The sequence below is a fragment of the Actinokineospora sp. PR83 genome, from assembly GCF_021056305.1.
Lineage (GTDB): Bacteria > Actinomycetota > Actinomycetes > Mycobacteriales > Pseudonocardiaceae > Actinokineospora > Actinokineospora spheciospongiae.
The window spans coordinates 1-42,517 of the sequence record NZ_JAJCXD010000039.1; the positions used below are offsets into that span (position 1 = coordinate 1).

Below are 42,517 nucleotides of genomic sequence, written 5' to 3' on the forward strand. Positions count from 1 at the left end.
CGCGGCCGGGGCGCGGCTCGCGCTTGGCCTCCTCGCGCGCCGGGCGGGGGCGGCGCTCCCGGGGCTCGCGGGGCTCCCGGCGCGGCTTGCGCTCGCGCGGCGGCGCGTCGCCTGTGCCCCGGTCCCCGGTCTCCCCGGCGGGGTCGCGCTGCAGGAACAACCGGGCCACCCCGATCGCCACGCAGATCGCCGTGGTGATGGCCATGGTGGGGAAGTTGCTGGTCAGCGGGAACGCCACCGAGATGAGCAACTGCTTGCGGCCGCTCCCCTCGTCCGGGCTCAGCGCGATCAGCGCGCCCGCCGCGGTCGCCGCGAACACCAGTGGCGGCTGCACCATCGGGCCGAACAGGTTGCGCCTGCGCACCAGGCACACCGCGGCGACGCAGCCCAGGACGAACGCGCCCTGGTAGATGCCGCCGAGGGTCCCCTGCCGCTGCATGTCGACCACGGCCGCGACCGCGGACAGGACGAGCGCCAGCAGCACCGCGCCCCACCACGGCAGGCCCCGGGAGGCGCCGAACAGGGGGCGCTCGTCCCACGCGGGCCCGGCGCGGTCATCGTCCAGATCGCTTTGGCGATCGCGAGTCGCGGTCACGCCGGTACACGTTAGTCCGTCGGGGTAAGGAGACCGCGAAGATCGGGGCGAACGCGGCGCCCGACCCACCCGATTCGGTGGTCCGGGTCACAAGTTCGGGCGGATCCGTGTCCGTTTCCGGGGTTCGGTTCGGCCATTCGCCCGCGTCGTGGACCGTTCGGCGCCTGGAATGACCAGTCGTCCGACCCGATGGGTGCCCGGGTCGCTCCCGGTCGGGGAGCCGCGGGTGTGGGCTAATGATCGTTCCGCCGACCTCCCGAGGAGACCGACTGTGACCGCCGTGTTCGGCACCCTGACCGCTGTGCTGGCGCTGCTGCTGGCCGCCGCCCTCGTGGTGTTCCGGCGCCTGTACGACGACAGCAACCGCCGGGCGGACGCCTTCCGCGCCGAGGTGGCCGCCGAGCGGGCCCGCTCCGACGCCCACCAGGGCGCGCTGCGCCGCTACGAGGTCGCGTTCGCCTCCATCAGCGGCCGCGGTGAGCTGGGCGAGCAGGTGCTGGTGGAGACCGCGCGGGCGCTGGGGATGCGCGAGGGGCTGCACTTCTCGGTGCAGACCGACGTGGCGGGCGGCGGCGCGGCCCGGCCGGACCTGCTGCTGCTCGTCGGCGACGGCCGCCGCGTCCCGGTCGACGCGAAGATGAGCATGGCCACCTGGGTCGAGGCGGTGGAGACCGACGACGCCGAGGAGCGGCTGGACGCGCTGCGGGTGCACGTGCGCAACATCCGCTCCCGGGCGGTCGACCTGGCGGGCAAGGGCTACCAGCGCTGGGCGGACGCCATCTACGGGACGATCATGTTCGTCCCGTCCGACGCCGCCGTCGTGGCCGCCCTGGACGCCGACCCGGAGCTGCTGCGCTGGCTGATGGACCGGCGCGTGTTCCTGTGCGGGCCCACCGGGTTCGCCGTCATCGCCTCCGCCGCGCTGTTCGCCGCGACCGAGCGCACGATCGCCGCCGACGTCGCCGCCGTCCGCGCGCAGTCGGCCGCGGCGCACCGGGCCGCCGCGGGCGCGCTGGACGCGGTGAACCTGTCGAGCACGCACCTGCAGCGGTTCATCTCCGCCCGGCGGCGGGAGCTGGACGCCCTGGAGCAGTTCCGGGGCGCGGTGGCGCCGCTGACCGACGCGGCGGGCAGCCCGACGCCGCTGCCCGCCATCCGCCGGGTGGACGAGCCCAACGGGCTGTTCGAGGTGGACGGGTCCGCGGACGACTGACACCCGGTGACCTGCGACGGCGCGGACCACCCCGAACGGGTGTACCGGAATTCGATCCGCCCCGCGCCCTGCGCACCCCCGCCACCACCCGGGCCTCGCGGGCGGGCGCGGGCACCGCCCGCCGCGGTGGGGTGCGGGTCGAACGCGCGTTCGGTCGGCGTGTCTGCCCCGGCCGGGAGCGCCGACGTCCTACTGTGGTCGGTCATGCGCGTGCTGCACACGTCCGACTGGCACGTCGGGCGCACGTTCCACGGCCGCGACCTGCTCGCCGAACAGGAGACCGTGCTCGGCGGCCTCGCCGACCTGGTCACCGACGAGCGCGTCGACGTGGTCGTGGTGTCCGGCGACCTCTACGACCGCGCGGTGCCCTCCGCCGAGGCGGTGGCCACCTGCACGCGGGTGCTGGGCAGGCTCGCCGAGGCGGGCGCGCGGATCGTGGTCACCCCGGGCAACCACGACTCGGCCGCGCGGCTGGGCGCGTTCGCCGGGTTCGCCGAGGCGGGCGGGCTGCACCTGCGCACCACCGCCGCCGACCTGCACCGGCCGGTGCTGCTGGCCGACGCGCACGGCCCGGTCGCCCTCTACGGCATCCCCTACCTCGAACCCGAACCCGCCCGGCACGCCCTGGGCAGGCCGGAGCTGCGCGGGCACAGCGGCGTGCTCGGCGAGGCGATGCGCCGGGTGCGCGACGACTTGGCCGGGCGGCCGGAGGGCACGCGGTCGGTGGTCCTGGCGCACGCCTTCGTGACCGGGGGCGAGGTCAGCGACTCCGAGCGGACCATCGCCGTCGGCGGGGTGCCGCACGTGCCCGCCTCGACCTTCGACGGCGTGGACTACGTGGCGCTCGGGCACCTGCACGGCCCGCAGGTGCTCGCGGAGAACATGCGCTACTCGGGCAGCCCGCTGGCGTACTCGTTCTCCGAGGCCCGGCAGCGCAAGTCGGTGTGGCTGGTGGAGTTCGACGCGGGCGGGCTGCTCGGCGTGCAGCGGCGCGAGCTGCCGGTGCCGCGCGAGCTGGCCTCGGTGCGCGGGGAACTGGAGGACCTGCTGGTGGACCCGGTGCACGAGCCGCTGGTGGACAAGTTCCTCAGCGTGGAGCTGACCGACCGGGTCCGGCCGCTGGACGCCATGCGCCGGTTGCGGGAGCGGTTCCCGCACGCGGCGCACCTGGAGTGGAACCCGGAGGGCGGGACGGCGGAGCTGCGCTACCGCGAGGCCGTGCGCGGCAAGCCGGACGAGGAGGTCGCCTGCTGCTTCGTCACCGATGTGCGTGGCAGCGAACCGACCGAGACCGAGGAGGCGTTGTTGCGCGAGGCGCTGGCCGCCGTGGCCGCGGAGGGTCGCCAGTGAGGCTGCACCGGTTGGAGCTGTCGGCGTTCGGCCCGTACGCGGGCACCGAGGAGGTCGACTTCGACGCGCTCGGCGCCGAGGGCCTGTTCCTGCTGCACGGCGACACCGGCGCGGGCAAGACCACGCTGCTCGACGCGGTGGCGTTCGCGCTGTTCGGCTCGGTGCCCGGGATGCGCGGCGAGACCAAGCGGCTGCGCTGCGACTACGCCCACGCCGACCTGCACACCCAGGTCGCCCTCGACCTCACCGTGCAGTCGCACCGGCTGCGGATCGTGCGCTCCCCGGAGTACGAGCGCCCCAAGAAACGCGGCGCGGGCGTCACCACGCAGAACGCCAAGGTGTCGCTGAGCTGGGTCGGCGCCGCCCCCGCCGGGCACGCCCCGGACGGCATCACCCGCATCGACGAGGTCGCCGACACCGTGGAGCGGCTCCTGGGCATGACCAAGGACCAGTTCTTCCAGGTGGTCCTGCTGCCGCAGGGCGACTTCGCCCGGTTCCTGCGGTCGAGCACCGACGAGCGCGAGACGCTGCTGGAGAAGCTGTTCGGCACGCAGAACTTCGAGCGCGTCGAGCGCTGGTTCCGCGACCGCCGCCAGGAGCGGCGCCGCGAGCTGGACCAGGCCAGGGTCGGCGCCGGTGAGCTGCTGGCCCGCTTCGCGCAGGCCGCCGGGGGCGAACCGCCGGAGGAGCCGGGCGTCGAGTGGCTGGACGGGGTCGTCTCGGCCGCGGCGGTCCTGGACCGGGAGACCTCGGCGGCGGTGGAGCAGACCGCCGCCGTGCGGGCCGCGGCCGAGGAGGCGCTGGCCCGGGGGAAGTCGCTGGAGGAGAAGGTGCGGCGGGTCCGCCGGGCCACCGACGAGCTGGCGGAGCTGGCCGCGCAGGCCGGGGCCAGGGCGGCGTGGCGCGCGGAGCTGGACGACGCCAGGCGGGCACAGCCGGTGGTGGCCGCGGAGGAGCAGTCGCGGCGGGTCCGGCGGGCCGTCGAGGCCGCGGAGGCCGCTGTCGAGGAGTGCGCGGACGAGGCGGCGCGGCACGGGCTCTCGGTGTCGTCGGACGTCGCGGAACTGCGGGCGCTGGCCGGTGGGCTGCGCGAGGAAGCCGGGGCGCTGGGCGGATTGGTCGCCGAGGCGGACCGGCAGGAGCAGGACGAGGAACGGCTGTCCGCGCTGCTGAAGCAGGTCGAGGCGGCGGAGGACGAACGGGTCCGCGTGGACTCGCGGCTCGCCGGGTTCCCCGAGCGGATCGCGGCGGCGCGGGAGGCGTTGGCGGAGGCGACCGCGGCCAGGGCCGCGGTGGACGGGCTGCGGGCGCGGCGCGACGAACTGGCCGCCGCCGCGCGCGACCGGGACGGGCTGCCGCGCGCCCGCGCGGCCCTGGAGGACGCCCGGGAGCACGACCGCGACGCCGTCGACGCCCACCAGGACGCCCGCGAGCGGGTGCAGGTGCTGCGGCAGGCGCGGTTGGACGGGATGGCGGCGGAACTGGCCGCCGGGCTGGCCGACGGGCAGGCGTGCCCGGTCTGCGGGTCCGACGCGCACCCGGTGCCCGCGCACCCGTCGGACGTCGTGGCCACCGCCGCCGACGAGCGGGCCGCGCAGGAGGTCGAGCAGGAGGCGCTGCGGGCCAGGGAACGCGGGCGGGAACGGGTCGTCGCGGCCCAGGCGGCGGTCGACGCCCTGCTGGCGCGGCTCACCCCGTGGGCGGGGGTCGACCTCGACGCCGAGTCGGCCGCGGTCGGCACCCGGTTCGAGGCGGCCCGCGAGTCCGCGGCCCGGTTCGAGGTGCTGGAGAAGGAACTCCAGGGCGTCGAGCAGGACGCGGAGGGTCTGCGGGCGCGGCGCGACGAACTGGACCGCACCCTGGCGTCGCTGGGGTCCACCCGGGTGCAACTGGTGGCGGTGATCGCGCAACGCCGGTCCACCGTGGAGCAGGCGCGCGGGTCGTTCGCCACCGTCGCCGACCGGGTGGCCGACGTGCAGCGCCGGGTCGCGCTGGTGGACCGACTGGCGGACGCGTGCGCCGCGCTGGCGGCGGCCCGGGAGCGGGTGGTCGAGCAGGAGCGCGCGGTGCGGGACGCGGTCGCCCTCGCCGGGTTCGGTTCACCGGCCGAGGCGCTGGGCGCGGCCCGCGAGGACACCGTCGTCGACAAGCTCCGGGGCAGGCTCGCCGACGCGGCCGCCGCGGAGAAGCAGCACCGGGCCACCCTGGCGGACCCGGACCTGTTCGGCGTCCTCCCGGACACGGCGGTCGACCTGGGCCCACTGGTGGAGGCCGCCACCGTCGCCCGCGCCGACGCCCAGCAGGCGTACGCGTCGGCCCAGCAGGCGCACGCCCGCTTCGTCGACGTCCGCGACCTGGGCAAGCGCCTGCGCGCGGCGTGGACGGCCCTGGCCCCGGTGGAAGCGTCCTTCGCCGAACTGGACGCCCTGACCGACGTGGTCAACGGCCGCGGCCAGAACGCCGCGAAGATGTCGCTGCGCTCCTACGTCCTCGCGGCCCGCCTGGAGGAGGTGGCCCTGTCGGCCTCCGCCCGCCTCCGCGAGATGAGCCAGGGCCGCTACTCCTTCCGGCACTCGGCGGCGGCGGGCAGGCACGGCACCCGCGGCGGCTTGGGCCTCGACGTGCTCGACGACTACTCCGGCCGAGTCCGCCCCGCCAAGACCCTCTCCGGCGGCGAGTCGTTCATCGCCTCCCTCGCCCTGGCCCTCGGCCTGGCCGACGTGGTCGCCGCCGAATCCGGTGGGGCCCTCCTCGACACCCTCTTCGTCGACGAGGGCTTCGGCACCCTCGACGCCAACACCCTCGACGACGTCATGGCCATCCTCGACGACCTCCGCTCCGGCGGTCGGGTCGTCGGCCTGGTCTCCCACGTCGAGGAACTCCGCCAGCGCATCCCCGTCCGCCTCCGCGTGGCCAAGGCCCGCACCGGCTCCACCATCCAGGTGACCGGCTGACGTCCTGCGGCCAGTGCGACCCCCGTCGTGCGGACCGTGAGCCCACCTCGGGTCATCGCACCGGAACCGGGGCCGAGCGGGCACCACCTGTGGTCGCGGCGCAGCCGGGGGTCACCACGGGGAAGCGCCCGCCGCGTCGAAGAAGCCACCGGTGGGGTCCTCGGGGGTGAACCTCGCGGCCCGCACGATCGGGGCGGCACCGGCCTCGACGGGCTGCACACCGGGGAGCGAGTTCATCCCGGTCGCGGTGCGACCGGGGTCGACGACGTTGATCCGGAGGCCCGGGTGCGCCTTGGCGTACTGGACGGTCAGCATCGCGAGCGCCGCTTTCGACGCGGTGTAGGGGATTTCGACGAGCCGGGACTCCACCCGCGCCGGGTCGTGGACGCGACCGAACGAACCGGTGCCGCTGCCGACGTTGACGACCACGCCGCGCCCGGACTGCTTGAGCAGGGGCAGGAACGCGTGCATGACCCGGATCACGCCGATGACGTTGGTGTCGAAGACCGCAAGCGCTTCGGCGGCCCCCACGTCGGCGGCGGGCTTCAGCTCGGACCGGACGGCCGCGTTGTTCACGAGCACGTCCAGGTGGCCGTGTTCGCGTTCGACGAGCGCGGCCGCCGCCGCCACCGAGTCGTCATCGGTGACGTCGAGGGTGAGCGGTCGCGCACCCAGCTCCTCCGCCGCGCGAGCGGCTTTGCCTCCGTCACGAGCAGCGGTGTAGACGTCGAAACCCGCGGCGACGAGCTGCCTGGCCGTTTCCAAGCCGAGGCCGCGGTTGGCCCCGGTCACGAGAGCGATGGACATCGATCATTCCTTTCGTTGCCGCGCAACAGAAGCGTGCGCGGTGCGGGGAGCACGTGCCGCACGTGGATCAGAACGCGTACGGCCCGAACCTGCCCCACGCCACCACCACGGCCAGGGCAAGCAGCACCCCGCTCGGCGCCAGTGCCGAGAACTCACCGCGCCGCAGGTGCAGCACCACGGCGCCGACCATCACCAGCGCCAGCCCGGTCGCGGCGAGGGGGACCAGAACGGGTGCGACGCCGACGACGGCGGGCAGGATCAAGCCGATGGCGCCCACCACCTCCAGCGCGCCGATCGCCTTGGGCGCCCAGCGCGGCGCGGTCTCGGCCCAGGGCTGCGAAGCGGTGTACTCCTCGTGCGACTGCACGAGCTTGAACATCCCGGAGAACAGGAAGCCCGCGGCGACCAGGCCCGCGATCGCCCAGAGAACGGTGTTCATGCATTCCTCGATTTCGGACGTCGGACTGCCGGGAGCCCAGGACAGGACCGGACAATCGGTACTGCTCCAAGATAGTCTGCTGACAAGACTATCTGTCAAGTGTGTCGTCTGTCTTGCAGGTCATCTTCGTGTGCACGTATCGTCGGGTGATGACGTCCAGCGCACCCGCGCCCGAACCCCCGGCTGACGACCCAGGTGTCGAGTCCATCGGCCTGGACAGCGACCTGGGCTGGGCGATCAGGCTGGTGTCCGGCGCGTTCCGCCGGATCGCGACCGGCTCGGTCGCCGCCTTGCCCGGCGGCCCCCGGGGTTACCTGGTGCTGATGGCGGTCGTGTCGGGGCCGCCCCGCTCCCAGCTCGCGATCGCCCAGCAGTTGGCGCTGAACAAGACCGTGATGACGTACCTGCTCGACGACCTGGAAGCCGAGGGGCTGCTCACCCGGCAGCCGGATCCCGTCGATCGCCGGGCGCGTCGGGTGCTCATCACCGAAAAGGGCACCCGGGCGCTGGACGAGGCCCGTGCGCGCCTGGGCATGGCCGAGGCACGACTGCTGGGAGACCTGGACCCCGCAGAAGAGCAGCAGTTGCGGCAGTTGTTGGAGCGGGTCGCACGGACAGCCCGCCTGCTGGAAATCGACCCGGCCGCCGACTGCCGGTAGCGCTCTACCGGATCGGTGACGGGCTAGGGCTCGGGCGCCGACCGGGCCGAAGCCCGCCACAGGTGCATCCCGGCGTACGACCGCCACGGACTCCACAACCGCCCGCGATCCCCGGAATCGTCCAGTGCGGGCACAAGGGCACCCGTGCCCGTTCGCACCGCGATGTCGTTGGGCGGCAGGATGTCCGGCTCCCCGAGCAACCGCATCACCACGTACCCGGCAGTCGACGGCCCGATCCCCGGGTAGGACTGCAACCGGGACCGCAGCGTCTCCGGGTCCACCCCCACGTGCAACTCCAGCTCCCCGGAAGCGATCGCGGCGCACACGGCCCGGATCGTGTCCACCCGCCGAGCGGGCCCCGCCAACACCTCCGCCCCCCGCTCGGCCACCGCCGCCGCCGACGGGAACAGCGTCGTCAGCTCCCCGTCCTGCGCGGGCAGCGGCTCACCCACCGAGTCGCTCAACCGACGCGCGGCGGCCCGGGCCGCCGACACCGTGAGCTGCTGGCCCAGCAGGGCGCGCAGCACCGTCTCGGTGCCGTCCACGCTGCCGGGGACGCGGATGCCGGGGATGGCCGCCACCGACGGGGCCAGGGCCGGGTCCGCCGCCAGCACCCGGTCGATGGCGGTGGGGTCGGCGTCGAGGTCGAAGAGGCGGCGGAGGCGGGCCACGGCGGTGCCCAGGTCGCGCAGGTCGGCCAGGCGGAGGGTGCACTCGACGTGGGTGCCCGCGGGGCGCAGGTGGGCGGTGGCGGGGCCGTGCGGCAGGCGCAGGGTGCGGGCGTAGCGGCCGGGGGAGGCGCTCTCGACCCCGGGGATGGCGCGGGCGCCGAGGAACGCCAGGATGCCCGCGGCGTCGAACGGGGTCCGCACGGGGAGGCGGAGGGTGACGCGGCCGGGGGTGGCGGGGTGGCGTCTTCGCCCGACCCGGCGGCTCGCGGCCGTGCGCAGCTCCGAGGGGGTGGCGGCGAACACGGAGCGGACCGTGTCGTTGAACTGGCGGACGCTGGCGAACCCGGAGGCGAACGCCACGTCCGACACCGTCAGCGCGGTCGTCTCGATCAGCAGGCGGGCCAGGTGCGCGCGCTGCGCCCTGGCCAGCGCCAGCGGGCCCGCGCCCAGCTCCGCGGTGAGCACCCTGGTCAGGTGCCGCTCGGAGTAGCCCACCCGCCGGGCCAGGCCCGGCACGCCCTCCCGCTCGATGACCCCGTCGAGGATCAGCCGCATGGCCCGCCCGGCCAGGTCGCCGCGGGTGTTCCACTCCGGGGAGCCGGGGACGACGTCGGGCAGGCAGCGCAGGCAGGCGCGGTAGCCCTGCTGCTGGGCCGCGGCGGCGGTGGGGAAGAACTCGGCGGTGCGCCGCCGGGCGGTGGCCGCCGGGCAGGAGGGCCTGCAGTAGACCCCGGTCGTGCGGACAGCCAGGATCAGCTGCCCGTCGAACCGCGTGTCGCGGACGGCGGCGGCGCGGTGGGCCAGCTCCGGGTCGATCAACACCGGACCATGCTGCCGGCGGCGGACCCGCTGGTCTGGCGAGAAAGAGACATGTGCCTCGGGTTGGTGGAAATGGCTGCGGGGACCTGCCCGGAAGGGCAGGTCCCCGCAGCCGTCGGTCACCGGGTGCTCACCCGGTGCGGCAGGTCACGAAACCGCTTGCACGACCACGTCACCGGAGCCGACGAGCACACCGGCGTCGGTGCGCACCTCGACGTTGCCCAGCAGGACCCGGCCCGCGGCCGGGGCCAGGTTCGCCGTCACCGTGCCCGGCACCGTCCAGGACGCGCCCGCGACCCGGTTGGCGTTGGCGTCGGTGACCGCCACCGACCCGAAGGCCGGGTTGGTGAACACGTCGAGGTAGTCGTAGTCCGTGGTGCCCGCGGGCACCGCGTAGCCGTCGACCAGCGCCACGTAGGTGCCCGCCGCCGGGTTGGCGATGGTCACCTCCTCCTCGGAGTCGCCGTCGGCCGACTGGCCCACCAGCGCGCACGACGGCGCGCAGCGGTATAGGGCCAGGTCGAGGTCGGCACCCGCGTCGGAGGTGTTGCCGATCTTGACCCGCAGCGACGTGGAGCCCGGGCTCACCGCGATCTGGTACTGCTGGCTCGCACCGTCCGCGATGGACAGCACGCCCTTCTTGGCGCTGCCCAGGTTGGTGCCGCTCGCCTTGCCGGTGAACGGGCCGAAGAGGTTCTTCAGCGTGTACGACCTGGCGACCGGCGCGCCCTTGGTGGCCGAGGCGATCGTGTCCGGGTTCGGGGACACGGTCGCGCCGAGCACCGAGGCGGTCAGCGTGAACGGCGCGGTGGCGGCGTCGGAGGTGCGGCGGGCCTCCACCACGATCTCCCACACACCCGCCTGCGGGTTGCTGACCGTGCGGCTGGTCGGGTCACCGGCGTCGCAGCCGGAGACCGACGGGTTGTAGCAGTTCGGCGTGGAGTTGGACTCGATGCCGACGCCGTACGGGTGGAACCGCAGGAAGCGGATCTGGCCCGCGCCCGGGGTGGTCCCGCCGCCCTGCAGGTCGACCTTGAACGCCGGGGTGCCCGTCGGGACGCGGAAGAAGTACGACTTCGACTGGTTGCGGCCGATCTGCCCGCCGTTGCGCACGGTGTAGCCGTTGGCCGCGGTGAAGTCGTGGGCAGCCACGACGGTGTTGAGGGTCTGGCCGTCGATCGCCCCGGTCGTCGGGCTGTCCAGGTTCATGATCGCGGAGTGGATGCCCGCGGTCCCCGCCTTGACCGTCACCGGGAACTTGACCGCGCTGTTGAGCGGCAGGGTCACCTTCTTCTCGGAGCTGAAGGTGCCGTCATTGCCCACCCAGTCGACCTTGTAGGTCACCGGCGAGGCCGGGCCGCTGGTGCGGGTCAGGGTGTAGGTGCGGGTGTAGGTGTCGCCCGGCTTCACGCCCTCGCGGTCGTTGATGCCGACGCCGACGCCCGGGGTCTTGAGGAAGGCCGACAGCGCGGTGTTGACCGGCACCGAGGTGGTGATGTCGACCGTGCTCGGGTTGTTCTTGAGCAGGTTCCAGGCCTTCTTGACGTCGATCAGGCCGTTGCCCTGCTCGTAGGCGCCGAGGCCGTTGATGAACCGGGCGGTCGAGTAGAACGCGGCGCGGATCTGCGCCGCCCCGGACGGGACGCCCTTGGCCTTGGCGGCGCTGACCAGCAGCGTCGCCGCGCCCGCGGCCTGCGGGGAGGCCATCGAGGTGCCGTTGAACTGGGCGTAGCCCGGCGGCAGCTCGTAGGTGCCCGCCACCGGCTGGCCCGGCTGCCAGGTCGGCACGGTGGAGATCGCCGAACCCGGGGCGACGACGTTCGGCTTGAACCCGCCGTCCTCGCGCGGACCGCGCGAGGAGAAGCCGTGCAGGCTCTCCGAGACGCCCAGGTCCGAGCCGTAGTTGCTGCGCCAGGTCTCCTTGGTGATGTAGGAGCCCACGGAGACGACGTCGGTGGCCACCGACGGGTCGCCGACGGTGTTCGAGCCCGCGCCGGAGTTGCCCGCGGAGATGAACATGTTCACGTCGTAGGTGTTGATCAGCCGGTCGTACAGCTCGGCGCGCGCGTTGTTGGCGTCGTTGAGCGCGGGCAGGCCGCCGATCGACATGTTGATGACGTCGACGTTGGCCACCGAGGCGGCGTAGATCATGCCCTCGAGCAGCGCGTGGTTGGTGCAGCCGTCGACGAACAGGCAGACGCGCACCGAGACCAGGTTGGCGCCGGGCGCCGCGCCGTTCACGGTGCCGCCGAAGAGCCGGTTGCCCGCGACGATGCCCGCCACGTGCGAGCCGTGCGCGCCGGAGACGATGCCGATGTTCACGGCCTGGTTGGCCGGGTCGGTCTGCACCACGAACGGCATCGACTCCTTGACCGCGGTGGCCGGGTTGTCGGTGCCGAACTGGCCGATGTCGTACTTGACCTTGTAGTCGGTCATCGGCTTGTCGTCGGCGAAGGTGCCGTTCTGGTTCGTGTCGACCCAGACGGTGCTCGTCGCCGGGTTCCACAGCACGCCGAAGGTGCCCTTCGACCCGGCCGGGTTGCCGTCGCGGTTGACGTCGGAGCCGACCTCGCCGCCGAGGCGGGCGTCGCGCTCGTCGAACGTGCCGATCCGCAGCTCACCGGTCTCACCGGGCAGGCCCTGGGCGGCACCGGTGGTCTTGGTGGTCATCAGCAGCCACGTCGGGTCGTCGTCGTTGTTGACGCCGCCGGTGAACGTGGGGTCGGTGTAGGTGACCCAGTCGGTGATCTTGCGCTGCCCGGTGCTGGTGGTGTTCAGCGACGGGTGGGCGAGGTCCACACCGGAGTCGATGATGGCCACGGTCGTGCCGCGACCGTCCCAGGTGGGGTGGTCGTTGACGAACTGCGCGGCGTTCGTGTCACCGGTCGGCATGTACGGGTTCACCCGCGGCGTCGCCGGGCCCGGGGCGGGCTGCGGCGTCGGGTCGACCGCGCCCGCGGGCTGCGGGTCGGGGAGCGGGACGTTCTCGTCGAGGTCCAGCGCGCTGACCCCGGGCAGCTTGGCGATCTTCTTGACCTGGTCGACCGGGACCTCGGCGCGGACGTAGCCGATGTCGTCCTTGCGGTACTCGACCTTGGCGCCCGCCCTGGTCAGCTCGTCGACCTTGGCCGCGGAGCCGCCCTCGGTGGTGCTGATCAGGACCTTGACGGTCTTCTCGCCCGCCTGGCGGGCCTTGTTCAGCAGCTCCTGGTCGTGCTTGCCGATGCCCTGGCCCTCGTCCGAGGGCGCCGGGGTGGTCGGCGCGGCGCTCGCGTTCGGGCCGGTGGCGAGCATGACGCCCGCCAGCGCCGTGCTGAACGCCATGCCGAGGGCGATGCGGCGGCGTCGTCGCCATTCGGGTTGGATCATCCCACGTTCCTTCTTCCTCAGCGGGTGAGCTGGGCGCGCGTCTCCCACGACCGGGTGTACGGACGACAGCAGGGCGCTCACGGAGTGTTGTTCGCGGCATCGACGGTGACTAGCGTCCAATTGGGCTAATCCGATCGAGTGGTCAAACCCGTTTCCGCACGGAGGGTGGCTCCATCGTCGCAAGCGAGACGGTTGTTACCAAGCGAATGGGTGCTGTACTGCGGATGTACGGCCCAGTCCAAGCGACGATGCGTGACCAAAACTGGGAACGGTGTTGGTAACTATTTGGCTTCCCGGACGGGTGGGCGAGCCCGTTCGGGGCGGACCGTAGACTCCTGACCCGTGAGTTTGACCCTCGGCATCGTCGGCCTGCCCAACGTCGGCAAGTCCACGCTGTTCAACGCCCTGACGAACAACGACGTGCTCGCGGCGAACTACCCGTTCGCCACCATCGAGCCCAACGTCGGCATCGTCCCGCTGCCCGACCCCAGGCTCGAGAAGCTGGCGGAGGTGTTCGGCAGCGAGAAGATCGTGCCCGCCGTCGTGTCCTTCGTCGACATCGCGGGCATCGTCAAGGGCGCCTCGGAGGGGGCGGGCCTGGGAAACAAGTTCCTCGCCAACATCCGCGAGGCCAACGCCATCTGCCAGGTCATCCGCGTCTTCGACGACCCCGACGTCGTCCACGTCGACGGGGTGGTGAACCCCCTGTCGGACATCGAGACGATCAACACCGAGCTGATCCTCGCCGACCTCCAGACCCTGGAGAAGGCCATCCCCCGCCTGGAGAAGGAGGCCCGCACCCGCAAGGAGGCGCGCCCCACCCTGGACGCGGCCGTCGCCGCCAAGGACATCCTCGACACCGGCAAGACCCTCTTCACCGCGGGCACGGACGTCACCCTGCTGCGCGAGCTGTCCCTGCTCACCACCAAGCCGTTCCTCTACGTCTTCAACGCCGACGAGTCGGTCCTCACCGACGACAACCGGGTCGCGGAACTGGCCAGGATGGTCGCCCCCGCCGACGCGGTGTTCCTCGACGCGAAGGTCGAGTCGGAACTGCTGGAACTGGACGAGGAGTCCACCAGGGAACTGCTGGAGTCCGTCGGCCAGACCGAACCGGGCCTCAACGCCCTCGCCCGCGCCGGCTTCCACACCCTCGGCCTCCAGACGTACCTGACGGCGGGCCCCAAGGAATCCCGCGCCTGGACCATCCCCCAGGGCGCCACCGCCCCCCAGGCCGCGGGCGTCATCCACACCGACTTCGAACGCGGCTTCATCAAGGCCGAGGTCGTCTCCTACGAGGACCTGATCGAGGCGGGCTCGATGGCCGCAGCCAAGTCGGCGGGCAAGGTCCGCATCGAGGGCAAGGACTACGTCATGTCCGACGGCGACGTGGTCGAGTTCCGCTTCAACGTCTGACCTGGGCAAGTTTGCGCAGGTCAGAGGACTGTTCTCGGGCCGTGTTCGTCAGGCGTTCGTCACTGCCTGGCGGACACTGGCTATGGGCCCCGCAGATGCCGACCGGGTTCGGTCCGCCGCGTCCGGCCACAGGTGGGCATAGACCTTAAGGGTAACGGTCGCGCTGGAGTGGCCGAGGGCGCGCTGAACGGTCATCACGTCGCAACCCGCCGCGATCAACCCGGACGCGAAGAAGTGCCGCAGGTCGTGAAGGTTCATCTCGGGGCAGCCCGTCGTCTCACGGGTCTTGCGCCACCAGTAGGCGATCCAGTTCTGGTGGGGCGGGTGCTCGCCCGAGCCGAAACACTCGGTGATCCGGTAAGGACTTTCTTTACCGGTTCAAGGCGGCCCGCTGGCATGCTGCGCTCTCTCTGGTCGGCACACCCGCGCGGGGCTGCTGGCCTCCGGCCGGACCCTACGCGGGCCCCGATCGGCGAGGCGTGCCAGACGATGAGCATCAGGCCGCCAACTAGGAGACTCGATCCGAGGAAGCCGCAGCGCATGAGCCGAGCAACTCCACCGACAAGGGAATGTCCTCCCCGGGCGGGCAGGTCAGCAGCGAGGAGGGTAGGGCGGTCGGCCGCCGGTTTCGTCGGTGACTGCCTGCCTCACCGCCATCAGAACACGGGCTATCAGTCTGGCCATCAGGGCGCAGAGCACGCGGCGTCCGGCCGCCGGTGTCCGTAGAAGGCTGCACCTTGATGACCAAACTGATCGAAGGCGCCCAGACGGCGGCGAGGCAGGAAGCTCCCTCCTTGTAGGATCAAAGATCAGCACATGTTCCGCCGAGTACTTATTTAGAAACCAATCTCAGATTTGGGCGATCGGCGCTGGTTTTGATTCCTCCACCATCCATTACAATTGGAATCAGCCCGAAAACGTACTCGCTAAGCTCCTCGGCGGGAATCTTCAGTTGCCCGGCAATGTCTGAAGGCGAAATTCCCTGATCGCGCAACGTGTCAAAAACTTTAGCGAGTAACTTACTGCTTTCTCGAACCATGGTTGAGCCTGGTTCTGACCTTCGATAGCCCATTCTCGACAGTTCTTTGACTATTTGATTATAGCGCCACTCGGAGAGTAGTTCCAAGCTCCTAGCTCGATACGTAAGAGCCATGGCCGAAACGCCCCATCTGCGCTTGGCCGAGATGATTCGGTCTACCGAAGCGTTATGTAGCCGCTGTGCTATAAGGCCAGCCCTGGGCATGAGGAAAGCAGAAGCGAATTCGTTCGCTTCTGCTTCCGACTCTCGCCCCATTGGCGCGCGGTGCTCACAATGAAGAATCAGGTGTCCTAGCTCATGTGCGGCATCGAAACGTCCTCGTTCTCCTGTCTTTCGGGTATTCAAAAACACGTAGTAGGTTCCATTATGTATCGTCGAGAATGCATCGACATCTAGACAATCCGACGGAAGAGAGAACACGCGCACACCCTTGGATTCTAGGAGGTGCACCATGTTTGGAGCAGGCGCTTCGCCGAGGCCCCATGAAGCCCTGACTTGCTCGGCTGCGCCCTCTGGCGGCAGATGCGGATATGTTGGAACGCTGACGGGAGGTAGCCGGAACTTGGACTCCATCCAGTCATTAAACGTAGTTGATATCGTCCCAGAACTCAGGGTGCTATCTCTCTCCAAAGCGCTAATTTTGGATGGCGCCCTAAAGCTGACTGCTTCGAGTTGCATTTCTCGAATCGCTACATCGCCCAAGAATGAAATCGGATAGTTTAGCGCTTCCGAAAGCTTGTTGAGAGTATCTAGGGAGGGCGTTTTTCTGCCATTTTCGAATGCAGTGATGCTCTGAGGAGAAACGCCGGAAGCTCTAGAGAGCGCCGCAAGGGTCATTCGCCTACGTTTGCGCGCTAAAACCAGTCGCTCCGGCGTGAACACTAAAACCTCCTCGTGGGCTCGGAGTGCTAGCCCTCCAGCAATTCAACGTCCACATCAGGTTCGTTGGAGTCCAACGGGTCATCGAGAAGAGAGATATCCGTACCAGGATCTTGAAGGTCTGGCAGTGCAAGCGGGAGTCGCTCCTGCCATTCGTTGACGTATTTGCCATTCATTTTCACCGGGAGTGACAGTTCGGCAAGCAATGTGCCAGTCTGCCACTTGTAAAGAAGAAACCAGACAGGAATATCATCGAGCTGCTTGCCGAAGATTGCTTGATCGGCGGTCATCAACGGGATCTGACCATTTTTTTCGACAAGTCGTGCCATAGCTTCCCCTTTGGGATTCTTGGAACGAACTTCCTTGTCTAGGTCGCCCACGCCACCTGCGGCGCTGATTGCGGTAATTGCATGGCTTGAGCTTGGATGGACCAGCCGAAGGATGCTGTCCCGGTTCGTGCGCCGCCAGCCCTCATGCACCTTGGCCTCGGCCAGGTAACGGTTGGTGCGGCTCCAGAACATGAAACCAGGCATCGCAGGGGCGTCGAACTCGGTGCAGGAGCGGATGTCAGCCGCTGCCATGTCGAGAGCCTGTGCAAACAGATCGATTGAGACGTCCAGTTCCGTGAGCCGCTGCTGCCAGTGCTCAGGGTCCAAGCTGCGCAACTTGCCTCCAGATGCCGGGTAGGTTTCAGAAACCATACCTCATCTGAGGAGCCATCTATGAAACCGGGTCTATCGTCGCACAACCGTTCGATCGCGGCACGTGATACGAGTCACACTTTCGGGTGGTTGGCAACCCATGCGAGCCTAGCGCCTTCGTCCTGGTTGGACACCTGTGGCGTGAAGTGCGGGACGTGTGTAGACCCCCTACCGGCATCGGCAGGTGCGATCTGCCGTGTCGTCCCAGTTCGGCGGCGTTTCTGCAGGTCAACCGCGAGGCTTACCGTTCCGCTACATGTCTGATACGACGCCACAACTCCGGCTCTGCCTGCCCGATCGCAGTGTTCGGTGTTGACCGAACACTGAACACCGAAGCGGCCGCAACTGCGAGACATCATCTGGATACCAGTGTGGAGAACGGCGCGAGGTTGCTGGCGACGTGCGGGGTCAGCTCCGAGCCCGGGTCCGCCGCGCCCGGGTCCGCCGCGCCAGGTCCGCGGCGGCGTCCTCCCAGCGGGGGAAGTCGAAGGTGAACCCGCTGTCGAGCAGGCGGCCGGGGACGACGCGGCGGCTCTTGAGCAGCAGTTCGGTGTCCGACCGCAGGGCGAACGCCCCGACCTCGGCCATCCACTTCGTCGCGGGCAGGCCGACCGGCACCCGCCAGGCCCCGCGCAGGGTCCGCATGAACTCGCGCTGCGGGAGCGGTCCGGGGGCGGTGAGGTTGACCGGGCCCGCCAGGTCGTCCCGGGTGAGGAGGAATTCCACGGCCCGGAGGAAGTCGCGGTCGTGGATCCAGGAGACGTACTGCCGCCCGCCCGCCACCGGGCCGCCGAGGCCCAGCCGGGCCATCCAGGACAGGACGTCGAAGACGCTGCCACGGTCCGGGCTCATCACCATGGCGGTCCGCAGGGCGACCTTGCGGGTGCCGGGGGTGGGCGCCTGCTCCTGGGCCAGTTCCCACCGCTTGGCGATCTCGGCGCTGAACGCCCAGTACCCCGGCACCCCCGGCTCGGCGCCCGCGATGATCCCCGTGGCCTCGTCGTTGGCCTGCTCGAACCGGTGCGCGTAGATCGTCGCGGTGCTCATCTGCAACCACACCCGCGGCGGCGCGGTGGCGTGGGCGATCGCCTGGCCGACCGCCCGGGCGGAGTCCACTCGCGAGTCCATCATCTCGCGGAGGTTCGCCTCGGTGTAGCGGCAGCTGACGCTGCGCCCGGCCAGGTTGACCACCGCGGCGCAGCCGTCGATCTCCTCCGCCCAGGGCCCGACGGTGCGCCCGTCCCACCGCACCGATCGGACACCGCCCCCGAGGTCGACCCCGGCCCGCCTGGTGAGCACGACCACGTCGTGCCCGGCCGCCGCCAGCGCCCGGCTGAGGAATCCTCCGACGTTCCCGGTCCCACCGGGCAACACGATCTTCATGCGAACACCCCCACGGTCACGCTACGCCGGTTGAACCGGACGCGAGCCCACTCCCGGGGGCCTGGGGTGCTGCCGCACAGGGGAACCTGGCCTGTTGGTGGCTGTCAGGGCAGCCGCCCGCTGAGGTGGGCAGCTCGAACGTGCTAAGTGGGCAAGGTCTCAGGTTTTCACGCTTGCGTGCGCGGGTTGCGGCCACGGGGTAACGGTCACTGAGCCGATCACGACTTCTCACCCATGGTGACCGAACAGCTCGTGGCGATGTTCGAGCGGGACGTCCGTCTGGGCGTGGACACGCTGGTGGGGATCGGCTACGACCCCACCGCGTTCGAGTGGATGATCGAGGAGTTCGGCGCGGTCGGGGCGACGCGGCGGGTGGTGCTCGACCCGACCCCGTCGTTCGGGCTCTGGCGGTTGAAGGACCGGGGGCTGCTGGCGCACAGCGTGGAGGTCTTCACCCTGCTGCCCTGGTACGCGCCGCTGTTCGACGACGCGGTGCGGGACGCGGCGTGGCGGAAGCTGGAGTTGCTCGGCGTGGACGTGCGGGCGGAGGTCGGGAAGGTGGAGAGCCCGCTCGTCGGGGAGGTGTGAGGGTCAGCGCAGGGCGTCGAGGACGGCGTCGATCTCGGTGGCCAGGGCGACGTCGAGTTCGGTGATGCCGCCCTCGCTGTGGGTGCTCAGGGTGAACTTCAGCGTGCGCCAGCGGATGTCGATGTCCGGGTGGTGGTCGTCGCGCTCGGCGATCTCCGCGACCCGGTCGACCACCTCAATGGCCTGGGGGAACGACTCCAGTTCGACCTCTCGGACCAGGGCTCCCTCGCCCCGGCTCCAGTTCGGGAGCGCCCCCAGTGCCTTGCCCTGCTCGTGCTCGCTCAACAGTTCCGCCATGGCCCCATGGTGGCCCTTCGCGCCCGACCGCGCTGGGCGTAGGGTCGGGGTCGCCACGGGAGTCCGGTATCGGCCGGGCTGAGAGGAGGGCCACCCAGCCCTCGACCGTACGAACCTGATCGGGGTCATGCCCGCGCAGGGAGGTCCTCGTGGTGTGCACACGCCCGAGGAAGGTTCCCGATGCGCCGACTCGTCCCCCTGGTCACCCTGGCTCTGGCCGCCGGTTGTTCCGTGGGGGGTGAGGCCCCGGTCGACCACACCGTCGTGCTGGTCACCCACGACTCCTTCGACGTCGACCAGGCCTTGCTGGACCGGTTCAAGGCGCAGAGCGGGATCACCGTGGAGCCGCGCAAGAGCGGGGACGCGGGGGCGTTGACCAACCAGTTGGTGCTGACCAAGGCGAACCCGATCGGGGACGTGGCCTTCGGCGTCGACAACACCTTCGCCTCCCGGGCGCTCGACGAGGGGGTGTTCGCCGAGTACCGCAGTCCGGAGGCGGACAAGGGGCCGCAGCGCTACGCCGTGGACGGCAGCGGGCGGCTCACGGCGGTCGACGTGGGGGACGTGTGCGTGAACGTGGACCCGGCGGCGCTCGGTGGCGAGGTGCCCAAGACCTTCGAGGACCTGGCCGACCCGAAGTACCGGGACAAGTTCGTGGTCGAGGACCCGGCGACGTCCTCGCCGGGGCTGGCGTTCCTGCTCGGGACCGTCGCGCACTACGGCGAGCAGGGGTGGGTCGACTACTGGGGCAGGCTCAAGGCCAACGGCGTGAAGGTCGTCAGCGGGTGGGAGGAGGCCTACACCCAGGAGTTCTCGGGGTCCTCCGGCAAGGGGCCGCGGCCCATCGTCGTGTCCTACGCGTCGTCGCCGTCGGCTGAGGTGGGGGAGGACGGGAAGGCGAGGACCGCTGCCCTGCTGGATACCTGCTTCCGGCAGGTCGAGTACGCCGGGGTGCTGAACGGGGCGAAGAACCCCGAGGACGCGAAGAAGGTGCTCGACTTCCTGCTGTCGGAGCCCTTCCAGAAGACCGTGCCGGAGAAGATGTACGTCTACCCGGCGCGCGAGGGCGTGGCGCTGCCCGACACCTGGACCGCCGCGGCGCCGTTGCCGCAGGAGCCCGCGACCCTGCCCGCCGCCGACATCGCGGCGCAGCGGCAGCGGTGGATCGAGCAGTGGCGCAGCACCGTCGGGGGCTGAGGCCCGCGGCGGCGCTGGCGTTCGCGGCGGTCCCGCTCGGTTTCCTCGCCGTCTTCTTCGCCTGGCCGGTGGCCGCGATCGTGCGGCTCGGGTTCGGCTCCGGCGCGGCCGGGGTCCTGCGTGTCCTGGGCGCGGGGGCGACGTGGCGGCTGGTGGGGTTCACCCTCGCCCAGGCCGCCGCGTCGACCGCGGTGGCGGTGCTCGCCGGGCTGCCGGTGGCGTTCCTGCTGGCCAGGGTGCCGGGCAGCGCGGTGGTGCGGGTGGCGGTGCTGGTGCCGTTCGTGCTGCCGACGGTCGTGGTCGGGTTGGCGTTCAAGGCGCTGCTGCCCGGGGGCGGGGTGGTGGCGATCGTGCTGGCGAACGCGTTCTTCAACGTGGCCGTGGTGGCGCGGACGGTCGGCGGGCTGTGGGCGCACCTGGACCGGCGGGCCGAGGACGCGGCGCGGGCGCTGGGGGCTTCGCGGTGGCGGGCGTTCACCTCGGTGACCCTGCCCGCGCTGACCCCGGCGCTGGGGTCGGCGGCGGCGGTCGTGTTCCTGTTCTGCGCCACCAGTTTCGGGGTGGTGCTGCTGCTCGGCGGCGCCCGGCACCGGACGCTGGAGACGGAGATCTACCTGCGCACCGTGGAGCTGCTGGACCTGCCGGGCGCGGCGGCGCTGTCGCTGGTGCAGTTCCTGGCCGTCGTGGGCGTGCTGGTGGTCGGGGCCGTCGCGCGGCGTCGGCGGGAGAACGCGCTGAGCCTGCGCGGCCAGGCGGAAACCGTGCGGCGACCGCGCGGCGGGGAGTGGGTCGCGGCCGGGCTGGGCTACGCGGTGGTGGCGTTGCTGATGGTGCCCATCGTGACGCTGGTGGTGCGCTCGTTCGCGGGCGGGACCGCCGGGTACGAGGCGCTGGCCGGGACCGGCTTCCGGGGCTCGTTGCAGGTCACCGGGGTCCAGGCGGCGCTGAACTCGGTGCGGGTGGCCACGGACGCGACGCTGCTGGCGCTGGTGCTGGGGGTGCTCGCCTCGGTGGCGCTGGTGACGCTGGGGCGCAGCCGGGTGCGGCCGGGGGTGGTGGAGGCCGTCGACACCGCGCTGATGCTGCCGCTGGGCGTCTCGGCGGTGACGGTCGGGTTCGGCTACCTGGTCACCCTGGACGCGCTGCCGGGGGACCTGCGGACGTCGGCGGCGCTGGTGCCGCTGGCGCAGGCGCTGGTCGTGACCCCGCTCGTGGTGCGGACGCTGCTGCCGGTGCTGCGGTCGGTCGACGAGCGGCTGCGGCAGGCGGCGGCGACGCTGGGCGCGGGGCCGTGGCGGGTGTGGCGCGAGGTCGACATCCCGCTGGCCGGGCGGTCGCTGCTGGCCTCGGCGGCCTTCGGGTACGTGGTGGCGCTGGGGGAGTTCGGCGCCACGAGCTTCCTGGTGCGGCCGGACACCGCGACGCTGCCGGTGGTGATCGGGCGGCTGGTGGCGCGACCCGGGGAGCTGAACAACCAGATGGCCTACGCGGCGTGCACGCTGCTGATGGGGGTGACGGTGGCGATCACGCTGCTGGTCGAGCGCCTGCGGGTGCGCGGGGTCGGGGAGTTCTGATGCTCGGTGTGTCGGGGTTGTCGGTGCGCTACGGGGCCGTGGCCGCTGTGTCCGATGTGGACTTCGAGGTGCCGGACGGGTCGGTGCTGGCGCTGCTGGGACCTTCCGGCTGCGGCAAGTCGACGCTGCTGCGGGCGGTGGCGGGGCTGGAGACCGGCACCGGGTCGGTGTGCTGGGACGGGGTGGACCTGTCGGGTGTTCCGGTGCACCGGCGCGGGTTCGGACTGGTCTTCCAGGACGGTCAGCTCTTCCCGCACCGCGACGTCGCGGGCAACGTCGCGTTCGGACTGCGGATGGCGGGGGCACCGCGCGCCGAGCGGGACGCGCGGGTCGGCGAACTGCTGGAACTGGTGGGGCTGGCCGGTTACGGGTCGCGGCGGGTGGGTGAGCTGTCCGGCGGTGAGCGGCAGCGGGTCGCGCTGGCGCGGGCGCTGGCGCCCCGGCCGCGGGTGCTGCTGCTCGACGAGCCGCTGTCGGCGCTGGACCGGGCGCTGCGCGAGCAGTTGGCGGTCGACCTGGCCCGGGTGCTGCGGGTCTCGGGCACGACGGCGCTGGTGGTCACCCACGACCACGACGAGGCGTTCACCCTGGCCGACCGGGTCGCGGTGATGCGCGCCGGGCGGATCCGGCAGGTGGGTACGCCGGACGAGGTGTGGGCGCACCCGGTGGACGACGAGACCGCCCGCTTCCTCGGCTGCGGCCGGGTGCTGGACGCGGCCGAGCTGGTGGTGTTCGGGTCAGCGGCGCTCGGTGACCCGCCTTGGCACGGGCGGGTGGGGCTGCGCCCGTCCGCGCTGCGCGTGGGCCCCGGACCGGTCCGCGGCGAGGTGACGGCCCGGGTGCACCGCCGCGACCACGTGCTGCTCGTGGTCGCGGCCGACGGCCTGGGCCGGGTCGACGCCGTGGCCGGGATCGCCGCCGCGCCGGAGGTCGGCGCCGGGGTGTCCCTGGTGCTCGACCCCGGCGGGGTGGTGCCGGTGGGTCAGCCGTCGCGGGTGAGCATCCGGGACAGGGCGATCGAGTAGCCGATGAGGATGTAGCAGCCCGCGCGCAGCACCCCGGTCAGCAGGGTCGCGGTGGGCAGCGGGTCCTTGACGACCTCCGGGATGCCCTCCCAGCTCGTGGTGATCAGCGCCGGGGTGAGCCAGTCCAGGGCGGGGATGACGCTCAGCACGCCGGAGACGATCACCACGCCCAAGCCGACCACGACGACGATCAGCGGGTGCTCGGTCCACGCCGACACCGCCAGCGCGACCGCGGCCAGCGCCCACACCTGGACGGTGACCAGCACGACCGTCAGCAGCACCCGGCCCAGGCCCGCGCCGAACGACAGCGTGGTGCCCGAGGAGGTCAGCATCCCGTCGCCGCCGAGCAGCAGCAGGCCCGCGACGATGCCCGTGGCGGCCATCAGCAGCACGGCGAACAGGCTGACCGCGGCCACGCCGAAGGCCTTCACCGCCAGCAGCCTGGCCCGCCCGACCGGGGCCATGAGCAGCCCGCGCAGGGTGCCGTTGGCGGCCTCCCCGGCGAGCGCGTCGGCGGCGAGCATGGCGCCGGTCAGCGGCAGCAGCATGGTCATCGACATCGTCAGCCCGAAGATGGGCAGCAGCAGGCCGTTGCCCTCGACCAGGGAGGCCAGGCCGTCGCCGACCGATTCCCCGGACGGGGAGCCGGTGGCGATCGCGATGCCGATGCCCGCCACCACCGGGACCATGGCCAGCAGGGCCAGGCCGATCAGGGTGCGCGGGCGGCGCAGCACCATCCGCAGCTCGGAGCGCAGCAGCCGGGTCAGCGGCGCGCGGCGCGCGGTGGCGCGCGGCTCGTCCAGGGCGGCGGTCATCGGGTCTCCTGCGGGACGAGGGGGTCGCTGGTGGGGTCGAGCTCCGCCGCGTCGACCGGGTCCTCGGTGAGGCGGGCGAAGAGGTCTTCCAGGCCGGTGCGCTGCCTGCGCACCTCGTGCACCGGAACACCGGCCTTGACCAGTGTCTCGACCACCTCGGGGGCGGTGGTGGCGGTCAGGTCGACCCGGATGCCCTCGGCGAGGGAGCGGGCCGGGATTCGGTGGTCGCGCAGCGCGTCCACCGCGGCCTCGACCTCCGGGGTCGACACCAGCAGCGTGGCGCTGCCCGCGTCGAGCAGGTCGGCCAGTTCGCCCTGGGCCACGACGGTGCCCTGGTTGAGCACGGCCACGTGCGTGCAGGTGGCCTCGACCTCGGCGAGCAGGTGCGAGGACACGACCACGGTGGTGCCCGCGGCGTGCAGGTCGGCCATGATCGTGCGGATCTCCCGGGTGCCCGCCGGGTCCAGGCCGTTGGTGGGCTCGTCCAGGACGACCAGCCTGCGCGGCACCAGCAGCGCCCCGGCCAGGCCCAGCCGCTGCTTCATGCCCAGGGAGTAGCCGCGGAAGCGGCGGTTGGCCGCGTGCGCGAGGCCGACCCGCTCCAGCGCCGCGCCGACCGCCGCGGGGATGCGGGAGGTCGACAGGTGCGGTTCGGCGGCCGCGGCGCGCAGCAGGTTCTCCCGGCCGGACAGGAACGGGTGGAACCCGGGGCCCTCGACCAGGGCGCCGACCTCGGGCAGCGACTCCGCCGCGCCCTCGGGCAGCCTGCGGCCGAGCAGTTCGACCTCACCGGCGGTGGGGGTGACCAGGCCGAGCAGCATCCGGATGGTGGTGGTCTTGCCGGAACCGTTGGGGCCGAGCATCCCCAGCACCGCGCCGGTGGGCACGTCGAGGTCGACGTTGTCCACCGCGACCGTGCCGCGGTAGACCTTGCGCAACCCCCGGGTGCGGGCGGCCGGGGCGGCCGCGGGCGAACCCGCGACCGCCCCGAACTCGGTGGAGCCGCTCACTTCTGCCCGAGGGCGTCGACGAGGACCTGCTGCGGGACCGCACCGACGGCGACCCGGCCGTCCTCGGCGACCAGGGCGGTGCCGACCTTGGTGGTGATCACGAAGCCGGTGCCGAACGGACCGGAGACGGGCTTGCCGAACTGCTTGAGCAGGTCCAGCGGGGTGCCCGCGGCCTTCCTGCCGTCCGCGTCCTCGCCGGACACCTCGGCCTTGAGCAGGTCGGCCGGGACGGTGCCGACGAGCACGGTGTCCCAGCCCTCGCCGACGACCTTCGGGTTGATGGTCGCCAGGAAGTCCTTCTTCTGCTGCTCGGTCGGCTTGTTCTCGCGCGCCTTCGCGTTGCCGTCGGTCACCTCCGCGCCCGCGGGCGGGGTGAAGGTGAACAGGCCCGCGTCCTGCGCGCCGGTGGCGAACTCGGTGAAGCCGACGCTGAGCGCGGGCTCGGCCGAGCCGTTGGCCATGACCTCCAGCCGCAGCGGCAGCCTGGTCTCGGAGTCGACCGCGACGCGCACCTCGCGCAGCAGCGTGCGCTCGGTCGGCTTCGGGGTCAGCACGAGCTGGTAGGCCGGGCGGTCGGCGACCTTGGCGGTGCCGTCCACGCTGACCGTGGAGTCCGCCCGCATGGCGGTGATGAACTCCAGCGACACCGCGGCCGGGTCGGCCAGCTTCTCCTCGGTGGACCGGTCGGCCTTGTGCTCGGCCGCGCTGTCGTACTTCACGACCGAGCGGTCCGCGGAGTTCCACAGCCAGGTGGTCGCCCCGTCGGCGATGACCGTCTTCTCGCCGCGGCCCTGGTCCATCGAGATCCGGGCCTTGCCCTGCCCGTCGGTGTAGACGCGCACGGCCTCGTCACCGGTGGGCAGGCCCGGAACCGGCAGGCCCAGGTCCGTGCTGACCCGCACCGTGCCGGAGAGCGCGGGCACGTCGCTGGTCAGCACCGACTGCACCAGCGCCTCGGCGCTGACCTCGGGCAGGGTGGGCGGTGCCTCGTCGGCACCGGCCGGGGCCGCGAGCAGGACCAGCCCGACCACACCGGTGGCCGTCCCCGCCGCCGCGACGGACAACGCCGTCCTCTTCCTGTTCATGACTCTCTCTCCCTGTTCGGGTGGTGTATCCCGCACCGAGAACACTGCTCCCCCCACCCTGAGATGGCGCTGAGAGCGATCTTTGTGCTGAGAGACCGCTGAGAGTGCGGGCACGCACCCCCTGCCTCCCGCCATGATGGCGGACGTGAAGCCTCGGGTGCTGGTGGTCGACGACGAACTCGGCGTGCGCCGGGCCCTGCAACGCGGGCTGACCGCGGAGGGCATGGACGTGATGGTCGCCGGTGACGGCCCCAGCGCGCTGCGGATGGCGCTGACCGGCGCCTTCGACGTCGTCCTGCTCGACATCATGCTGCCCGGCCTCTCCGGCTACCGGGTGCTGGAGCGGCTGCGCGCCGAGGGCGTGCGCACCCCGGTGCTGCTGGTCTCGGCCAAGGACGGCGAGGTCGACCAGGCCGACGGGCTCGACCTGGGCGCGGACGGGTACCTGGTGAAGCCGTTCTCGTTCGTGGTGCTGGTGGCCCAGGTGCGCGCCACCCTGCGCCGGGGCGCGGAGGAGGGCGCCGGGCGGCGGTTGCGGCTGGGGTCGCTGCTGGTCGACCGGGGCGCCAGGGAGGTCAGCTTCAACGGCGAGCCGGTGCCGCTGAGCCCGCGCGAGTTCGCCGTGCTGGACTGCCTGGCCGGGCGGGCCGGGTCGGTGGTCACCAAGGACGAGCTGCTGCGCGCGGTCTGGGGCGACGAGCAGGCCGCCACCCGCAACGCCGTGGAGGTCTACGTCGGCTACCTGCGGCGCAAGCTGGACGCGGCGGGCGCCGACGGCATCGTGCGCACCGTGCGCGGCCACGGCTACCTGGCCTCCACCGCCGAGATCGATGCCGCCCTCGACACCCCGCGGCCGCGGTGAGCCGACGCCGCTCCCTGCGCCTGCGGATCACCGCCGTCGCCACGGCGGTGACGCTCGCGGTGCTGCTCGGCCTGGCCCTGCTCAGCAGCCGGATGATCGGGCCGCTGCTGGTCGACAGCGCCGACGACGAGCTGCGCCCCGCCCTGGACACCGCCGTGGCCGCGGTGGCGGCCGGGGCCCCGGTCCGCCCGGCCTCGCCGAACTTCCGCACCCGGGTGCTCGACACCGCGGGCGCCCCCGTCGACGGCGCGGCTGCCCCGGAGCTGACGCCCTCGGACATCCGCACCCTCAAGGCCGGGGTGCCGGTGCTGCGGCTGTCGGACTCCCCGCCCGCCCGCTGGCTGGGCACGGTCGCCACCGCGCCGGACGGCGCGCAGCGGCTGGTGGTGGTGGGCACCGGGCTGGCCGGTTACGACGCCGCCCAGGGCGCCGCGCTGCGCTGGCTGATCATCGCCGCGGTGATCGCCGCCGCCGCGGCCGCGCTGGCCACTTGGTCGGCGGTGCGCTCGGCGATGCGCCCGGTGGGGCGGCTGCGCGCGGCGGCGGCCAGGCTCGGCTCGGGCAGGCGCCTGCCGCTGCCGGAGTCGCGCGAGCTGCGCGCCCTGGCCGCGGCCATGAACGACCTGCTGGCCCGCCGCGACGAGGCCGCCGACCGGCTGCGGCGGTTCACCGGGGACGCCGCGCACGAGCTGCGCTCCCCGGTGGCCTCGATCCGGGTGCAGGCCGAGGTGGCGGTGGCGCACCCGGACCCGGAACTGGCCCAGGAGGTGCTCGCCGACGTCGCCAAGGAGTCGCAGCGGCTGTCCGCGCTGGTCGACGGCCTGCTGACGCTGGCCCGCTCGGACGCCGGGGAGCTGCCCGCGGCCTCGGCGGTCGACCTGTCGGTCGCCGCCGCCGACGCGGCGGTGCGCTGCGCGGTCGCCGACGGCCCGGCGATCCGGGTGCACGCGCCGCCGGTGTCGTGCTGGGTGTACGCGGCGCCGTCCGAGGTGGACCTGGTGCTGGACAACCTGCTGCGCAACGCCGTCCGGCACGCCCGCGCCCGGGTGACCCTCACCGTCCTCACCGCGGGCCGCACCGCCCGGGTGGTGGTCGACGACGACGGGCACGGCATCGCCGAGGAGCACCGGGCCAAGGTGTTCGACCGGTTCTACCGGGTGCAGGACGACCGCGCGCGCAGCTCGGGCGGCACCGGGCTGGGCCTGGCGCTGGTGGCCGAGGTGGTGCGGCGGCGCGGCGGGGCCGTGCGGGTGGGGGAGTCGCCGGAGGGCGGCGCCCGGTTCCAGGTGACCTGGCGGACCACGTCGGTCTGAGTGCCGGTCCGCGTAGGGTGCGCACCCGTGACTGTGGTGGCTGCGGCCGTGGTGCGCGATCGTGCGGTGTTGGCCCAGCAGCGGGCCTTCCCGGCCGAGGTCGCCGGGATGTGGGAGTTCCCCGGCGGTCGGGTGGAGCCCGGCGAGTCCGATGTGGACGCCCTGCGCCGGGAGTGCCTGGAGGAGTTGGGCGTCGAGGTGGCGGTGGGGGAGCTGCTGGGCTCGGTGGTGCTGCCTGGCGGGCGCGAACTGCGGCTGTACGCGGCTTCCGCGGCCGGTGAGCCGCGCGCGGTGGAGCACCTGGGGGTGCGGTGGCTGGCGGCCTCGGAGCTGGAATCGGTGCCCTGGCTGCCCGCCGACGTGGAGTTCTTCGGCGCCGTGCGCGAGTTGCTGGGCGCCTGACCGGCGGCGCGGCCCCCGGTGCGGGGGCCCGCGCCACCGGCGTTCTTCAGCCGACCCCGGCCAGGCGCAGGGCCGAGGACAGGCGGTGGGCGGCGCGGTCGGCCGCCCGGTCGGCGCCCGCCTTGCGGATGGCGTCGAGTTCGGCCGGGTCCGACAGCAGCTCCACGGCCCTGGTCCGGATCGGGCGCAGCTCCTCGACCACCGCCTCGGCCACGGCCTCCTTGAGCGGCCCGTACCCGCTGAAGCCCGCCGCCTCCGCCCTCGGGTCGGTGCCCCGGCAGGCGGCCAGGATTTCCAGCAGGTTCGAGATCGCGGGCTGCCCGGCCGGGTCGTACTCCACCCGGCCCAGGGTGTCCGTTTTCGCCCTGCGGATCTTGCGGCGGACCAGGTCCGGGTCGTCCAGGACGAACACCGTGCCGGTGGAGTCCTGGGCGGACTTCGACATCTTGCGGGTGGGGTCGGACAGGTCGCGGACGCGGGCGGCGGTGCGCGGCATCACCGCCCTGGGGATGGCGAAGACCTCGCCGTAGGTCGTGTTGAACCGCCGCGCCAGGTCCCTGGCCAGCTCGACGTGCTGGCGCTGGTCGGCGCCCACCGGCACCTCGTCGGCGCCCAGGAGCAGGATGTCCGCGGCCATCAGCACCGGGTAGGTGAGCAGGCTCAGCCGCACCATGGCCTGGCCGTCGGACTTCTGCTTGAACTGGGTCATCCGCGACGCCTCGCCGAAGGCGCAGGCGCACTCCAGCAGCCAGGTCAGCGCGCCGAGTTCGCGGATCAGGTCGCTCTGCACGAACAGCCGGTCCGGGGCGATGCCCGAGGCGAGCAGGACGGCCAGCACCTCCCTGGTGGTGGCCCGCAGCCTGGCCGGGTTGTAGGACACCGTCATGGCGTGCAGGTCGCTGACGAAGTACAGGTCACCGGGGTGCCCGTCGCGTGCCCAGTGGCGCACGGCGCCGAGGTGGTTGCCCAGGTGGGCGCGGTCGGACGGGGTGATGGCGGACAGGCGGGTCATGGTGCTCTCCTGGGGGTCGGGCCCCTCCGGGAGATGCGTCAGGCCGCCCGGAGGGGCGGCCTGGGGGTTGTGCGTCCGGTGACGTCCGGACACCACGGGCTAGGGCCGCCGTGAGGCGGTCCACCAGGTGGTGTTGTGGGGAGTCAGCGGGAGCACGGGACGCACGGTAGCGGATCTCACGCGGCTTTGGCGAAGTCCGCCTTGACCTTCTTCAGCGCCAGGACCGGGCACTTCTTGCAGCGCGACTTCGACTTGCAGCACTTCTTCTTGACCTTGCCCGCCTTCATCAACTTCTTCACGGCGTCGGCCGGGGTGGCGGCCTTGACCAGGGCCGACTTCTTGCCCATGGCAGCACCCTCCGTTCTCCGTCGAACCGTCGTCTTAGGGTAGGTTAACCTGCCGGTCGGGCGGCGTGGTCCTGCTCACACCGAGCTTGCGGTTAAACTGATCGAGCCAGTAGCGGCTTTTGAGCTGCGCCGGGCGCCCCTCTCAGCCAGTGCTGTCAACGCAGACCAGCGGCGGGCCGCCCTCCACCCTCGTTAGAAGGAACCAGGAGCACGCGCGTGCCCGCAGCGACCGTCAGCGCCGAGCTGACCAGGACAGATCTCCGCAACGTCGCGATCGTCGCGCACGTCGACCACGGCAAGACGACCCTTGTCGACGCGATGCTGCGCCAGTCCGGGGCGTTCGCCGCCCGCGCCGAACTCGTCGACCGGGTCATGGACTCCGGCGAGCTCGAGCGGGAGAAGGGCATCACGATCCTGGCGAAGAACACCGCCGTTCGCCGCCAGACCCCCGACGGCCCGATCGTCATCAACGTCGTCGACACCCCCGGCCACGCCGACTTCGGCGGCGAGGTCGAGCGCGGCCTGTCCATGGTCGACGGCGTGGTGCTGCTCGTCGACGCCTCCGAGGGCCCGCTGCCGCAGACCCGGTTCGTGCTGCGCAAGGCGCTCGCCTCCGGCCTGCCGGTCGTCCTCGTGGTCAACAAGGTCGACCGCCCCGACGCCCGCATCGCCGAGGTCGTCGAGGAGACCCACGACCTGCTGCTCGAACTGGCCTCGGAGATCGACGACGTCGACGAGTCCGTGCTCGACCTGCCGGTGGTCTATGCCTCCGCCCGTGCGGGCCGCGCCAGCCTCAACCAGCCCGAGGACGGCGGCCTGCCCGACAGCGAGAACCTCGACCCGCTGTTCGACCTGCTGATGGAGCGCATCCCCGCGCCCAAGGCCGACGTCGACGCGCCGCTGCAGGCCCTGGTCACCAACCTCGACGCGTCCAGCTTCCTGGGCCGCATCGCGCTCTGCCGCATCCACACCGGCCGCATCCGCAAGGGCCAGACCGTGGCCTGGATGCGCGAGGGCGGTGCGATCAGCAACGTGCGCATCACCGAGCTGCTGGTCACCGAGGCCCTCGACCGCGTCCCGGCCGAGGAGGCCAGCGCGGGCGAGCTGGTCGCCATCGCGGGCATCCCGGAGATCACCATCGGCGACACCCTCGCCGACATGAACAACCCGGTCGCGCTGCCCCGGCTGACCGTCGACGAGCCCGCCATCTCGATGACCATCGGCGTCAACACCGGTCCGCTCGCGGGCCGCAACGGCGGCACCAAGCTCACCGCCCGGATGCTCAAGGGCCGCCTGGACTCGGAGCTGGTCGGCAACGTCAGCATCCGCGTGCTGCCCACCGAGCGCCCGGACGCCTGGGAGGTGCAGGGCCGCGGTGAGCTGGCGCTGGCCATCCTGGTCGAGCAGATGCGCCGCGAGGGCTTCGAGCTGACCGTGGGCAAGCCCGAGGTCGTCACCCGCACCGTCAACGGCAAGCTGCACGAGCCGTACGAGCGGATGACCGTGGACGCCCCCGAGGAGTACCTCGGCGCGATCACCCAGCTCCTCGCCGCCCGCAAGGGGCGGATGGAGGACATGGTCGGGCACGGCACCGGCCGCATCCGGGTCGAGTACATCGTCCCCTCCCGCGGCCTGATCGGCTTCCGCACCGACTTCCTCACCGAGACCCGCGGCACCGGCATCGCCAACGCCATCTTCGAGGGCTACCACGAGTGGGCCGGGGAGATCCGCAGCCGCCACACCGGCTCGCTGGTCGCCGACCGCACCGGCCCGGTGACCGCCTACGCCATGCTCCAGCTCGCCGACCGCGGCACGTTCTTCGTCGAGCCGGGCGCCGAGGTCTACGAGGGCATGGTCGTCGGCGAGAACCCGCGCGCGGAGGACCTCGACGTCAACGTCACCAAGGAGAAGAAGCTCACCAACATGCGCTCCTCCTCCGCCGACGTCTTCGAGACGCTGGCCAGGCCGCGCAAGCTGAGCCTGGAGGAGGCGCTGGAGTTCTGCGCCAACGACGAGTGCGTCGAGGTCGCCCCGGAGGTGGTCCGGGTGCGCAAGGTCATCCTGGACGCCACCACCCGCGGCCGCCAGCGCTCCCGGGACAAGGCGCGCGACCAGAAGTGACCGGCTCCGCCGCCGGGAGCGGCGGGCCGCGGTGAGACCGCGCACGGGCGGTGTCGGGAACCCCCGGCACCGCCCGTGCGTCTTCCGGGCGGGGGGAAACCGGTGGCAGGCCGGTCGTCCGGGTCTGGCAGCATGGCCGGGCGCGACTTTCGGGGGAGGTGCGGCGGTGGGCGGCAGGTGGCGTGCGGTGCTGGCGGGGGCCGCCGCGCTGGGCGCGCTGGCGGGCTGCACCAACGCGCCGCCACCACCGCTGGTGACCACCGAGGTCGCCCGCACCCGGACCAGCGCCGAACCCGACGTCGGCGAGGCCGTGGTGGGCGTCGACAGCGTCCTGGGCGGCTACAACCCGCACAAGCTCGCCGACCAGTCCACGGTGACCACCGCCCTGGCCCAGGCCGTGCTGCCCTCGGTGTTCCGCCCCGGCCCCGACGGCACGCCCCGGCTGGACCGCACGCTGATGGTCTCCGCCGAGGTCACCTCCGCCGAGCCCTACACCGTCGACTACCGGCTGCGCCCCGAGGCGGCCTGGTCCGACAGCGCGCCCATCGCCGCCGAGGACTTCGTCTACCTGTGGGAGCAACTGCGCGAGGCGCCCGGCGCGCTCGACGGCGCGGGCTACCGGTTGATCTCCAACATCTCCGCGCGCGAGGCGGGCCGGGTCGTGGAGGTCACCTTCGCCGAGCCCTACCCCGGCTGGCGGTCGCTGTTCAGCGGCCTGCTGCCCGCGCACCTGCTCAAGGACATCCCCGGCGGCTGGGCCAACGCGCTGCGGGAGAACTACCCGGTCTCCGGCGGCCCGTTCGCCGTGCGCACCCTCGACCGCGACCGCGGTGAGATCGTGCTGGAGCGCAACGACCGGTACTGGGAGGCGCCCGCCGCGCTCGACCGGATCGTGCTGCGCCGCGCCGACCTCACCGGCACCACCGGCGCCCTGCGCACCGGCCACAGCCAGCTCGCCCTGACCTCGCTCAGCGCCCAGGGCCTCGCCGCCGTGACCGCGCTGGAACCCGACGTGACCACCACGCAGGTGCCGCGCCCCGCGGTGGCCACCGTGCTGCTGCGCCCGGTCGGCACCGCCATGGCCGACCAGCGGGTGCGGACCGCGATCGGCGCCCTGCTCGACCGGCGGGCCCTGATCGCCGCGGGCACCGGGGGCGGCCCCGCGTCCGCCGCCGCGGCCGACGCCCAGGTCCTCGCCCCCAGCGCCCCCGGCTACCGGGCCACGCTGCCCGCGGGCCGCTTCGCCGCGGTCGACCAGGCGGGGGCCGACGCGCTGCTCACCGAGGCGGGCTTCACCAGGGTCAACGGGAGCTGGGCGTTCGGGCAGACCCCGCTCAACCTGGTCATCGCCGCCCCGGCGGGCCGCGAGCCCTACCTGGCGGTGGCCCGCGAGCTGCAGCGGCAGCTGTCCGTCGGCGGTGTCCAGTCGCGGCTGCTGACCCCGCCCGGCGACCAGCTCTACGGCGAACTGCTCGCCGCCCCCGACCCCGACGAGGAGCCCACCGCCGAGGTCCACCTCGTGGTCGCCCCGCAGCCCGCGGGCGGCGACCCGGCCACGCTGCCCGCCGTCCGGTTCGGCTGCGCCCCGGCCGACACCGACAGCGGCACCCCCGCGGTCGCCAACCCGGGCGCGTACTGCGACCAGGCCACCCAGCCGACCCTCGACGCCGCGCTCACCGGGAGCACCCCGCTCGCCGACGCGCTGGCGGCGCTGGAGCCGGAACTGTGGTCACGCACCGTCGCCATCCCGCTCTACCAGGAGGTGGACACCCTCATCGTGCGCCGCGAGATGACCGGGGTGAGCGCGGGAACACCCTTCGCCGGGCCCTTCGCCGGGGCACCCGGGTGGCGGCGCGCAGGCGGCTGATCCGACCACGCACAGTGACTTGATTCCTCCACTGCGTGCATTCGGGTAACGTTCACGTTGCGTGTGGTCGCCTGCTTGTCACCCTTTGGTCACGATCGACGTGGGACCGGTGACCAGACCGTGCCAGGTTCCTAGCGTGCCCACCTAGTGCGCCCACCAACGCTTCGTTGGGGGCGTGATGGGTAACGGGTGCCGCCCAGCCGGACCGGCTGCGGGTCGCCCAGTGCTAGGAGGGCACGTGTCAATCAGAAGAAGCTCACTGTCGGCTGCCGCGATGGCTGTCGGTGCGTCGCTCGTCCTGAGCGCCTGCGGCGGTTCCACCGGCGACGGCGGCACCAACACCGGCCCGTCCGACGACGTCGCGGCCATGGCCGTGGCCAAGGGCGAGAACGGTGAGGCGACGGAGTACACCGCCCCCGAGGTCGCGCAGTCGGGCGACACCTTCACGGTGTCCACCGACAACCCGTTCACCGCGTACAACAACGCGGCGTCGGACGCCAACAACTCGTACAACACCTTCGCGCTGACCCAGGTGCTGTCCGGCGCGTACAAGCTCGACGGCAACAACAAGGTCCTGCTGGACAAGGACGTGATGGAGGGCGTCGAGCTCACCAGCGAGTCCCCGCAGGTCGTCACCTGGAAGATCAAGCCGGGTGTCAAGTGGTCCGACGACGCCCCCTGGGACTGCGACGACTTCTACCTGGCCTGGCTGGCGCAGACCGGCAAGTCCAAGGGTGCCGACGGCAAGGACCTGTTCACCGCCGCCGGGACCAACGGCTACGAGCTGATCGACAAGGTGGAGTGCAAGTCCGACACCGAGGTCGTCACCACCTTCAGCAGCCCCTACCCGGACTACAAGGGCCTGTTCGGCGTCTCCGCCGACGTCCTGCCCGCGCACGTCCTGGAGCAGGGCACCGGCGTCGCCGACATCACCCAGGTCCAGCCGACCGGCGGTGACCCGGCGGTGCTCGCCAAGGTCGCCGAGTTCTGGAAGACCAAGTGGAACGGCTTCACCAAGGAGCTGATGCCCTCCTCGGGTCCGTACACGATCACCGGGTTCGAGCAGAACAACTCGGTCACCCTGGAGCGCAACCCGAAGTACGCGGGCAAGCCCGGCGGCCCGGCCAAGCTCATCCTGCGCGGCATCTCCGACCAGGTCGCCCAGGCCCAGGCGCTGGAGAACGGCGAGGTCCAGGTCGCCTCGATGGCCCAGCCCGACGCCAACGCCGCCGACCGCCTGCGCGGCCTGTCCGCCCAGGGCGTGACCTTCGGCGCCTCGAACGGCCTGTCGTTCGAGCACATGGACCTCAACTACAAGAACAAGTTCCTCGCCGACGCCGCGGTCCGCAAGGCGTTCATGCAGTGCGTCAACCGCGACGAGCTGGCCGAGAAGCTGATCCGCCCGGTCCTCGACGACGCCAAGCCGCTCGGCTCGCTGGTGTTCTTCCAGGGTGAGGACGGCTACGTCGACAACTACGCCGACTACAAGGGCGACACCGCGGCGGCCAAGAAGACGCTGACCGACGCCGGCTACACCATCGGCGCGGACGGCTTCGCGGCCAAGGACGGCGCCAAGCTGTCGCTGAAGATCAGCCACACCGACATCCCGCGGCGCAAGCAGACCGTCGAGCTGGTCCAGTCGCAGTGCAAGGCGGCGGGCATCGAGATCATCGACGACGTCGACCCGAACTTCCTCGACACCCGGGTCTCCGCGGGCGACTACGACATCGCGCTGTTCGCGTGGTCCGCGGCGCCGTTCAAGTCGACCCAGAAGTCGATCTACTCCACCGGTGGTGGCCAGAACTGGTCCGCCTACAGCAACCCCAAGGTGGACGCGGCGTACCAGGACGCGGTCAGCAACCTCGACGAGGAGGCCTCGAAGAAGGCGTTCCAGGAGGTCGACAAGCTGATGGCGGCGGACAACTACTCGCTGCCGCTGTTCCAGCTGCCGAACATGTGGGCCTTCAAGGGCATCGACCGCGTGTTCTTCCAGTCCTACAACGGCGCTCTCTGGAACGCCAACGAGTGGGTCAAGACCTCGTAGTCGTCCCCGCCGCCCCGGGCGGCGGCTGACTCTGGTCGGACAAGGGCAGGGGCCGGACCACACCGTCCGGCCCCTGCCCTTGAGCCCTCCCACCTGTCGAACGGCGTACACCGCGGGCAGGCGGGACACTGAAGAGTTCGGGCCCGACCGGCCCGGCCGCCTGGGCCCCACCGAGGAGCTTTCCGTGATTCGCTACATCATCCGACGCGTGCTGATCTCGATACCGATCCTGCTGATCGGCAGCGTCCTCGCGTTCTTCATGGTCGCCGGGGCGGGCAACCCGCTGGCCGAGCTGAAGGCCAAACCGGGCACCACCCCCCAGCAGATCGCCGACCTCGAGGCCAGCCTGGGCCTCGACCAGCCGATCATCGTGCGCTACTGGCGGTGGCTGCTGGACTTCCTGCAGGGCGACTGGGGCCAGAGCATCGCGCTCGGCCAGGCCAAGGTCGAGGTGTTCGACTCGGTCATGCGGGCGCTGTGGATCACCGCTCGGCTCGTCGTGGGAGCCGAGATCCTGGCCATCGTGCTGGGCGTGACCGTGGGCGTCATCGCCGCCGTCAAGCAGTACTCGATCTTCGACTACCTGGCCACGTCGGCGGCCTTCCTGATGTTCTCGATGCCGATCGTCTGCGTGGCGATCATCCTCAAGACCTACGGCATCCAGTTCAACAACGTGCTCCAGGACCTCGGCTTCGACCGCTGGCTGAGCACCGTCAGCCCCGCCGAGGGCGGCTTCCAGGGAAGCTTCGGCGAGGTGGTGTTCCAGTACACGGGCACCTACCTGCTGCCGACGCTGAGCCTCACGCTGATCAGCTTCGCCGCCTACAGCCGGTTCCAGCGGGCCTCGATGCTGGAGACGCTGAACTCCGACTACGTGCGCACCGCCCGCGCCAAGGGCATCTCCCAGCGGCGGGTCATCTTCCGGCACGCCTTCCGCAACGCGCTGATCCCGGTGTCGACGCTGTTCTCGCTCAACGCGGCCGTGCTGTTCTCCGGGGCGATCATCACCGAGGCGGTGTTCGGCTGGCGGGGGATGGGCGCGCTGCTGGTGTCGTCCATCCGCACCTTCGACCCGTACATGCTGATGGGCTGGCTGATGGTCACCGCCGCCCTGGTCATCACCTTCAACCTGGTTGCCGACGTGATGTACGGCATCCTCGACCCGAGGATCCGCCTTGCCTAGTGACCCGTCCCCCGTCCTGAACCCGGCGACCCCGGGTGGTCCGGTGCAGACCACCGTCGTCCCCACCGCCAGCGAGTTCGACACCACCAAGGCGCGCAAGCAGAGCACGCTGATCATCAGGCGGTTCCTGCGGCACCGCCTGGCCATGGCCAGCCTGGTCGTGTTCCTGCTGATCGCCGCCTTCGGCTTCCTCGGCCCGCTGTTCTGGACGGTGTCCATCGAGGACACCTCCAGCCGCGGCTACCTGCCGCCGAGCGCGGAGCACCCGCTGGGCACCATCCAGACCGGCAAGGACATGCTCGCCCAGCTCATCGTGGGCACCCGGCTGTCGCTGGCCATCTCGCTGGTCGTGGCCATCGGCTCGACCGTCGTCGGCGTCGTCATGGGCACCCTGGCCGGGTACCTGCGCGGGGTCGTCGACTCCGCCATCAGCCGGTTCGTCGACCTGATGCTGATCATCCCGCAGATCGCGGTCGCGGCCATCCTGGTCCGCGCGCTCAGCGGGAGCTGGTACGTCGTGGCGCTCATCCTGGCCGCGTTCGCCTGGATGCAGACCGCGCGGATCACCCGCGGCGAGACGCTGTCGCTGTCGCAGCGCGAGTACATCGAGGCCGCCAGGGCCGCGGGCGCCAAGACCCGGTGGATCATCTTCCGGCACCTGGTGCCCAACATGGTCGGCACGATCACCGTCAACACCACGCTGGCGGTGGCCACCGCGGTCCTCTCCGAGGCGGCGCTGTCGTTCATCGGGCTCGGCGTGCAGTCCCCGGACACCTCGCTCGGCCTGATCATCAACGAGAACTACTCGCAGATCACCAACCGCCCCTGGCTGTTCTGGGGCCCGTTCGTGATCATCGTGCTGATCTCGCTCGCGGTGAACTTCATCGGCGACGGCCTGCGCGACGCGTTCGACCCCAGGCAGACGAAGGTGCGGAGCTGATGAGCAGTCTGATCAACGACGGCGTCGACCGGGTGCTCACCGAGACGGTGCTCGCGGTCGAGGACCTCTCGGTCACCTTCCCGACCGACGACGGCGACGTGCACGCGGTGCGCGGCGTCTCCTACGAACTGCGCCCGCGCGAGGTGCTCGGCATCGTCGGCGAGTCCGGCTCCGGCAAGTCGGTGTCCTCGATGGCGGTCATGGGCCTGCTCCCGGCCAGCGCCCGGATCACCGGCTCCATCCGCTACCGCGACCAGGAGCTGGTCGGGCGCGGCTACAAGGAGATGATGGGCGTCCGCAACAACGGCGTCGCCATGATCTTCCAGGACCCGATGACCTCGCTCAACCCGGTCTACACCATCGGGTGGCAGCTCGCCGAGGCCTACCGCGCGCACCACCCGGTGTCGAAGAAGGCGGCCTGGGCCAAGGCGATCGAGGCGCTCGAACTCGTCGGCATCCCGCAGCCGGACCGGCGCGCGGCGCAGTACCCGCACGAGTTCTCCGGCGGCATGCGCCAGCGGGTGGTGATCGCCATGGCGATCATCAACGACCCGGACGTGATCATCGCCGACGAGCCCACCACCGCGCTCGACGTGACCGTGCAGGCGCAGATCCTGGAGACCCTGCTGCGCATCCGCGACGAGACCGACGCGGCCATCGTGATGATCACCCACGACCTCGGCGTCGTCGCGGGCATGGTCGACCGGGTGCAGGTCATGTACGGCGGCACCGTGGTCGAGTCCGGCCCGGTCGACGAGCTGTTCGACACCCCGAGGATGCCCTACACCGTGGGCCTGCTCGGCTCGCTGCCCAACCCGGCCACCCTGGGCAAGCGGCTCACCCCGATCAAGGGCTCCCCGCCCTCGCTGATCAACCTGCCGACCGGCTGCGCGTTCTCCCCGCGCTGCCCGCTGGTCGTCGAGGAGTGCACCACCACCGAGCCGCCGCTGGCCCCCACCGAGCAACCGGCGCACACCACCCGCTGCCACCGGTGGGAGCACCTGGCGTCGCTGGAGCGCCCGCAGGCCCTGTTCGAGCACGAGGAGATCGGCTCGGTGGAGAACCCCGCCGCGCTGACCCAGGCCGACCCCGACCTGCCGGTGAGCGAGGACCTCGCCGTCGTCGAGCAGCGGTTGGCGCAGGAGGATAAGTCCGATGACTGAGACGCACACCGCCGCCGCCCCGGCCGCCGGCGCCGACGCGACGACCCCGCTGCTGCGGGTCCAGGACCTGGTCAAGTCGTTCCCGGTGCGCGGCGGCGGGATCATCCCGCGCACCATCGGGCAGGTGCACGCCGTGTCCGGCGTCAGCTTCGACCTGTCCAGGGGCGAGACGCTGGGCCTGGTCGGCGAGTCCGGCTGCGGCAAGTCCACCACCGGCCGGGCCATCCTCCAACTGCACAAGCCCACCTCGGGCTCGGTGCGGTTCGAGGGCCGCGAGCTGACCACGCTCAAGCCCGCGCAGATGCGCCCGCTGCGCCGCGACCTGCAGATCGTCTTCCAGGACCCGTACGCCTCCCTGGACCCGCGCTGGCAGGTCAACGACGTCGTCTCCGAACCCCTGCGCATCCATAGCAAGAACCGCAGCGGTGACAGCTCTGTCAACTCAGCCAAGGACGTGCAGCACCGGGTGGACGAACTGCTGGAGCTGGTGGGGCTCAACCCCGAGCACCGCAACCGCTACCCGCACGAGTTCTCCGGCGGGCAGCGCCAGCGCATCGGCATCGCCAGGGCGCTGGCGCTGGACCCGAAGCTGATCGTGCTCGACGAGCCGGTGTCCGCGCTCGACGTGTCCGTGCAGGCCGGTGTGGTCAACCTGCTGGAGGAACTCCAGGAGCGCCTGCACCTGGCGTACCTGTTCGTCGCGCACGACCTGTCCGTGGTGCGGCACATCTCGCACCGGGTGGCGGTCATGTACCTGGGCAAGATCGTCGAGATCGGTGACCGGGAGGCCATCTACGAGCGGCCCACCCACCCCTACACCCAGGCGCTGCTGTCGGCGGTCCCGCTGCCCGACCCGCGCCAGGAGCGGGCCAGGCAGCGGATCGTGCTCTCCGGCGACGTGCCCAGCCCGGTGGACCCGCCCTCGGGCTGCCGGTTCCGCACCCGGTGCTGGAAGGCGCAGGAGATCTGCGCGGCGGAGGAGCCGCCGCTGGTCGCGCACGGCGCCACCCTGTCGGCCTGCCACTTCGCCGAGGAGCGCAGCGTCCTGCCGTAGCGACGCAGTAGGGTTCGGGCGCCGGTGCCACCCCCGGCGCCCGGACCCTACGCGTGCCTAAGGCTGACCCTCCCCATGCTCACAGCCCCACCACGACTGCTGCTCGTCCACGCCCACCCCGACGACGAGAGCCTGTGGACCGGCGGGACGATCGCCCGCTACGCCGCCGCGGGCGTCCAGGTCACCCTGGTCACCTGCACCCTCGGCGAGGAGGGCGAGATCATCCCCGCCTCGCTGGCCCAGCTCGCCGCGGGCGCCGCCGACCAGCTCGGCGGGTACCGGGTGGGCGAACTGCGCGCCGCCTGCGCCGCCCTCGGCGTCTCCGACCACCGCTACCTCGGCGGCATGGGCCGCTGGCGCGACTCCGGCATGGTCGGCACCGCCGCCAACGCCCACCCGCGCGCCTTCGTCGGCGGCGACCCGGCCGAGCAGGCCGCCGCCCTCGCCGAGGTCCTGGCCGACGTCCGCCCGCAGGTCGTCATCACCTACGGCCCCGACGGCGGCTACGGCCACCCCGACCACATCCGCGCGCACGACATCACCACCGCCGCCCTCGCCGACCTGCCCGACGTCTCCCGCCTGTACTACGCGGTCAACTCAGCCCGGGCCACCGCCGACGGCGTCGCCGCCCTCCGCGGCACCGAGGGCCTCCCCTGGCGCCTCCCCACCCCGGGCGAACTCCCGGTCGTGGACGACGCGGAGATCACCACCGCCATCGACGTCACCGACCACCTGCCCGCCAAGCTGCGCGCCCTGCGCGCGCACGCCACCCAGATCGCCGTCTGGCGCGGCGACGACGGCGCGCACAGCTACTCGCTCACCAACGACATCGCCCAACCGGTCCTGGGCCACGAGTACTACACCCTGGCCAGGGGCACCACCGGGGGCGACACCGACCTGTTCGGCGGCCTGGCCCCGGTCGAGCACGTGGGCGCCGACCGGTGACCGGGGCGCAGCGGGCCGGGTACGCGGGGCTGCTGGTGCTCAGCGCCGTGCTCGCCGTGTACGAACTGCTCTTCCTGCCGCTGCGCCTCGACGGGACGGTCCTGCCGAAGCTGGGCGACGTCCCCTTCCCGGTCACGGTCCTCGTCGCCGCGTTTACCCTCCCGTGGCTGGTGGTAAGAGCCAGCAGGCTGAAGATGAAGGCATCGGTCGCGGCGGGCCCGCTCTACGCGTGGCTGGCCACCCTGTTCGCCTTCGTCGTCGTCACCCCCGGTGGCGACATGGTGGTGATCGCCGACTGGCGGACACTGCTGCTGCTCGCGGGCGGAGCGTTCCCGGCCACGGTCAAGATCGGCGATGTGCTGGCCAGGTCGGCAGGCAAGGGAGGCGGTAGCGGTGGCTGAGGCGATCACCGACAGGCAGGTCGTGACGGTCCTGCGCCCATTCGTCCGGGCCACCACCCCGCTGCTCTCCGCCCTGCGCGAGTCCGACCCCCTGGGCCTGGTCCGCCGGGTCCTCCCCTCCGCAACCCGCCCCGCCACCGAGGCCCTCCCCGCGTCCACGGGCGACGCCGAGGACGCCAAGGCCCTGGCCACGGTGGACAGGTCCCGCCGCGAGAAGCTCCTGGACGGCCTGGAGAGCCTCAAGGTCCCCGGCACCCAGGCGTGGTCGGAGATGACGGTCACCGAACGCGACAACTGGTGGGTCAACCGGGTGGGCCGCTTCACGGTCCTCCTGGCCTCCATCCCCGGCCTCGGCGGCGCCCTCGCCGACCGCCTCCCCATCCAGGACGCCCTCGCCACGGCGGGCCAGGGCCTCCTGCTGTCGGCCATGGCAGCCGAACACGGCATCACCGACCAGGCCGACCGGGTCCGCCTCATCGCCGCGGTCCTGTTCGAACGCGACATCGACCCCGACCTGGCCGCGGGCAAGGACGACCACCTCACCAGGGAACAAGAGGACGCCACCACCGCCGAACTCACCGGCGACCTGGACGAATCAGCCCGCAAACACGGCAAGATCACGGTCAAGGCCGCCACCAACACCCTCTGGCGCTTCGGCCGCACCCTCTACGCCCTGGGCGACGAACTCGACAAGCGCCCCCAGGGCCGCTTCTACCACAAGGCGGTGGGACTGCTGCCGGTCGTGGGAATGGCCGCCGACTACCTCGGCGAACGCAGCGCCCTCAAACGAGCCGCCAAGAAGGCCCGCCGCTGGCTGGACGCCCACCCGGCCCCCAGCACCGCCTGACCGCGCCCGCACCCCGCCGCGCCCGCACCCCGCCGCGCCCGCACCCCGCCGCGCCCGCACCCCACCGCGCCCGCACCCCACCGCACCCACACCCCACCGCACCCACACCCCACCGCACCCACACCCCACCG

The 42,517-nt window shown here is 71.9% G+C and carries 37 protein-coding genes and 1 riboswitch; of the genes, 22 read left to right on the forward strand and 15 right to left on the reverse strand.

Features of this window, described 5'->3' with window-relative positions:
* A partial coding sequence (locus tag L6E12_RS13385; RefSeq protein ID WP_236228231.1) for a DUF6542 domain-containing protein occupies nucleotides 1–595 on the reverse strand: 595 nt, incomplete at its 3' end.
* A gap of 271 nt (nucleotides 596–866) precedes the next feature.
* On the opposite strand from L6E12_RS13385, the gene rmuC reads away from it, so the two are divergent.
* The 3 genes from rmuC (at nucleotide 867) to L6E12_RS13400 (ending at nucleotide 6,112) form a co-directional block, all read left to right on the forward strand.
* Entirely contained in the window at nucleotides 867–1,808 is a 942-nt protein-coding gene (gene rmuC, locus L6E12_RS13390) for a DNA recombination protein RmuC (RefSeq protein ID WP_236228232.1), read from the forward strand.
* A gap of 204 nt (nucleotides 1,809–2,012) precedes the next feature.
* Nucleotides 2,013–3,158 (forward strand): exonuclease SbcCD subunit D, encoded by a 1,146-nt coding sequence (locus tag L6E12_RS13395; RefSeq protein ID WP_236228233.1) that lies wholly within the window; start codon nucleotides 2,013–2,015, stop codon nucleotides 3,156–3,158.
* The gene (locus L6E12_RS13400; protein ID WP_236228234.1) at nucleotides 3,155–6,112 is read left to right on the forward strand and encodes an AAA family ATPase; all 2,958 of its coding nucleotides are present in this window, start codon (nucleotides 3,155–3,157) and stop codon (nucleotides 6,110–6,112) included. The genes L6E12_RS13395 and L6E12_RS13400 overlap by 4 nt, the downstream gene beginning before the upstream one ends.
* A 111-nt stretch (nucleotides 6,113–6,223) precedes the next feature.
* On the opposite strand, the gene L6E12_RS13405 is transcribed toward L6E12_RS13400, so the two are convergent.
* Both L6E12_RS13405 and L6E12_RS13410 read right to left on the reverse strand, forming a co-directional pair.
* Nucleotides 6,224–6,919 (reverse strand): SDR family NAD(P)-dependent oxidoreductase, encoded by a 696-nt coding sequence (locus L6E12_RS13405; RefSeq protein WP_236228235.1) that lies wholly within the window; start codon nucleotides 6,917–6,919, stop codon nucleotides 6,224–6,226.
* 67 nt (nucleotides 6,920–6,986) lie between these two features.
* Nucleotides 6,987–7,358 carry a DoxX family protein gene (locus L6E12_RS13410; protein ID WP_236228236.1) on the reverse strand — a complete coding sequence of 124 codons (372 nt, stop codon included), beginning with the start codon at nucleotides 7,356–7,358 and terminating at the stop codon, nucleotides 6,987–6,989.
* A 149-nt stretch (nucleotides 7,359–7,507) separates the two neighbouring features.
* On the opposite strand from L6E12_RS13410, the gene L6E12_RS13415 reads away from it, so the two are divergent.
* Nucleotides 7,508–8,017 carry a MarR family winged helix-turn-helix transcriptional regulator gene (locus L6E12_RS13415; protein ID WP_236228237.1) on the forward strand — a complete coding sequence of 170 codons (510 nt, stop codon included), beginning with the start codon at nucleotides 7,508–7,510 and terminating at the stop codon, nucleotides 8,015–8,017.
* 23 nt (nucleotides 8,018–8,040) lie between these two features.
* On the opposite strand, the gene L6E12_RS13420 is transcribed toward L6E12_RS13415, so the two are convergent.
* Nucleotides 8,041–9,510 carry an AlkA N-terminal domain-containing protein gene (locus L6E12_RS13420; RefSeq protein ID WP_236228238.1) on the reverse strand — a complete coding sequence of 490 codons (1,470 nt, stop codon included), beginning with the start codon at nucleotides 9,508–9,510 and terminating at the stop codon, nucleotides 8,041–8,043.
* A gap of 144 nt (nucleotides 9,511–9,654) precedes the next feature.
* Nucleotides 9,655–12,876: a S8 family serine peptidase gene (locus L6E12_RS13425; protein WP_236228239.1), complete on the reverse strand. Its 3,222-nt coding sequence runs from the start codon at nucleotides 12,874–12,876 to the stop codon at nucleotides 9,655–9,657.
* Between the two features lie 342 nt (nucleotides 12,877–13,218).
* On the opposite strand from L6E12_RS13425, the gene ychF reads away from it, so the two are divergent.
* A complete protein-coding gene (gene ychF, locus L6E12_RS13430; RefSeq protein ID WP_236228240.1) occupies nucleotides 13,219–14,292 on the forward strand; it encodes a redox-regulated ATPase YchF in 1,074 nt (357 codons plus the stop codon).
* 48 nt (nucleotides 14,293–14,340) lie between these two features.
* Here the strand turns inward: ychF and L6E12_RS13435 are convergent, their stop codons facing one another.
* The 4 genes from L6E12_RS13435 to L6E12_RS13450 form a co-directional block, all read right to left on the reverse strand.
* On the reverse strand, nucleotides 14,341–14,550 hold the full coding sequence (locus L6E12_RS13435; protein WP_236228241.1) for a tyrosine-type recombinase/integrase: 210 nt from the start codon (nucleotides 14,548–14,550) through the stop codon (nucleotides 14,341–14,343).
* Nucleotides 14,551–15,124: 574 nt separating this feature from the next.
* Nucleotides 15,125–16,213 (reverse strand): ImmA/IrrE family metallo-endopeptidase, encoded by a 1,089-nt coding sequence (locus L6E12_RS13440; RefSeq protein WP_236228242.1) that lies wholly within the window; start codon nucleotides 16,211–16,213, stop codon nucleotides 15,125–15,127.
* A 26-nt stretch (nucleotides 16,214–16,239) separates the two neighbouring features.
* Nucleotides 16,240–16,911, reverse strand: a complete 672-nt coding sequence (locus tag L6E12_RS13445; protein ID WP_236228243.1) for a hypothetical protein — start codon at nucleotides 16,909–16,911, stop codon at nucleotides 16,240–16,242.
* A gap of 408 nt (nucleotides 16,912–17,319) precedes the next feature.
* Entirely contained in the window at nucleotides 17,320–18,294 is a 975-nt protein-coding gene (locus tag L6E12_RS13450) for an epimerase (RefSeq protein ID WP_236228244.1), read from the reverse strand.
* A 234-nt stretch (nucleotides 18,295–18,528) separates the two neighbouring features.
* Between L6E12_RS13450 and L6E12_RS13455 the strand changes: the two genes are divergently transcribed.
* A complete protein-coding gene (locus L6E12_RS13455) occupies nucleotides 18,529–18,882 on the forward strand; it encodes a hypothetical protein (RefSeq protein ID WP_236228245.1) in 354 nt (117 codons plus the stop codon).
* Between the two features lie 3 nt (nucleotides 18,883–18,885).
* Here L6E12_RS13455 and L6E12_RS13460 read toward each other — a convergent pair whose 3' ends face one another.
* Nucleotides 18,886–19,179 (reverse strand): 4a-hydroxytetrahydrobiopterin dehydratase, encoded by a 294-nt coding sequence (locus L6E12_RS13460; RefSeq protein ID WP_236228246.1) that lies wholly within the window; start codon nucleotides 19,177–19,179, stop codon nucleotides 18,886–18,888.
* A gap of 45 nt (nucleotides 19,180–19,224) precedes the next feature.
* Nucleotides 19,225–19,338, forward strand: a riboswitch (TPP riboswitch).
* A gap of 21 nt (nucleotides 19,339–19,359) precedes the next feature.
* Here L6E12_RS13460 and L6E12_RS13465 point away from each other — a divergent pair.
* Genes L6E12_RS13465 through L6E12_RS13475 form a run of 3 tightly spaced genes read left to right on the forward strand, consistent with a single transcriptional unit; the run spans nucleotide 19,360 to nucleotide 22,975 of the window.
* Nucleotides 19,360–20,376: a thiamine ABC transporter substrate binding subunit gene (locus tag L6E12_RS13465; protein ID WP_236228247.1), complete on the forward strand. Its 1,017-nt coding sequence runs from the start codon at nucleotides 19,360–19,362 to the stop codon at nucleotides 20,374–20,376.
* On the forward strand, nucleotides 20,352–21,950 hold the full coding sequence (locus L6E12_RS13470) for an iron ABC transporter permease (protein ID WP_236228248.1): 1,599 nt from the start codon (nucleotides 20,352–20,354) through the stop codon (nucleotides 21,948–21,950). Before L6E12_RS13465 ends, L6E12_RS13470 begins: the two co-directional genes overlap by 25 nt.
* Entirely contained in the window at nucleotides 21,947–22,975 is a 1,029-nt protein-coding gene (locus L6E12_RS13475; RefSeq protein ID WP_374201868.1) for an ABC transporter ATP-binding protein, read from the forward strand. The genes L6E12_RS13470 and L6E12_RS13475 overlap by 4 nt, the downstream gene beginning before the upstream one ends.
* Here the strand turns inward: L6E12_RS13475 and L6E12_RS13480 are convergent.
* From L6E12_RS13480 to L6E12_RS13490, 3 genes are read right to left on the reverse strand one after another with little or no spacing between them, the layout of a single operon-like run.
* Entirely contained in the window at nucleotides 22,933–23,790 is an 858-nt protein-coding gene (locus L6E12_RS13480) for an ABC transporter permease subunit (protein WP_236228250.1), read from the reverse strand. The two genes, L6E12_RS13475 and L6E12_RS13480, sit on opposite strands and share 43 nt — an antisense overlap.
* On the reverse strand, nucleotides 23,787–24,800 hold the full coding sequence (locus L6E12_RS13485) for an ABC transporter ATP-binding protein (RefSeq protein WP_236228251.1): 1,014 nt from the start codon (nucleotides 24,798–24,800) through the stop codon (nucleotides 23,787–23,789). Before L6E12_RS13485 ends, L6E12_RS13480 begins: the two co-directional genes overlap by 4 nt.
* Nucleotides 24,797–25,885 carry a sigma-E factor regulatory protein RseB domain-containing protein gene (locus L6E12_RS13490; protein WP_236228252.1) on the reverse strand — a complete coding sequence of 363 codons (1,089 nt, stop codon included), beginning with the start codon at nucleotides 25,883–25,885 and terminating at the stop codon, nucleotides 24,797–24,799. Before L6E12_RS13490 ends, L6E12_RS13485 begins: the two co-directional genes overlap by 4 nt.
* Nucleotides 25,886–26,018: 133 nt before the next feature.
* Here L6E12_RS13490 and L6E12_RS13495 point away from each other — a divergent pair, with 133 nt between their 5' ends.
* The 3 genes from L6E12_RS13495 to L6E12_RS13505 are packed head-to-tail and all read left to right on the forward strand — an operon-like array spanning nucleotide 26,019 to nucleotide 28,462.
* The gene (locus L6E12_RS13495) at nucleotides 26,019–26,747 is read left to right on the forward strand and encodes a response regulator transcription factor (RefSeq protein WP_035280673.1); all 729 of its coding nucleotides are present in this window, start codon (nucleotides 26,019–26,021) and stop codon (nucleotides 26,745–26,747) included.
* Nucleotides 26,744–28,060, forward strand: coding sequence for a HAMP domain-containing sensor histidine kinase (locus L6E12_RS13500; RefSeq protein WP_236228253.1), 1,317 nt, complete (start codon nucleotides 26,744–26,746; stop codon nucleotides 28,058–28,060). The genes L6E12_RS13495 and L6E12_RS13500 overlap by 4 nt, the downstream gene beginning before the upstream one ends.
* A 27-nt stretch (nucleotides 28,061–28,087) precedes the next feature.
* Nucleotides 28,088–28,462 carry a (deoxy)nucleoside triphosphate pyrophosphohydrolase gene (locus tag L6E12_RS13505; protein WP_236228254.1) on the forward strand — a complete coding sequence of 125 codons (375 nt, stop codon included), beginning with the start codon at nucleotides 28,088–28,090 and terminating at the stop codon, nucleotides 28,460–28,462.
* Nucleotides 28,463–28,508: 46 nt separating this feature from the next.
* Here L6E12_RS13505 and trpS read toward each other — a convergent pair whose 3' ends face one another.
* The gene (trpS, locus tag L6E12_RS13510) at nucleotides 28,509–29,474 is read right to left on the reverse strand and encodes a tryptophan--tRNA ligase (protein WP_236228255.1); all 966 of its coding nucleotides are present in this window, start codon (nucleotides 29,472–29,474) and stop codon (nucleotides 28,509–28,511) included.
* 176 nt (nucleotides 29,475–29,650) lie between these two features.
* Nucleotides 29,651–29,821: a hypothetical protein gene (locus L6E12_RS13515; RefSeq protein ID WP_236228256.1), complete on the reverse strand. Its 171-nt coding sequence runs from the start codon at nucleotides 29,819–29,821 to the stop codon at nucleotides 29,651–29,653.
* A 216-nt stretch (nucleotides 29,822–30,037) separates the two neighbouring features.
* On the opposite strand from L6E12_RS13515, the gene typA reads away from it, so the two are divergent.
* From typA to L6E12_RS13565, 10 genes are all read left to right on the forward strand, one after another.
* On the forward strand, nucleotides 30,038–31,942 hold the full coding sequence (typA, locus tag L6E12_RS13520; protein ID WP_236228257.1) for a translational GTPase TypA: 1,905 nt from the start codon (nucleotides 30,038–30,040) through the stop codon (nucleotides 31,940–31,942).
* 166 nt (nucleotides 31,943–32,108) lie between these two features.
* Nucleotides 32,109–33,809 (forward strand): ABC transporter family substrate-binding protein, encoded by a 1,701-nt coding sequence (locus L6E12_RS13525; protein ID WP_236228258.1) that lies wholly within the window; start codon nucleotides 32,109–32,111, stop codon nucleotides 33,807–33,809.
* 274 nt (nucleotides 33,810–34,083) lie between these two features.
* Nucleotides 34,084–35,853: an ABC transporter family substrate-binding protein gene (locus L6E12_RS13530; RefSeq protein ID WP_236228259.1), complete on the forward strand. Its 1,770-nt coding sequence runs from the start codon at nucleotides 34,084–34,086 to the stop codon at nucleotides 35,851–35,853.
* Between the two features lie 184 nt (nucleotides 35,854–36,037).
* On the forward strand, nucleotides 36,038–37,036 hold the full coding sequence (locus L6E12_RS13535) for an ABC transporter permease (protein ID WP_236228260.1): 999 nt from the start codon (nucleotides 36,038–36,040) through the stop codon (nucleotides 37,034–37,036).
* 43 nt (nucleotides 37,037–37,079) lie between these two features.
* A complete protein-coding gene (locus L6E12_RS13540) occupies nucleotides 37,080–37,976 on the forward strand; it encodes an ABC transporter permease (protein ID WP_236228261.1) in 897 nt (298 codons plus the stop codon).
* Nucleotides 37,976–39,139: an ABC transporter ATP-binding protein gene (locus L6E12_RS13545; RefSeq protein ID WP_236228262.1), complete on the forward strand. Its 1,164-nt coding sequence runs from the start codon at nucleotides 37,976–37,978 to the stop codon at nucleotides 39,137–39,139. The genes L6E12_RS13540 and L6E12_RS13545 overlap by 1 nt, the downstream gene beginning before the upstream one ends.
* Nucleotides 39,132–40,193, forward strand: a complete 1,062-nt coding sequence (locus L6E12_RS13550) for an ABC transporter ATP-binding protein (RefSeq protein ID WP_236228263.1) — start codon at nucleotides 39,132–39,134, stop codon at nucleotides 40,191–40,193. Before L6E12_RS13545 ends, L6E12_RS13550 begins: the two co-directional genes overlap by 8 nt.
* A 75-nt stretch (nucleotides 40,194–40,268) precedes the next feature.
* Nucleotides 40,269–41,138: an N-acetyl-1-D-myo-inositol-2-amino-2-deoxy-alpha-D-glucopyranoside deacetylase gene (gene mshB, locus L6E12_RS13555; protein WP_236228264.1), complete on the forward strand. Its 870-nt coding sequence runs from the start codon at nucleotides 40,269–40,271 to the stop codon at nucleotides 41,136–41,138.
* Complete coding sequence (locus tag L6E12_RS13560) at nucleotides 41,135–41,539, forward strand: hypothetical protein (RefSeq protein ID WP_236228265.1); 405 nt, start codon at nucleotides 41,135–41,137, stop codon at nucleotides 41,537–41,539. Before mshB ends, L6E12_RS13560 begins: the two co-directional genes overlap by 4 nt.
* Nucleotides 41,532–42,386 (forward strand): hypothetical protein, encoded by an 855-nt coding sequence (locus tag L6E12_RS13565; protein ID WP_236228266.1) that lies wholly within the window; start codon nucleotides 41,532–41,534, stop codon nucleotides 42,384–42,386. The genes L6E12_RS13560 and L6E12_RS13565 overlap by 8 nt, the downstream gene beginning before the upstream one ends.
* Nucleotides 42,387–42,517 lie beyond the last annotated feature (131 nt).

Coding starts and splice junctions, on each gene's coding strand:
- L6E12_RS13395 (WP_236228233.1), top strand. CDS start 2,013: ATGCGCGTGCTGCACACGTCCGACTGGCACGTCGGGCGCACGTTCCAC.
- L6E12_RS13405 (WP_236228235.1), bottom strand. CDS start 6,919: ATGTCCATCGCTCTCGTGACCGGGGCCAACCGCGGCCTCGGCTTGGAA.
- L6E12_RS13410 (WP_236228236.1), bottom strand. CDS start 7,358: ATGAACACCGTTCTCTGGGCGATCGCGGGCCTGGTCGCCGCGGGCTTC.
- L6E12_RS13415 (WP_236228237.1), top strand. CDS start 7,508: ATGACGTCCAGCGCACCCGCGCCCGAACCCCCGGCTGACGACCCAGGT.
- L6E12_RS13425 (WP_236228239.1), bottom strand. CDS start 12,876: ATGATCCAACCCGAATGGCGACGACGCCGCCGCATCGCCCTCGGCATG.
- L6E12_RS13435 (WP_236228241.1), bottom strand. CDS start 14,550: ATGAACCTTCACGACCTGCGGCACTTCTTCGCGTCCGGGTTGATCGCG.
- L6E12_RS13445 (WP_236228243.1), bottom strand. CDS start 16,911: ATGGTTTCTGAAACCTACCCGGCATCTGGAGGCAAGTTGCGCAGCTTG.
- L6E12_RS13450 (WP_236228244.1), bottom strand. CDS start 18,294: ATGAAGATCGTGTTGCCCGGTGGGACCGGGAACGTCGGAGGATTCCTC.
- L6E12_RS13455 (WP_236228245.1), top strand. CDS start 18,529: ATGGTGACCGAACAGCTCGTGGCGATGTTCGAGCGGGACGTCCGTCTG.
- L6E12_RS13460 (WP_236228246.1), bottom strand. CDS start 19,179: ATGGCGGAACTGTTGAGCGAGCACGAGCAGGGCAAGGCACTGGGGGCG.
- L6E12_RS13465 (WP_236228247.1), top strand. CDS start 19,360: ATGCGCCGACTCGTCCCCCTGGTCACCCTGGCTCTGGCCGCCGGTTGT.
- L6E12_RS13480 (WP_236228250.1), bottom strand. CDS start 23,790: ATGACCGCCGCCCTGGACGAGCCGCGCGCCACCGCGCGCCGCGCGCCG.
- L6E12_RS13490 (WP_236228252.1), bottom strand. CDS start 25,885: ATGAACAGGAAGAGGACGGCGTTGTCCGTCGCGGCGGCGGGGACGGCC.
- L6E12_RS13495 (WP_035280673.1), top strand. CDS start 26,019: ATGATGGCGGACGTGAAGCCTCGGGTGCTGGTGGTCGACGACGAACTC.
- trpS (WP_236228255.1), bottom strand. CDS start 29,474: ATGACCCGCCTGTCCGCCATCACCCCGTCCGACCGCGCCCACCTGGGC.
- L6E12_RS13515 (WP_236228256.1), bottom strand. CDS start 29,821: ATGGGCAAGAAGTCGGCCCTGGTCAAGGCCGCCACCCCGGCCGACGCC.
- L6E12_RS13530 (WP_236228259.1), top strand. CDS start 34,084: ATGGCTGTCGGTGCGTCGCTCGTCCTGAGCGCCTGCGGCGGTTCCACC.
- L6E12_RS13545 (WP_236228262.1), top strand. CDS start 37,976: ATGAGCAGTCTGATCAACGACGGCGTCGACCGGGTGCTCACCGAGACG.
- L6E12_RS13550 (WP_236228263.1), top strand. CDS start 39,132: ATGACTGAGACGCACACCGCCGCCGCCCCGGCCGCCGGCGCCGACGCG.
- mshB (WP_236228264.1), top strand. CDS start 40,269: ATGCTCACAGCCCCACCACGACTGCTGCTCGTCCACGCCCACCCCGAC.